The sequence below is a fragment of the Mycetocola sp. Y444 genome, assembly GCF_059445295.1.
The window spans coordinates 561,535-617,634 of record NZ_JCAIUB010000003.1; the positions used below are offsets into that span (position 1 = coordinate 561,535).

The following is a 56,100-nucleotide window of genomic DNA, read 5'->3' on the forward strand; positions in this document are numbered from 1 at the left end:
GAACATTCCTGCACCGGTCAGGTAAATGAGCCATTCGACCTCGACCTGCACCCGCGCCCGGTTGAGGCCGGCCTCGGACAGGTACTCACCCAGCGGGCTCACCACAGAGGAGTAACGGCCATCGAGCGGGCTGAGTGGCTGGGCGGGTAGTGAGGTCATCGGGTGGCTCCCTGTCGGATTGCGGGTTCGATCTGGCGAAAAAGTTGACGGATCGCCCCCTCAATCATGCCCAATACCCGATCGAACATTTCGTCATCCGCGTAGTAGGGGTCGGGAACGTCGGTCAATTCGCTGCGTTCTGCGTCGAAACTGAGCAAAAGCGCGATCTTTCCGCGGTCCGTCTCGGTCGGCGCCCACGCCCGAAGGACCCGATCGTGGGTGCGGTCGAGGGCAACGACCAGGTCGAGCTTCTCGAACCAGTCCGGGTTGAACTGCTTCGCCCGGTGCCGTGCGCCGTCGTAGCCGTACTTACGGAGCGCGGCGATGGTGCGGGCATCTGCCTGTTCGCCGACATGCCAGTCCCCGGTTCCGGCGGACACCGTCTCCACGTATCGGCTCAGCCCGGCCTGGCGCACGAGGTGCTGGAAGACGATTTCGGCCATCGGCGATCGGCAGATATTGCCTGCGCACACGAAGCACACCCGGAAAGGTTGCACCTCGGTCGGGTCCGGGTCGGAAATCATTCCCCTATTCTGTACCGCTCGAGGCTCAGGCGGGAGTCCCCCAAACCCCTTCACAAACCCCCGAATCGGGGTGGGCTGTCCACGGCCTGTGCGCATCGCGGATCTCTCGGGGTCGCCCGGCCACACTGGATCCGACGGCCGAGCGCTTCTCTGGAGCACAGCCTCACCCCGCGAGTGCAGTGAAAAGTGAAGGAGAGATTCACGATGACGACGGTCAATACGCCCATCACGACATCGATCACCGCGGCACTGGATACGGCGGTGACTGGTGGGGTCGGCGCAGCGGGGGACGCGGAATTTCGCGCGGCGCAATTGCGGGCTCTGGACGTCATCTCCGAACAGCGCCGTCGGATCGATGCGCTCCAGCAGAATGTCATGCCCGGCCGACGGCGCATTCTCGATGCAGCGGGCGACCTGACCTGGCGGTCCTCCAGCCGGGCCGAGTTCGAGGCGAGGGTTTCCGAACTCGCAGACCGGCTCACCCTCGCTGCGATTCATCTCACCGAGGCGCTCGAGCAGTGTGAGCACGCGAGAAGGGCGGCCCTCGCCAGCTATTCCGGGGGCGGAGCGGCGCCCGGTTCCCGTGGCTACCCCGACTACCCAGCAGCGAGCGGCGGCCCTGGCGCGACAGGCGCTCTCTGATGTCCGACTCGCTCACCCTGTCGACGGGCGGGCTGACGAGCGTCTCAACCGAGGAGCTTTTGGCATTCTCGAGCGCTCTCGATGTTCTCGCCGTCGACGCAACCGACTGGGCACACGGGGCATCGATCGCGCGGTGCCTGACGGAGTGGTCGACGGATGCCGCACCATACGGATTCGCGGAACCCCCGCTGATGAAGGCCAGCCGGTTGTTCACCGACGCGTCGGACTGCGCCGAGCGGCTCGGCAAAGTGGTTCAGGATGCCGCGAATGCCTACGCGGACGGAGAGGCACGAAGCCGGGAGGCTCTCGGTGCCATGCAGGCGTTCGCCGGGTTCCTGGTCGGCACGTATCTGCACAACCTCGTCATCGGAGCACTCCCTCTTCTGCCAGGCCTGATTCTCACCGCGACGGTCATGAAGCAGCCGGCGCTGCGCCGCGCTGCCGCGCTTCTCGGGGTCGGCCTCGCCGGTGGACTGGCGCAAAACCCGGGCCTCACCGCGAATCCGGCGTTCGTGGGGATGGTGCGCGATGTGGTGTCAGCGGCAGACGACATCCTGATGGGATTCAGCGGAACGAGTCTGCCCGCGGCGCGAATCCTCGGCGATGAAGGGACCGGCCTCGTCGGACTCGACACTGTCGCCAGCGCCGCAATAATCCTCGGCGGACGACACGTATTCACCGAGACGCCGGTGCGGACCGTCAGCTACGGGGTCGCGCGGGATGTACGGCCCCCGGCCTCCCTCGCGGATGCCGCGCGACGGATTCCTCCGACCGGCGTGGGAAGACCCCAGATTACTGTCGAGAAGTACACGCACCCCTCTGGCACCGCCTCCTACGCGGTGTACATCGCGGGCACGACGGACTTCGGCGGCCACAGCGCCGAGCCGTTCGACATGGCGAGCAACCTGGCCGCGGTCGCCGACAGCGACGCGGGGGCGTACAGGGCCACGCTCGATGCCATGGAGCAGGCCGGGATCCAGCCCGGCGACCGGGTCAACCTCTTCGGCCATTCCCAGGGCGGGCTTGTCGCCGCCCGCATCGCCGAGTCAGGGAGCTTCGATACCCAGTCCCTCGTCACCTTTGGTGCGCCGAGCGGGCAGGTCGCTGTGCCGGACTCGGTGACCCAGGTTGCGGTCGAGCACGCGGAGGACCTGGTGCCAGCGCTCGGAGGCGAACCGGTCGACGGGGCCGAAGGACGCGACCGTCTCGTCGTTTCCCGCTCCCTCTTCGATGAAACCCCGCCGGATGCCGACGACGGTGGGGCGTCCCACTCCATGGACGGGTATGAGACGACGGCAGCGCTCATCGATGAGTCCACCGACCCGCGCCTCACTGACCTCACCGAGGCGCTGGCCGGAATCGGCTCAGGCGCCGGGGTCGCCCAGGCGTTTCGTTCGGAGCGGGTTCGACCGGGGTGACGCCCCGCTCGGAGTCAGCGGCCCGAGGATCGGCGCTGCGGCCGCAGGATGATCTGGAAGATCCAGTTGATGACGCTGATCACGAGAGCACCGAGAACCGCCCACCAGAAACCGTCGACCGTGAGACCGAAGCCGAACCATCCGCTGACCCAGCCGGCCATGAGAAGGAGCAGGCCGTTGATGATGAACGAGATCAGGCCGAGCGTCAGAATATAGAGCGGGAAGGCCACGATTTTGATCACCGTGCCGATGATGCTGTTCACGATCGCGAAAATGAGGGCGACGAACAGGTAGGTCAGCGCCGTTGCCACACCGTTGTTCGGTGCGTACGGGGTGACCTGCACGCCGGCGACAACGAGCGTGGTCAACCAGATCGCCACAGCGTTGATGACGATGTTCAGGAGGAATTTGGCCATGCTCTACTATGGCACCGCGTCGGAATCCGTGCATTCCCCTGTGAGCCCGTGCGGCGACACCCGTCTCGAACCCCCGGCCGGGGTGGCCAACGCCGAGCGGAACATACGTATCCGCGCCCGTACGTATGCGATCAGCGGAATGGCCTCTGTCTAGACTCGACGTGTGACTTTCACCCCGGCAAACGCAGATCACCCGCTTTCCCGGCCCGCGGTGAAGCTTCGGCCGGAGATACTCGCAACGCCCCCATACCGGCAGGGCAAAGCGGCGACGGATGACGCGTTCAAGTTGTCCAGCAACGAGAACCCTTTCCCCCCACTGCCCGGGGTCGTCGAGGCTGTCGTCGCTGCGGGCGCGTTCAATCGATACCCGGACGCGAGCGCTGCCGCGCTGCGGGAGGTGCTCGCTGAAAAACACGGCGTCAGCCCCGAGGAGATCCACATCGGATCGGGTTCCGTTGCTTTGCTCAGCCAGTTCATCACCGCTGCCGCCGGCCCAGGCGACACGGTCGTCTACGCGTGGCGTTCCTTCGAGGCTTACCCGGGGCTCGTCACCGTCGCGGGCGCCGAGAGCGTGCAGGTCCCCAACCGGGACGACGGGACTCACGACCTCGACGCCATTGCCGCGGCGATCGACGAGCGAACCCGCGTCGTCATCGTGTGCACGCCGAACAACCCCACCTCCACGATTGTCACCGCCGCTGGGTTCGAGGCATTCATGGAGCGGGTTCCCGCCGACGTCCTCGTCCTCCTCGATGAGGCGTACGCCGAGTTCGTCACGAACCCGGATGCCGTCAATGGACTCACCCTGACCGGCCGCTACCCGAACCTCGTCGTCCTGCGCACCTTCTCCAAGGCATACGGGCTCGCCGGCCTCCGCGTCGGCTGGGCTCTCGGGCCCGTAGGCATTCTCGACGCAGCGCGCGCGTCTGCCATCCCGCTTTCGGTCACCCAGCCCGCCCAGTCAGCGGCCATCGCCTCGCTCGGGCTCGAAGACCAGTTGCTCGAACGGGTGGACCGTCTCAGCGTGCTGCGCGACAGCATCCGTTCGGCGCTTCTCGACCAGGGCTGGAGAGTGCCGGATGCCCAGGGCAACTTCATCTGGCTCGCAACGGGTGACGAGACGCTCCACGTCAATGAGGTGTTCCTCAGCCACGGGATCGTGGCGCGGGCCTTCCCCGGATCGGGCATCAGAATCACGATTGGCGAGGAAGAAGCTATGGAGAAGCTCCTACAGGCGAGCGCGGACGTTGTGGGATCTCTACCAGCTGGGCATCCGGCCCGGCAGTTAGGTTAGGACAATGGCGGAAACCGAAACGACGTCTCTCACGCCCCCGGTCCAGGTTCTGGCCACTGACGGAAGCTATTCACCGACCGCGTCGGCCGAGCCGTATCTGCCGTATCTCGACGCGCTGACCGATCAGGACCACGAACAGTTCTACCGGGACATGGTCATCGCTCGGGCGTTCGACACCGAGGCGGCGAACCTGCAGCGTCAGGGCCAGCTCGCCCTGTGGCCGCCGTGCCACGGCCAGGAGGGTGCCCAGGTTGGATCCGGTCGCGCCGCGCGCGCCCAGGACCACATCTTCCCGTCGTATCGGGAGCACGCCGTCGGCTTGATTCGCGGGGTCGACCTCCTCGGAATCATCGAGGTCATGCGCGGAACCACCCACTCGGGCTGGGACATCTCCGACCCGGCCAACGGCAATTTCCGCCCGTACACACTCGTCATCGGAGCGCAGGCGCTGCACGCGACGGGCTATGCGATGGGTGTGAAGTTCGACGGCGCGACGGCAACGGGAAATCCCGAAACCGACGAGGCAGTGATGGTCTACTTCGGCGACGGAGCGACCAGCCAGGGCGACGTCAACGAGGCCATGATCTTCGCGGCCAGCTACCAGACCCCGCAGGTGTTCTTCCTGCAGAACAACCACTGGGCGATCAGCGTTCCTGTGACCACCCAGTCGCGGACACCGCTCTTCGAACGGGCCAAAGGCTTTGGCCTTCCCGCCGTGCAGGTGGACGGCAACGACGTGCTCGCGAGCTACGCGGTCTCGGCCAAACACCTGTCGGATGCCAGGTCAGGCGGTGGCCCGCAGCTCATCGAAGCGCTCACCTATCGCGTCGGCGCACACACCACGAGTGACGACCCGACGAAGTACCGCACCCAGGAAATGACCGACTCGTGGATTCTCAAGGATCCGATCGTGCGGTTCGAGGCGTTCCTCCGCGGTCAGGGCGCCTCGGACGAGTTCTTCGCCGGTGTCGCCGAGCAGGCACGCGATTACACCGCAGACATCCGTGCGCGCACACACGCCATTAAGGACCCGGACCTGACCAGCATGTTCGACAACGTCTACAGCGAAGACCACCCGCTCGTCACCGAGGAGCGGGAGTGGCTGTCAGCCTACGAGCGCACCATGGCCGGAGGTGCAGCATGACGCTGAGCATCGACGCGCAGGTCGCGACCATGCCCATGGCGAAGGCCATCAACGCCGGACTCCGGCAGGCGATGGTCGAGAACGACAAGGTCCTCCTGATGGGCGAGGACATCGGCAAGCTCGGTGGCGTCTTCCGCATCACCGAGGGATTGCAGGCCGAGTTCGGAGAGAGCCGGGTGCTCGACACCCCACTCGCGGAGTCGGGCATCATCGGGACAGCGATCGGCCTCGCCATGCGCGGCTACCGCCCGGTGTGCGAGATCCAGTTCGACGGCTTCATCTACCCCGGCTTCAACCAGATCACGTCGCAGCTCGCCAAACTGACCAACCGCAACGAGGGCGCCCTCGAGATGCCCGTTGTCATCCGGGTGCCGTACGGCGGACATATCGGTGCGATCGAGCACCACCAGGAAAGCCCCGAGGCGTATTTCGCCCACACCGCTGGCCTTCGCTCGGTCAGCCCATCGACACCGAACGACGCGTACTGGATGATCCAGGAAGCGATCGCGTCGAACGACCCCGTCATGTTCTTCGAGCCCAAGAGCCGGTACTGGCCCAAGGGCGAGGTCGACCTCTCCGGATCAGCAGCACCGCTGCACGCGAGCCGGATCGTGCGGACAGGAACCGACGTCACGGTCGTTGCACACGGCGCGATGGTCAGCATGCTGATCCAGGCCGCAGAGCTGGCGGCTGCGGAGGGCATCAGCCTCGAAGTGATCGACCTCAGGTCGATCTCGCCGATCGACTATGGCCCGATCCTCGAGAGCGTGCGCAAGACCGGCCGCCTCGTCGTCGCCCAGGAAGCACCGGGCAACGTCTCCGTCGGTTCTGAGATTGCAGCGACCGTTGCCGAGCGCGCCTTCTATTCGCTCGAAGCCCCGGTACTGCGGGTTTCCGGCTTCGATGTCCCCTTCCCGCCGGCCAAGCTCGAGGCGCTGTACCTGCCCGACGCCGACCGCATCCTCGAGGCCGTCGATCGCGCGCTCGCCTACTAGTCGCCCGTCGACCGAATGGAGAACCATGAGTGAGTTCCAGTTTTTGATGCCGGATGCCGGTGAAGGGCTCACCGAGGCCGAAGTGGTCTCGTGGAAGGTCGCGCCAGGCGACGCCGTCGAGCTCAACCAGGTGATCGTCGAGATCGAGACCGCCAAGTCCCTCGTCGAGCTGCCATCGCCCTTCGCGGGCACCGTCGCATCCATCCTCGTCACCGAGGGCACAACCGTCGATGTCGGCACCCCGATCATCACGATCAGTGCAGCGGATGCCGGTGGCCAGGCGGCTGCAGAAGTCGCCCCGCCCGCCGTCTCAACGGAGTTCGCAGAAGCGGTTGCCGACACCAGGGGCACCGTTGACGACGAGAAGCCCGGCGCGGTTCTCGTGGGCTACGGCGATGCCGGTCATGTGTCTTCTCGCCGCCGCGCGCGGACGCGGCCCGTCCCGCCCGCCGCTCGACCGGCATCCGTCCCACCCGCGAAGGGCCCGGTGATCGCGAAACCGCCGATCCGCAAGCTCGCGAAGGACCTCGGCGTCGACCTCGCCCAGGTCACCGGCACCGGTGTCGGGGGAGAGGTCACCCGGGACGACGTGGTGCGCGAGGCCGGCCAGGCGAGTGTGTTCCGCAACATCGAAACACCCGAGTGGGGCGACACCCGCGAGGAACGGATTCCGGTCAAGGGTGTGCGTAAGCAGATCGCGAAAGCGATGGTCGAGGCTGCGTTCAAGGCCCCGCACGTGTCGCTGTTCGTCGACGTCGATGCGACCCGCACCATGGAGTTCATCAAACGGCTCAAGAATTCGACCGACTTTGCCGGGGTCAAGGTTTCGCCACTGCTGATCATGGCAAAGGCGATGATCTGGGCCGTGCGCCGGAACCCGACGGTGAACGCAACCTGGACCGATGAGGAGATCATCGTCCGGCATTACGTCAACCTCGGTGTCGCCGCCGCCACCCCGCGCGGGCTCATTGTTCCGAACGTCAAGGAAGCGCAGTCGATGACTCTGCTCGAGCTGGCGCAGTCGCTTGAGCAGCTCACCCTCACCGCGCGTGAGGGGAAGACGCCGCCCGCCGACCAGCAGAACGGCACCATCACTATCACGAACATCGGTGTGTTCGGGATGGACACCGGAACACCGATCCTCAACCCGGGCGAGGTCGGGATCGTTGCGCTCGGCACGATCAAGCAGAAGCCGTGGGTTGTCGACGGTGAGGTGCGACCTCGCTTCGTCACGACCCTCGGTGCGTCGTTCGACCACAGGGTCGTCGATGGTGATGTCGCGTCGCGATTCCTCGCCGATGTCGCATCGATCATCGAGGAACCGGCGCTGCTGCTCGAGTAGAAGTGCACGCTCCTCGGGTGGCGCTCAGCGCGCGACCCGTGGAGCGGTGGCTGCCGGTTCGGCAGCGGGCCTAAAAGCCGCCGCCGAAGTCTCCGCCACCGAAGTCTCCGCCGCCGCCGAAGTCGCCCCAACCGCCGCCGTCTCCGCCGCCGGCATCCGCGCCCGCGTCTGAACCGGCATCCGATCCGCCATCTGAACCTGACTCATCGGTGCCGGACCCCTCTGCGCCGGCCTCGGTTGACGGGTCAGGCATGAACGCTCCGACGACAGCCGAAGCGATGACATACCCGGCGACGGTGCCGAGGAGTGACGCGCCGACCATGCTGCCGAAGCCAGGGCCGTTCATGGTGCGCTCCATCGTGCCGGGCTGGCGCAACTCGGAACGCGTCGCCGATTGCGCGAGCGACCGGGGGTCGTCGCCGCGTGGCGCATCACCCGGTGCAGCGTCAGCGCTGAGCTGCGTGAACAGGAGCTGCCTCTGCTCGGGCGTCAGCTTTGCGAACGCCTCTTCGTGAGCCTGCTCAATTGCCTCGGGGGGAGCCGTGCGCAGCAGGTAGCGGTAACGCTCCACGGCGATTTCATCGTCGGTGCGCTGGCCCTGCCCGTAGCCCTGCTGGCCGTAGCCCTGCTGTTGCGGGCGATACTGCTGCTGTGCGTCCTGCTGGCGTGAGCCAAAAATCCTGTCAAGAAAACCCATGGTGTGCTCCTTGCATGTTGTCGAGTTGGCCCAGTTTACGAACGGATGCCGTGAGCACACTGCGAAGATATCCAGGGCAGTGTCCCAGCGCGTGGTCGTGCGCGCTGGCACTCAGACTCTGGGCAGTTTCACGGCAAAGGCACAGCCCAGAATAAGCTCCCTCCGGTTTCTGTTAGGCTCGTCCCTGGCCATGATGGCCGTAACGCTAGTCCGCGGGCGAATGTGACACAGGAATGTCGCGCATTCGGACGTATGGTCTTGTGACGTTGGCGGCGGTCCCATGGCCGCGTCAGCACAGCTCCCGAATCGCTTCAGACGCACTGGTCGTCGCCGCTTGATGGGTGGGGCAGGTGCACTCGTCCCTGACCCGGTCGTAACTTACGAGAATGCCGTGCAGGCATCCGTCCCCTCCCGGGAAAGTCATGAAATGTGGCTGTGGCACCTGCGCGCGCACGGAGAAAACGTGACCAACACTGTTGCCGTTGAGGTAAACAATGTCTACAAAGTCTTTGGCAAAAAGCCGCGCGACGTCGTCAAGCGATTGCAAGGCGGAGCGAAACGGGATGAGCTGTCCTCGCTCGGAACCGCCGCGGTCATCGACGCAAGTTTCGACGTTCAAAAGGGCGAGATCTTCGTTGTCATGGGCCTCAGCGGTTCGGGCAAGTCCACGCTGATCCGCATGCTCAATGGGCTGCTCGAGCCGACATCCGGCTCCGTAGCCGTATACGGCTCAGCCGTGAGCGGTGTGCCCGCGAAGCAGCTCCGCGAGGTGCGCCGGTCGAAGATCTCCATGGTCTTCCAGCACTTCGCCCTCCTGCCGCACCGCACGGTGCTCGATAACGCCGCTTACGCTCTCGAAGTCCAGGGTGTGCCTCTGGCCGAGCGGCGTGAGCGCGCGCAGAAGGTCGTCTCCCGCGTCGGTCTCTCCGGCTGGGAAGACAAGCTTCCGGGCGAGCTCTCCGGTGGAATGCAGCAGCGCGTTGGCCTTGCCCGCGCGCTCGCCGCAGACACCGACGTCCTGCTCATGGACGAGGCATTCTCGGCACTCGACCCGCTCATCCGGCGTGAGATGCAGGAACAGCTCGTCGAACTCCAGCAGGAGCTCGGCAAGACGATCATCTTCATCACCCACGACCTCAACGAGGCCATGTTCCTCGGTGACCGCATCGCCGTCATGCGCGACGGTCGCATCGTGCAGGTCGGAACTCCCGATGAGATCCTCACCGATCCGGCCAACGACTACGTCGCCCAGTTCGTCCAGGACGTCGACCGTGCCCGCGTGCTCACCGCCGCGAGCGTGATGGAGCCGGCGCGCGCCGTCGTCTCCGGCTCAGCCGGACCGCGTGCCGCGCTGCGCACCATGCGTGACATGCAGACATCCGCCGCTTTCGTCGTCGGAAACGGCCGCAGGCTGCTCGGCGTCGTTCACGACCGCGAGGTGCTCGGCCTCGTCAAGGCGGGCAACCGCGACCTGATGCCGATCGTCCGCAACGACCCGGCAACGGTCGGACCCGACCAGTACCTGGTCGACCTGTTCGAGCCAGCAGCCGAAAGCCAGCTGCCCGTCGCCGTCGTCGATGAGAAGGGCCGCCTGCTCGGCGCCATTCCCCGCGTGACGCTGCTCGCCGCGCTTGCCAACCTGCCGACGGCCACCGGTGAAAACCAGGTCATCGAGACTCCGGCAACCGTCGCCGTCGACGTCATCACCCAGACGCTCCGCGAAACCGCGGGGCTCACCGACGAAGTCGACCAGGCCAGGGCAATGCCTGCCGACGATGTCCGCACCGCTTCTGAAGGGAGCCTTCGCTGATGGATTTCCGTATTCCGCTCGGCCAGTGGGTCGAAGACTTTGTCGACATCCTCACCGACACGCTCCAGCCGTTGTTCGACGTGCTTCGCGCCGTCTTCCTCGGTCTCTACGACCTCGTCAACCTGATTCTCCAGACCCCGCCGTTCTGGGTCATCATCCTCGCGGTCGCTGTTCTTGGCTTCTTCGCGACGGGCTGGAAGCTCGCCGTCGGTGTCGTTATCGGCTTCGCGCTGATCTTCTCGGTCGACCAGTGGGAGAACGCGATGGACTCACTGTCCCTCGTGCTCGTCGCCAGCTTCCTCGCGGTGCTTATCAGCGTGCCGCTCGGCATTCTCGGTGCGCGCTCCGACACCTGGTCGCGGATCCTCAAGCCGATCCTCGACTTCCTGCAGACCATGCCTGCGTTCGTGTACCTCATCCCCGCGCTCATCCTGTTCCGCGTCGGTGTCGTTCCGGGAATCGTCGCGACGATCATCTTCGCGCTCGCCCCCGGCGTCCGTCTCACCGAGCTCGGCATCCGTGGCGTTGACAAGGAAGTTGTCGAGGCCGGTCACGCCTTCGGTTCGTCACCCTTCCGAATCCTGCGCCAGATCCAGCTGCCGCTCGCGATGCCGAGCATCATGGCCGGTATCAACCAGGTCATCATGCTGTCGCTCTCCATGGTCGTCATCGCCGGAATGGTCGGCGCTGGCGGACTCGGTGGCGACGTCGTCGCAAGCCTCAACCGCATCGACATCGGCCTCGGCTTTGAAGCTGGTTTGTCTGTCGTCATCCTCGCCATTGTTCTCGACCGCCTCACCGCGTCACTTGGCACCAGGAAAAAGCGTGCGAAGAAGGCGGATGCCGCTTCTTCCGGATCTGAGGTGACTCCCGTTTCACCGAAGGACGAGCAGCTCATCGCGCAGGCCGCCGGTGCGGGTGCACCCACCGACAGCCGCACCCCGCAGGGCGCAAGCGCCTAACCACACACATCTGCCGGGTTCACGCGGTGGGCCCGGCCAGCAGGATCTGATCGACAGCACTGAGAGGTAAAAATGAAGAAATACAGCAGAATCGCCATTGCAGCACTCGCAACGGTCGGTCTGGTTGGACTGGCCGGATGCGCAAGCACGGGCTCGTCAGACTCGGCCGATGGTGGCGAGAAGACCGACCTCACCCTCGCTGTGTTCAACGGCTGGGATGAAGGAGTGGCGACCAGTTGGCTCTGGAAGACAATCCTTGAAGACGAGGGATACTCCGTCGACCTCGAGTTCGCCGATCCCGCGCCGGTTTTCGAGGGCCTCTCCTCGGGTGACTACGACTTCACGACCGACGTGTGGTTGCCCGTCACGCACGAGGCATACCTCGACAACTACGGTGACGACATCGTCGAGCTCGGCGCCTGGAACGACGAGTCCAAGCTGACACTCGCGGTCAACGAGGACGCGCCGATCGATTCGATCGACGAACTGGCCGAGAACGCCGACCTCTTCAACAACACGATCGTCGGCATCGAGCCCGGCGCCGGCCTCACCGCGGCGATGGAGGATGCGGTCATCCCGACCTACGGACTCGACGACATGGAGTTCCTGACCTCATCGACGGCCGCCATGCTGTCCGAACTCAAGAGTGCGACGGACAAGGGCGAGAACGTCGTCGTCACCCTGTGGGAGCCGCACCGCGCGTACGCGCAGTTCCCGCTGAAGAACCTCGAGGACCCCGATGGCGCGTTCGGCGCCACCGAGAGCCTCTACAGCTACGGAAGCACCGAGTTCGCCGAGAACTCGCCGAAGGCTGCCGGATACCTCGAGAACTTCGAGATGGACAGTGAAACCCTCATGTCACTCGTGAAGGCCATGTTCATCGACTACGACGGTGACGACTACGCACCGATCGTCGAGAAGTGGATCGAAGACAACCAGGAGTACGTCGACGGGCTCACCGCCTAGTTCGACACAGCCGGCAAGCGCCGGGGTGGGCTGGATCTCACCCCGGCGTTTGTCATTTCTCGCGGTTCAGGCACCACAACCATGTCGCCGAATACCGGCGGCCGAAAGGTAATCCCATGAACACCGGTTCACGAATCACAACAGTGGCAGCGCTCAGCGCCGGCCTCATCGCCCTCACCGGCTGCACGGCGGCCGAGACTTCCGCAGCGCACGACAACGGAGACGAGAAGGATGTCTCGATCGCGGTCTTCAACGGCTGGGACGAAGCGGTTGCAACGAGCGTTCTCTGGGAGAGCATCCTCAACGACAAGGGCTACGACGTTGCCCTCGACTACGCAGACCCCGCACCGGTTTTCGCCGGCGTTGCGGCCGGCGACTACGACGTCACCCTCGATGTCTGGCTGCCGTTCACCCACAAGAGCTACCTCGAGGAGTACGGCGACGACATCGCCGAGCTCGGCGCGTGGAACAACGAGGGCAAGAACGCCATAGCTGTCAACGCGGATGCCCCGATCGACTCGCTCGCGGAACTCGCCGAGAACGCAGACCTGTTCGACAACAAGATCATCGGCATCGAGCCGGGCGCAGGACTGACCATGGCAACCGAGGAACGGGTCATCCCGACGTACGGCCTCGAAGACATGGAGTACGTCACGTCGTCCACGTCGGCCATGCTGACCGAGCTCACCAGTGCGACCAAGGCGGGCGAGAACATCGCCGTTACTCTCTGGGAGCCGCACTGGGCATACGGTGAGTTCCCGCTCAAGAACCTCGAGGACCCCGAGGGCGCACTCGGCGCAGTTGAGTCGATCCACTCCTACGCCTCCACCGACTTCAGCGAAAGCCACCCCACTGTCGCCGGCTGGTTCTCGGACTTCGAGATGGACCTCGACACCCTGTACTCCCTGGAAAAGGCCCTCTTTGTCGACTACGACGGTGACGACTACGCACCGATCGTCGAGAAGTGGATCGAAGACAACCAGGAGTACGTCGACGGACTCACCTCCTAGAAGCCCCGACTCCGAAGCAACTCGGTGAAACGAGAGCCCGGCCCGCCACTGGCGAGCCGGGCTCTCGTGGTTTGTCTGCGGGCCTGCCCCACAAAACGAATTGATAACCGTTATCATTACGGCTAGTATCGTTTCTCGTGATCACACTCCGCGCTTCTCTCGTTCTGATCCCGGTGGCAGCACTTCTCCTGACCGGATGCTCCGGCCAGGCAGATTCTGCCGCCACCGAACCCTCGAGGTTGCGTGTCGTCGCCTCCACCAACGTCTACGGCAGCATCGCGTCGACGATCGGGGGAGATCACGTCGACGTCACCAGCATCATCGATTCCGCAGCGCAGGACCCGCACAGCTACGAGGCCAGTGCTCGGGACCAGCTCGCCATTTCGAAAGCGGACATCGTGATCGAGAACGGCGGCGGCTACGACCCCTTCATCGACACGCTCGTCCACGCCGGGGCGAGCGACGACGTCGAACTCGTCAACGTCGTCGACCTGTCGGGCCGGGCGCCCGTCGAGACCGACGACCACGCCGACCACGACCACGCGGAGGGCGAGGAGCACGACCACGAACACATCGAGGGGGTAAACGAGCACGTCTGGTACGACCTCGCGGCCGCTGACGCACTGGCAAGCGCGCTTGCCCACACCTTCTCGCACCTCGACGAGGAGAACGCCGAAAGCTACTCAGCCAATTACTCGGCCTTCTCCGAAGACATCGCCGAGCTCACCGGGCGCACTGCTGAGCTCAAGGCAGCGAATGACGGAACTGCGGTCGCGCTCACCGAACCGGTCCCGCTCTACCTGCTCGAGGCATCCGGTCTTCACAACCTCACGCCTGATGACTTCAGCGAAGCGATCGAGGAAGGCACCGATGTGCCACCGGCAAGTCTCCGCGAGACGCTCGACCTCCTCAGCTCGGGCAAGGTCGCGATGCTCGCCTACAATGAGCAGACGAGCAGCCCGGAAACCGAACAGGTCCGGGACGCTGCCGACAAGAATTCCGTCCCCGTCGTCTCCTTCGCTGAGACGCTTCCTGACGGTGAGGATTATGTGAGCTGGATGACCAACAACCTCGACGCCATCACGGACGTGCTCGCCTCGTGAGTGCGCCCTCCGATCCAGGCGGTCACCGCCATCCCACCGCACCGGTCCTGAGCCTCACCGACGCTGCACTCAGCTTCGGAGACCGCGTGCTGTGGAACAAGCTCACCCTCGACGTGTGCGCCGGCGAGTTTCTCGCGGTGCTCGGGCCAAACGGGTCGGGCAAGACGAGCCTGTTGAAGACGATCCTCGGCCAGCAGAAGCTCGACTCGGGAACCGCCGACTTCGACGGGCATCCTGTTCGACGTGGCGACAGGAGGATCGGCTACATTCCCCAGCAGAAACTGATTCCGGGTGGGACGCCGATGCGAGCCCGCGACCTCGTTGCGCTCGGTGTGAACGGACACCGCTTCGGACTTCCCGTTTCGCGCGCATCGGAAAAGCGCCAGGTCGACGAACTGCTCGAGGCCGTCGGCGCGACCGCGTACGCCGACGAGCCTGTCGGCAACCTGTCTGGTGGCGAGCAGCAGCGGCTGCGCGTCGGCCAGGCGCTCGCCGGTGACCCGAAACTGCTGCTCTGCGACGAACCGCTGCTCAGTCTTGACCTGCAGCACCAGAGGGGAGTCTCCGAGCTCATCGACCGGCGACGCCGTGAGCACGGGACGCCCGTTGTCTTCGTCACCCACGACGTCAACCCGGTGCTCGGCATGGTCGACCGGATCCTGTACCTCGCCGGCGGACAGTTCCGTGAGGGAACGCCCGATGAGGTGCTTCGGAGCGACGTGCTCTCTGAGCTCTACGGCACGCCGGTCGACGTGCTTCGCACGGGCGAGCGTGTTGTCGTCGTTGGAATCCCCGACAGCGAGACCCACCATCACCACCACTCCCACGCGGAGGGTGTCCTGTGATCACGCTCGACGAGCTCTGGTCCCGTCTTTTCAACTTCGAGAACTACGGTGAACTGCTCGCGCTCGTGCAGAACTCGCTCATCGCCGGCGCCATCCTCGGGATCGTCGGCGGGCTCATCGGCGTCTTCGTGATGCAGCGCGACATGGCGTTCGCCGTTCACGGCATCAGCGAACTCTCCTTTGCCGGTGCAGCGGCTGCGCTGCTGTTCGGTGTCAATGTCGTCGCGGGCTCGATCGCGGGTGCGCTCATCGCTGCGATCATGATCGGGCTGCTCGGATCGCGAGCGCGGGATCGCAACTCGATCATCGGTGTGCTCATGCCGTTCGGTCTCGGTCTCGGCATCCTGTTCCTCGCCCTGTATCCGGGCAGGAGTGGCAATAAGTTCGGGCTGCTCACCGGTCAGATCATCTCGGTCGACGACCCTCAGCTGGTCTGGCTGACCGGGATCAGCATCGTCGTGCTCGCCGGACTGCTGTGGATGTGGCGCCCGCTGAGCTTCGACAGCCTCGATGCAGACGTCGCTGCCGCGCGTGGTGTTCCCACCCGCTTTGTCTCGCTCGCGTTCATGGTGCTGCTCGGCCTCATCGTCGCGGTCTCGGTTCAGATCATCGGCGCCCTGCTCGTGCTTGCGCTCCTCGTGACGCCTGCCGCAGCGGCACTCCGGTTGTCGGCATCGCCGCTCTGGGTGCCCGTGCTCGCAATGGTCTTCGGGTTTGTTTCGGCCGTTGGCGGCATTCTCCTCGCGCTCGGAGGGTCGCTCCCGATCAGCCCATACATCACGACGATCTCGTTCACGATCTACCTCGTCGCGAGGCTCATCGGCCTCGGCACGAAGACGCGGCCGGGGCTACGCTAGCCATGACAAAGATCATTCCAACAGTCGAATTGCGGAGGTGACCCGTGGCCGTCAAGAGAAATACCTGGCAGCGTGAAGCGGTTCGCGAAGCGCTCGATTCCCGCGACGGATTCGTCAGTGCGCAGGGTCTCCACCAGGGCCTGCGCGACGCGGGGTCACCGATCGGACTGGCAACGGTTTATCGCGCCCTGGCGGATCTCGCCACGGTCGGTGAGGCGGATTCGCTGCAGTCACCTGATGGCGAGAGTCTTTACCGCGCCTGTGCCTCAACCGGCCACCACCACCACCTCATCTGCCGCTCGTGCGGGCTGACCGTCGAGATCGAGGCAACGGAGGTCGAGCAGTGGGCGAAGCGCACGGCATCCGAACACGGATTCACCGAGGCGCAGCACATTGTGGACATCTTTGGCTACTGTGCCGAGTGCTCGCGGGCGATAACCACGGCCTGACAACGTAGAGGCCCGCACCCGACCGGGGTCGGGTGCGGGCGCTGTGTGGGCTCACGCGATGCGCGCGTCAGCGAACGTAGAGCGAGGGGTTCGCCGGTTCGGTGTCAGCCGGGTCGGATCCTTCGTCCGTCTCCGGGGCCGACTCGCCGTCCTCCGGGGTCGTCTCGTCCGGAGCTGCACGGTCGGGGTCGATCTCGTCACGATCCAGGTCGTGCGGGCGTACGTGGCCGCTGCCGCCGGGTCCGCCGTCACGGCCATCGTCCCCTGGGCCGCCCTGGCCTCCTCTGTCGCCCCAGCGGGGGCCGTCGTCCGACGTGCTGTGGAACATCCCCGGGCCGTCGTCGACAGCGGTTCCTGCCCAGAAGCCGCCGCCGAAGAGCACGGCGGCGAGGGCGACGCCCGCGACGCTGAGCAGCGCGATGCGCTTGCCGCTGGGTCGGCTGGAATCCGTGTGCTGCTCCGTGGGGTCTGCCGGGGGATACGTGAACGCTGACTGCGGGTAAGCGCGAGGGGCGGCCGGGTCCACCGTTGGTGCGCCCGTGTTCACGTTCGGGGTGGTCTCGTTCGTGTTCGGCGTGTTCGTGTTTGGTGTGTCTTTACGCATGTTTGAGGTGTCTGTGCTCCTGTTCGATTCTCTGTGGACCTGTGGTTTCATCGGCTGTTGCCTGTAACTCGATTGTGTGCGGCGGTGCTATCAGGAGGCTAAGAGCGGCCTGCCAGCTTCCTCGGTTTGGCGGGGCTGTGCCTGTCGCTTGCTCCACCTCCATTCGCCGGGATGCCATTTCTCCTGTACGATTGATCTTTGGCTGAGCGGGCACCTCCCGTTCGGATCGCACAGACACTCCCTCCGCTTTCAAATTCGGGTGGTTTGCGTGTGCCGACAAGAGATCTTGGGCAGGACGAGAGTCCTGCGGTACTGAAGGAGAGAACCATGGCAGCAACCTGCCAGGTGACCGGAGCCATTCCCGGCTTCGGACACAACATTTCGCACTCGCACCGACGCACCAAGCGTCGCTTCGACCCGAACGTGCAGAAGAAGACGTACTTCGTACCGTCGCTTCGCCGTAACGTCACGCTCACGCTGAGCGCCAAGGGCATCAAGGTTATCGATGCTCGTGGAATCGAGTCGGTCGTCAAGGACCTGCTGGCCCGTGGGGAGAAGATCTAATGGCAAAGACCCAGGACGTTCGTCCGATCATCAAGCTTCGTTCGACGGCAGGAACCGGTTACACCTACGTGACCAAGAAGAACCGTCGCAACAACCCCGACCGTCTCGTACTGAAGAAGTACGACCCCGTAGTGCGCAAGCACGTTGAATTCCGAGAGGAGCGCTAAGCCATGGCTAAGAAGAGCATGATTGCGAAGAACAACCAGCGCAAAGTTATCGTTGAGCGTTACGCAGCAAAGCGCCTCGAGCTGAAGAAGGCCCTCGTGGACCCGAACGGCACAGACGAATCGCGTGAAGCCGCTCGTGTCGGCCTGCAGAAGCTTCCCCGCAACGCTTCACCGGTGCGCCTGCGCAACCGTGACGCTGTTGACGGACGCCCCCGCGGCCACCTCTCGAAGTTCGGCATCTCGCGTGTCCGCTTCCGCGACATGGCGCACAAGGGCGAACTGCCCGGCATCACCAAGTCGAGCTGGTAAGCACTCTCGAACCCTGAAACGGGTGTCGGCCTTCTGGCCGGCACCCGTTTTTGTCTTTAACGCCCCCGGCCACCCGCGCGCAAGTCTGACGGCCAGGTTCTTGTGGCCGGTCTGCTCTGTCGTAGAGTCAGTTTCACACTCTTACCCGATACTCAGGAGTACCCACTGAACGCGCACGAGAACGCACCACACCCGGCTCTCCGGAGTCTTGACCAGGTCAGCGCTGTGCTCTTCGATCTCGATGGGGTACTGACGCCGACCGCTGACCTGCACCGGTACGCATGGCAATCCATGTTCACGGAAGTCTTCGCCGAAAAGGGCGTTTCCCAGCCGTATACCGACGACGACTACTTCGAATACCTGGATGGCAAACAGCGGTATGAGGCCGTCGCGAGCCTGCTGGCATCCCGCGGTATCCAGGTGCCGCTCGGAGCGCCAGACGACCCGCCGGCCGCTGATACGGTGTGTGGCATCGGGAACCGCAAGAACGGCTACTTCTCACGGGTCCTTGAGGAGCGTGGCATCAGCCCCTATCCCGGCTCGCTCGCCCTCGTCGATGAGCTTTACGCCAGGCGGTTGCCAATGGGCGTCGTCTCGAGTTCGAAGAACGCCAGGTGGGTACTCACCAGCGCCGGCCTGCTGGACCGATTCGCCGTGATCGTTGACGGCGTTGTCGCGGCTGAGGAGGGGCTCGGGAGTAAGCCGGCACCGGACATGTTCCTGTACGCCGCCGAAAAGTTGCAGCTCAGTCCGTCCGAAATCGCCGTGTTCGAGGATGCGATCTCCGGGGTGGCCTCGGCGCGCGCCGGCAACTTCGGCCTCGTGGTCGGTGTCGACCGGGGAGCGGGCAGCGACGCGTTGCTCGCGGCCGGGGCCGACGTCGTCATCGACGATCTTGCCGTGTACGCGCACGGATCAGTCCCCACCGAGGAGCGCAACAACACATGAACCGCGATCGTTTTCCTGTTGACCCGTGGCGTCTCATCGAGACCGAGTACGACCGCAAGACCCTCGGTGAGACCGAGTCTCTCTTCGCGGTAGGCAACGGCTACCTCGGCATGCGTGGCAACGCTGCCGAGGGGCGAAGGGCCTACGAGCACGGCACTTTCGTCAACGGGCTGCACGAGACCTGGAGGATCCGCCACGCTGAGGACGCGTATGGGTTCGCCCAGGTCGGGCAGATCATGGTGAACGCGCCCGACAGCAAGGTGATGCGGCTCTACGTTGACGACGAACCGCTGTCGCTCGGTGACGCCGATCTGCTCAGCTATGAGCGTGCACTGGACTTCCGCGACGGCGTGCTGCGGCGCGACCTCGTCTGGCTGACCCCATCGGGTAAGCGAGTGCAGGTGTCTGCGAGCCGTATGGTCTCGTTCCCCGAGCGTCACCTGGCCGTCATGACCCTTGAGGTGACCGTGCTCGACGCCGATGCTCCCCTGACCATTTCCTGCCAGATCCTCAACCGGCAGGACGGTGAAGACGAGTACGACGGCCCCAGCGGTGTTGGCGGCAACGCGCAACAGAGCGATCCCCGCGCGGGAGGCCGGGTGTCCGAACGGGTATTCGAACCGCAGGAGCGCTGGCAGGACGGTAACCGAAGCGTATTGAGCTACGAAACGGCGCATTCCGGCATGACGCTCGCCGTGGCCGCGGACCACCTGATCGAGACGTCAAACGATTACACGGTCGAACGATACATCGACGGCGATATCGCGAAGAACGTCTTCTCCGTTGACGCCAAGCGCGGAGATCCCGTCAAAATCACGAAGGTCGTGAGCTACCACAGCTCCCGGACCACGCCGACGCGCGAACTCATCGACAGGTGCAGGCGCACTCTCGACCGGATCGCTTCGGCTGGCGTGACGGCGCAGTACGCAAAGCAGAAGGAATGGCTGACGGAATACTGGTCGCGCTCGGATGTCGAGATCCCCGGGCGCGATGAACTGCAGCAGGCCGTGCGCTGGAACCTATTCCAGCTCGCACAGGCGTCAGCTCGGGCCGACGGCCTGGGCGTGCCGGCAAAGGGCGTCACAGGAAACGGGTACAACGGCCACTACTTCTGGGACACCGAAATCTATGTGCTGCCGTTCCTCACGTACACGAGCCCGCTCTGGGCGCGGAACGCACTTCGGATCCGGGAGCAGATGCTGCCCAAAGCACGCGAGCGCGCGAGGGAGCTCAACGAAGCCGGCGCTCTCTTCCCCTGGCGGACGATCAACGGTGAAGAGGCATCCGCGTACTACGCAGCGGGCACAGCGCAGTACCACATCAATGCCGACGTGACCTATGCGCTCGCAAAGTTCATTCACGCGACGGGTGACATCGATTTCCTGAGCCACGGGGCTATCGACATCGCTGTTGAAACCGCACGGATGTGGGCCACCCTCGGGTTCTGGCGCCGCAATGGAGAAGAACGCTTCGAGATCCACGGCGTCACCGGTCCGGACGAATACACCACGGTCGTCAACAACAACCTGTTCACCAACGTGATGGCGAGGTTCAATCTCCGTTACGCCATCGAAGCGCTGAGAACGCTCGAGCAGGAGCGACCTGACGCGTACGCGCGTGCGGTGAAACGCCTGGCTATCGAGGATTCGGAGCTCGAGGAGTGGGAACGGGTCGCTGAAGCGATGACGATCCCCTACGCGGAGAGCCTCAAGATCCATCCGCAGGACTCGCACTTCCTCGAGCGGGAGGTGTGGGACCTCGAGACCACCCCCGAGGACCGCAAGCCGCTCATGCTGCACTATCACCCGCTCGTGATCTACCGGTTCCAGGTGCTCAAGCAGGCAGACGTCGTTCTCGCGCTGTACCTGCAGGGCGACCAGTTCACCTTCGACGAGAAGCTCGCGGACTTCGATTACTATGACCCGCTCACGACGAGCGATTCGAGCCTGTCGAAGGTGGCGCAGTCGATCATGGCGGCTGAGGTCGGTTACCAGGACCTCGCCCTTGACTACTTCATCGATACAGCGTTCGTCGATCTCGAGAACCGGCACGGAAACAGCCAGGACGGCGTGCACGTCGCTGCCGCAGGGGGAGTGTGGAGCTCGCTCATCTACGGCTTCGGGGGAATGCGGGACTATGGCGGCGAGCTGAGCTTCGACCCGCGCCTGCCGGCGACGTGGTCGGAGCTTCGCTACCGGCTGACCTGGCGCGGGACGCGGCTGCTTGTCCACCTCACTGCGGATGCCATGCGCGTCTCGGTCGTCGATGGGGACGGCACCGTTCCCTTCACCGTCCGGGGTGAATCGTTCGAGGTGGCACCGGGACGGGACGCAGAAATCGCGCTCGATGGACAGGGTCCGATCCGCAAGGACGCTCCGGTGCAGAAGCGCCGGAACCGCCGGGAGGACGGCAGCATTATGTTGCCGTCAGCAGCGCCAGGCCCGGCACCGACTGACCCGTAGCACCGCCGGGATCGGCTGCGCGAGGGAGCAACGAGAGTGACCCGCCATCCGGGGGCAATTACGGCGGAATCGTGCGGATTTACGCTCAGAGCGTCAAAAACGTCGATTTGGGGGGCGCCAGAGGGACCCATGCTGGGACACGCCGCAGAAAAATGCCTCACACGACACCCAATTCCGCGAAAACACGCGGAACTCTGATACATTCGAGGCGGTCAGACAGACCCACCGTGGGTGAAGAAATGCCCACGGACAGTTATAAACAGGCTGTAGAAAGCAAAGTCCGAGGAGGACAACTCAATGGCTGATAAGTCGCTTAACAAGACCGAGCTCGTTGCAAAGATCGCAGCTGAGACCAACCAGAGCCAGGCTACCGTCGGTGGCGTCCTCGACTCGCTGTTCGGCGTGCTCGCTGACTCGGTCAGCAACGACGTCAAGGTCACCATCCCGGGTTGGCTCGCCGTCGAGCGCACCGCTCGTGCAGCTCGCACCGGCCGCAACCCGCAGACCGGCGCCGAGATCCAGATCCCGGCCGGCCACTCCGTCAAGGTTTCCGCTGGTTCGAAGCTGAAGGCCGCTGCAAAGTAGCTTTCCCCGCTTCACAGAAAGGGATGCCGCGAAAGCGGCATCCCTTTCGGCGTTAACGCGGCATCCGTTGGTCACAGCCGGCGGCTCCCGGCGGCTGCGCTCAGACGCAGCGTGCAGGTACGACAACGTAGTCTTGACGTGTGTCCCGAGTAATCCGCCTAGCCGGTCCAGCCGCCCTTATCGCCGCGGCATTCGTGACGCTGATCGTTGCCCTGGCCTTCGGCGGCGGAGCGAACGCACGCCCCATCGGTGACCCGGGTGCGGTTGTCAGGTTCGGGCTGCCGATCGCGAAGATGCTCGTGAACCTCGGCGCCGCACTGACCCTCGGTCCGATCCTGCTCGCCCTGTTCGCCCTCTCCGCGAAGAAGGACGAGTACCACAAGGCCCTCGACATCGCGGCTGCCGGAGCAGCGTTGTACACGGTCGCCGCCGGAATGACCGGGTTCTTCACCTTCCTCAACGTCACGGGGACGGCGCTCAGCTTCGATGACCAGTTCGGGTCGAAGCTCGGAATGTTCTTTACCGATGTGGAACTCGGGCAGGCCTGGCTCGTCACCACCCTGATCGCTGCGACGCTTACCGTCCTGTGCTTCGCCGTCCGTGGCCAGACCCTCATGGTCTTCGTCGGGCTTCTCGCCGTGGTCTCGCTCGTGCCGATGGCGCAGCAGGGACACGCCGCCGGCAGCGCCGGCCACGACGCCGCCGTCAACGCGCTCGGGCTGCACCTGGTGTTCGCCGCTGTCTGGCTCGGTGGACTGGTCACGATCGTGCTGCTGCGAAACACCCTCGGCAGCGACAGGATCATCCCGGTGATGAAGCGGTACTCGACAATCGCGCTCGTCTCCTTTATCGTCGTGGCCGTCTCCGGCTACGCGAGCGCGGCACTTCGCGTCGGCACCTGGGACCAGTTGTTCACCCCGTACGGCATTCTCGTGCTCGCGAAGGTCGGGGCGCTCATCGTGCTCGGGGTATTAGGGGCACTGCAGCGGTCATGGCTGATCGGCAAGATGGCAGTGGCGGCCAACGCCGTCGGACGATACTTCTGGGTACTCGTGTCTGTCGAGCTGGCTTTCATGGGTATTGCGTCGGGCCTGGCGGCTGGACTCGCCCGGACCGCCACGCCGGTTCCCGAGGAACTCGGCGGGACGCCGACGGCGGCCGAGCTTCTCACCGGCGAACCCCTCCCTCCCGAGCTCACCGCCGAGCGGTACTTCACCGTGTGGAACATCGACCTGATCTGGCTGCTCATCTGCGCCTTCGGGATCTTCTTCTACCTCGCCGGCGTCGTGCGATTGCGCCGCCGCGGTGACAAGTGGCCGGTGCTGCGCGCCGTCTCCTGGGTGCTCGGCCTGCTCGTGCTGTTCTACCTCACCAACGGTGGCGTCGCGGCGTACCAGGACTACCTGTTCAGCGTGCACATGCTTGGCCACATGGGCCTGACAATGCTCGTGCCCGTGTTGCTCGTGCCCGGTGCGCCGATCACGCTGGCAATGAGGGCGATCAACAAGCGCACCGACGGTTCCCGGGGTCCCCGGGAGTGGATCCTGCTCGCGGTTCACTCCAAATACGCCGGGTTCATCACGAATCCCATCGTTGCGGCCGCGTTGTTCGTCGGTTCGCTCTGGGTGTTCTACTACTCGCCTCTGTTCCGCTGGGCGACGATGGACCACATCGGGCACGAGTGGATGATCGTCCACTTCCTGCTCACCGGGTACCTGTTCGTGCAGTCGATCATCGGCATCGATCCGGTTCCGGTTCGGCTGAGTTATCCGATGCGATTGCTGGTCCTGCTCGCGACCATGGCTGCCCACGCGTTCTTCGGACTCTCCATCATGTCCAATGTCGGCCTGTTCCTGCCTGACTGGTTCGGCGCGATGGGGCGCACCTGGGGAGATCCGCCGCTCATCGACCAGCAGAACGGTGGCGGCATAGCCTGGAGCATCGGCGAACTGCCCACCATTGCACTCGCCATCACCGTTGCCATCCAGTGGAGCCGCAGCGACGCCAAGGACGCGAAGCGCCTCGACCGGAACGCCGACCGGACCGGTGACGCCGAGCTCAACGAGTACAACGAGCGGCTCGCGCGACTGGCGAAGGCCGATGCGGCTGACGCGGGTGCGGCCCCGGCGGGATCCGATGACGACCAGGTGGACGCGAGAGGCGCGGAGAGGTCCGACGCGGTCTCCGGTCAGGGAAGGTCGGGCACGTCCGCGTAGCGGGCCCCTGCTGCCCTCGGTACCGGCGGCGCGCGAGCGCCCGTCGCTCCCGCGAGCGGGCCGTGCGCGAGCGCATCAGTTCCGGTCGAGCGCATCAGTTGCGCGGGGTGTTCTCGACCGGAAGTGATGCTCTCGGCGAAAGGGGCAGCGCGGGTGCGGCCCTACGGGGCCGGCTCACCGGTGACGAGGGCCTGCATGGAGCCGTCGGACAGCAGGTAGATCTGCCCGTCCATCGTGAAGTCGACGTCGTCCTTGTGGTTGGTGACCGAGCCGTCGAACAGCGACTGGACGTTGACATCGATCTTTGCGGTGCCCGTTGTCGACGGAATGAGCCACGACTCGGCGCCGGCTTCAAGGGTGATCTCCGGGTACTCATCCATCGACCAGGTCGGCTCGCCGTCGACCCGGTCGTCGATCACGATGCCGAACGGGCAGCCGGTCGGCTGCAGGACCACCTGTTCTGCGCAGGTATCGAGGGAGGCGTTGACAGCCTCCTGTGCTTTTTCGACGAACTCCTCGGTCGGTCCAGCGGTGACCGCAGCCTCGTGCATGTCTGACGGCACATCGACGAGCACCTTTTCCTGCTCGGATTCAAGCAGTTCGGTCGAGGTCTCGAACGTGTAGTGCCCAGGCGTGAACACCTGCAGGTTGACGATGTTGTCGAACGCCGGCTTCTGCTCGGCCGGAGCGACCGCGCGAGTGTCGACGTCGAACCCGTTGACGGTGAACGCCGTGGCGTGCTCGACAGAGAGGTTCACGACTGCGACAGGGCTCACCTCGAACTTCCAGGTAGGAATGAGCGGGAACCGGGTGCCGTTGGGAGCGACGGTAAACGTTGACTCTCCATAAACGCCGTCGGCTTCATAGGAGAACGTGACCTCGTGAATGCCGTCGCCGACCTCCTCGTCTGCGACCTCGGTAATCTCCTCGATCGAGCCAAGCGTCGCGTTCCGCAGCAACGCACCCGAGGCGGCCTCCGGCAGGCCGGCGGCTTTGAGATCGGCCTTGCTGATCTCGACACCGGGCATGGCGAGCGCTGCGGCGGCATCCTTTGCGGCGAGTTCCGACAGATAGGTGCCAACGAAGGCGCCCGGGCCGTACACGTCACGGTTGAGCGCGCCGATGGCGGCGAATGCCGAGCCAACGAGCAGCACACCCACAATCAGCCAGGTAACGAGCAACTGAGACTTCTCGTCCATTTTCCCGCGTTTGGGTGTTTCCTGACCGGCCGGGGGCACGGCCTGCTGCGGATAGGAGTCGTGCGGGGCATGGACCTGGCTCACCCCGCTATCCTATGCGGAAGCGGCACGTGCACGGGTGAGCGGCCGGGGCGCCGGATGCCGGTGTGGCGAGGCCTCGCGCCAGAGCCTGAGGAACGCCGCATACCATTGAGGTGCAGACGTAAGAAGTGAAGGCATCCGTGACCCAGACCAAACCGACGATCGAGCTGTCTCCCGAGCAGCGGTTCGTGTTCGACCTCATCGAGGGAACCCGGGAACACGTTTTCATCACGGGGCGAGCGGGCACCGGTAAATCGACCCTGCTCAACCACCTGTCGTGGCAAACCGAGAAGCAGATCGTCATCTGCGCGCCGACGGGTGTCGCCGCGCTCAATGTGGGCGGCCAGACCATCCACTCCCTGTTCCGGCTTCCGATCGGGCTGATCGCCGATCACGACATTGACCAGAACGACGCGCTCAAGAAGCTGCTCAACACCATAGACACCCTCGTGATCGACGAGGTGTCCATGGTGAACGCCGATCTGATGGATGCCATCGACCGGAGCCTCCGGCAGGCACGGCAGCGGCGGCACGAACCGTTCGGCGGTGTGCAGCTCGTGTTGTTCGGGGACCCGTACCAGCTGGCACCGGTGCCCGGCCAGGGTGATGAGCGCAATTACATCGCCGACACCTACCGGTCGTTCTGGTTCTTCGACGCCAAGGTCTGGCAGGAGACGCCGCTCAAGGTCATCGAGCTCACCGAAATCCACCGGCAGGCAGACGCCGACTTCAAGCACATGCTCAACGCCGTACGGTTCGGGCAGGTCACGGCGGAGATCGCCGGCATCCTCAACAGCACGGGGGCGAGGACACCACCGGACGACGGAACGATCACGCTCGCGACGCGAAACGACATAGTCAATCGAATCAACGCCGCGGCGCTCGCCAAGCTGCCCGGGCGTGCGCTCAAGGCAGAGGCCGAAGTCAGCGGTGACTTCGGCAAGGCGTCATACCCGGCCGACGAGTCGCTCGAGCTCAAGGTCGGCGCGCAGGTCATGTTCCTGCGCAATGACTCGGGTGGTGGTGGCGAAGGTCAGCGCTGGGTCAACGGGACCATCGGAACGGTGACGAAGATCGACGTCAACGTGTTCGTCGAGGTCGACGGCGACATCTTCGAGGTCGAACCCGTCGTGTGGGAGAAGTACCGGTACAGCTACCTCGCGGCGACGAAGAAGCTCAAGAAGGAAATCGTCGCCGAATTCACCCAGTTTCCGCTGCGGCTCGCGTGGGCCGTCACGATCCACAAATCGCAGGGCAAGACCTACAACAGCGCGATCGTAGATCTCGGCGACCGGGCATTCAGCCCTGGCCAGACCTACGTCGCGCTGAGCAGGCTTACGTCACTCGACGGGCTGTACCTGACCAGGCCGTTGCGGCCGCGCGACATCATCGTCGACAAGGATGTCGAACGGTTCATGCGCGGCATCGAGCGCTGAGCGTCAGGCGCCCTTCTTCAACATCGCCTCACGGACCTCACGTCGCATCACCTTGCCGATGAGGGAACGGGGCAGGTCGTCGACGACGGTGATGCGCTTCGGGACCTTGTACGCGGTGAGTCCGTGACGGCAGAAGTCGCGAAGCCCGATCTCGTCGAAAACGGCGCCGGGCCTGAGCACGACGGCAGCGGCGACCTGCTCACCACCGGAGGGCAGCGGCAGTCCGACGACGGCGGCCTCCCTGACGTCGGGGTGACTCATGAGCGCAACCTCGACCTCTGAGGGAGAAACATTGAACCCACCGGTGACGATCAGTTCCTTCACCCGGTCGACGACAGTGATGAAACCGTCCTCTGACACCTCGACGATGTCGCCCGTGCGGAGCCAGTTATCCGAGTCGAGAACGGCCGCGGTCTCCGTCGGCCGGTTCCAGTACCCGGAGAACACCTGGGGCCCGCGGAGGAGGAGTTCGCCGGCTTCACCGGGTTCACGGTCGACCGACGGGTTCTCCGGGTCGACGACGCGGATCTCCGTGCTCGGGAATGGGACGCCGACAGTGCCAGGCCGCCGGGTGGGACCCATCGGGTTGCCGACGGCGACAGGCGACGTCTCGGTCATGCCGTAGCCCTCGACGAGCAGGCCTCCCGTCGACTCCTCCCACCGTTCGACGATGGATACCGGCAAGCTCATGGCGCCCGAGATCGAGTACCTGATCCCGGACAGGTCCACCTTCCGGCGCTCTGCTTCGCGCTCGAGCGCGTCGTAGATCGGTGGGACGGCGGGGAGGAAGGTGGCCGGATGCTTCGCGAAAGCGGAGAGGACGAGGTCGACATCGAACTTCGGGAAGAGCACAAGGCGTGCACCCATGCTCATGGCGAAGGTGAGGCAGAGGGTCATGCCGTAGGCGTGGAAGAGGGGGAGGACGCCGTAGAACACCTCTGCTCCCTCGCGGAGTCCAGGCACCCATGCGCGACCCTGTTCGGCGTTCGAGCGAAGGTTGAAGTGACTGAGCTGGGCCCCCTTCGGGGTTCCCGTCGTCCCGCTCGTGTACTGCAGCAGTGCCAGGTCGTGCACATCCGGGCGCGGGTGGCGCTTGCGCAGGGTGCCCTGCGAGACGAGGCGTGACCAGGTGGTGGTGCCGCGAGTGACGGTCCCACTCGTGAGGGCAGACCTCGAGGTGCGAGCCTTCTTGACGGGAAGGCGGAGGGCGAGCCTCGTCGACAAGGGCATCGACTTGGTGATGTCAACGGACACAACGGCGTCGATGGGAAGGTCGGCGGGGAACCCGGCAACGGTGTCGGTGACTTTGTCCCAGGCGATCACGACGCGCGCGCCGTGGTCTTCGAACTGGTGGCGGAGTTCACGCGCCGTGTAGAGCGGGTTGTGCTCGACAACCACGGCGCCGAGGCGGAGCGCCGCGTAGAACGCGATGACGTGCTCCGGGCAGTTGGGGAGCACGAGAGCGACCCGGTCGCCCTTCTTCACGCCGAGCCGCCGAAGTCCCTCGGCCGCGCGTCCGATCTCGGCGCCCAGTTCGCCGTATGTCATGCTCTTCCCGAAGAATTCGAGCGCGGGCTTCGACCGGAATCGCCTGACGGCATCCTCGATCATGTCGACAAGCGACCCCGTCGGCAGGGTGATTTCGTGCGGCACACCCGGCGCATAGGCATCAAGCCACGGCTTGTTTTCAAACGGATTCACACTTCTCCTCGGGTTGGAACTCACGCATCCTGGTACGGAAGCGGTCTCTACGCCACGCTCGCTGCCTTTGCACGCGAGAGGTCGAGAAAGAGATCTGTATTGAACTGGTACGCCACGCGAACTTCATCGATCACGCGCGACCGTTCGTCTTCCTCCCACGGCACAGCATCGAGCTGTTCGCGGTAGGTGTCCTTGAAACGTCTGGGTTCGGCGATGTCGCCGAACAGGTAGAATCCGACACCGTTGGTCTCGAAACCGAACTGGCGCTGCATGAGGGTGCGGATCACCTGGCCACCCGAAAGGTCGCCGAGGTAACGGGTGTAGTGGTGGGCAACGAAGCCACCGGCCCAGACAGCGGCAACCTCACGAATGCGGGCAACGTACGCCACCGTCGTCGGGAGAGGGCTGATCTGGTCGCGCCATCCGTCACCGATGAGAAAACGCAGGTCTTCCTCGATCGCTGGAAGCCGTGTCAGCTTGTCTGAGATGAATGGGAGCGCCACCGGGTCGTTCTTCATGCGTTCTGTTGCGGCCTCGAGCGCTTCGTAGATGAAGTAATGCTGGGCCACGAGGGCTATGTAATCGTCGACCGTTCCCTTGCCGCTCATCAGGTCGCCCATGAAATCCGCGCCTTCGCTCTCGGAGTGACTCGTGCGAGTGCGCTCACGAAGCTCCTGCGAGAAGGGAATGACTGACATGAGGGACTCCGTCGTCGGCGGTTGCGTTGCTGTTGCTCACGGTGTGGGAAACGTCGCGGTCAGCGTTATTCTATCGAAACCGACTGGGCAGAACGCTGAGTTCGGTCGCTGACTGGTAATGACGGCGCGAGCGTGTTATGGGACGGTCGCACGGGCTAGTCGATGGCAGGTGCGAGCTGATGCCGAGTGGCAGCGAATCAGTGGTCGCGTGCGGGGACACCGAGTTTGGCGCACGCCGCCTCGTACAGGACAACGACCTCCCGGCGGATCTCGGGGCGTTCCGTGACCGGAGTCGACCAGGGAACCCGGGCCTCGCGCTCCACGCCGCCGACCCGCACGAGCCACGTTCCGCCGTCTTCGTCGAGGCCCACCATCCTCGCCGCCGAGGCGTCCTGATCCACGAACGCCCTCGCGATGAGAAGGTTGTCGTCGGAATGATCGCTGTTCATGTGCCGGAGAACCGCGTCAACGACGCTCGAGTCGAAGTTGTGACCTGCCATGCCCTCATCACAGCCCACTGCCGCGTGAAAAGTCAATGTGGATACCACGGAACAGGCGGCAAACGCGAGGGCTGGTCCGGGTTCATCGCGACTCCCTAGGCTCGGGATGACCCGAAAGGCGGCACACGCAGTGATCCTTGGTTTCCACGCATCCCACGAACAAATCCACCCCGGTCGCTTGCTCGACTCGGTGATCCGGGCGGAAGAGGTGGGGTTTGGCGCCGCAATGTGCTCCGACCACTTCGCACCGTGGGGAACCGACCAGGGGCATTCCGGGTTCGCGTGGTCCTGGCTCGGTGCCGCGCTGCAGGCAACAAGCTTCAAGCTCGGTGTGGTCAACGCTCCCGGTCAGCGGTACCACCCGGCGATCATCGCGCAGGCTGTGGCGACGCTCGAAGCGATGTACCCGGGTCGGTTCTGGGCCGCGCTTGGCTCAGGCGAGAACGTCAACGAGCACATCACCGGGGATGGCTGGCCTCGAAAGAGCCTGCGAAACGACCGGCTGCGCGAGAGCGTCGATGTCATGCGGCAACTGCTCGCCGGAAACGAGGTCACCCACGATGGCCTGATCACAGTAGACCGGGCGCGCTTGTGGACACTGCCCGATGCTCCGCCTCCACTGCTCGGCGCTGCGACAAGCCCGGAAACCGCGGCCTTCGTCGCGCCGTGGTCTGACGGCCTCGCGACAGTGCTGCAGGAGCCGGACGCCCTCCGCCGCATCATCGACGCGTACCGCGGTGCCGGCGGTCGCGGGCCCGTCGTGCTCCAGGTGCACCTCAGCTATGCGGCCACAGACGACGAAGCGCTCGCCATCGCCCACACGCAGTGGCGGACCAACGTTTTCTCGGCACCGGTCAGCTGGGACCTCGACACTCCTGAAGCGTTCGACGAGGCAGCGCGCCACGTCAGGCCCGAGGATGTGCGGGGGAGTGTTCTGGTCTCATCGGATGCCGCCTGGCACGCGGCGAGGGTCGCCGAGTTCGTGGACCTCGGCTTCGATGAGATCTACCTGCACCACGTCGGGACTGAGCAGGACCAGTTTCTCGATGTCTTCGGCGACCGCGTGCTCGGGCAGTTTGCATGAACGACATGAAGAAGACCGACACCGCCGATCTCTGGTGGAAGAACGCCGTCGTCTACTGTCTGGATGTCGAGACATTCCTGGACTGGAACAACGACGGCGTCGGAGACTTTGCCGGGCTCGCTCAGCGCATCGACTACCTGGCCGAGTTGGGCGTGACGTGTTTGTGGCTGATGCCCTTCTATCCGACGCCTGACCGTGATGACGGGTACGACATCACTGACTTTTACGGGGTCGACTCGAGGCTTGGCCACCACGGCGACCTCGTCGAGGTTCTTCGCATGGCGAAGGACAGGGGCATGAGGGTGATCGCCGATCTCGTCGTCAATCACACGTCTGACCAGCATCCGTGGTTCAAGGCGTCCCGTTCGAGTGTGACCTCGCCGTACCGCGACTTCTATGTCTGGCGGAAGGACCTTCCCAAGAGCCAGCCGGAGACCGTCTTTCCCGGCGAAGAAACCGGAGTGTGGGAGCTGGACGAGAAGACGGGCGAGTACTACCTGCACAGGTTTTACCGTCACCAGCCCGACCTCAATGTCGAGAATCCCGCGGTGCGCGAAGAAATCGCCAAGATCATGGGGTTCTGGCTTGAGCTTGGACTCAGCGGGTTCCGCGTCGACGCCGTTCCTTTCTTTATTGAGGGAGATCCAGGGGCCGTTTCAGGAGACGAGTACGGAGACCCGCACGACTACCTCAAGTCGCTCAGGGCGTTCCTCGGCAGGCGGACGGGAGACGGCATCCTCCTCGGTGAGGTGAACCTCCCGCGCGAGGAGCAGCTCACGTATTTCGGAGGAGAAGCTTTCGATGAACTCACCATGCAGTTCGATTTCGTCGCCATGCAGAAGTTTTATCTCTCGCTCGCGCGGGAAGACGCGGCACCGCTCGCCGAAGCGCTGGCGAGCCGCCCGCAGCTCGGGCAACCCGCGCAGTGGGCGAACTTCCTCCGCAACCACGACGAGCTGACCCTCGACCAGCTCAGCGACGGCGAGCGTGACGAGGTCTTCACCGCGTTCGCTCCCGACGAGGACATGCGCGTGTTCGGTCGCGGCATCATCCGCCGGCTGCCAACGATGCTGAACGGTGACCCGCGACGTATACGGATGGCGTACAGCCTCCTCTTTTCGATGCCCGGCACGCCCGTGCTGTTCTACGGTGAAGAGATCGGTATGGGGGAGAACCTCGAGATCAGTGGGCGCGAGGCGGTTCGTTCGCCGATGCAGTGGACGCCCGAGCCGAACGGTGGCTTCTCGAACGCGAAACCGCGGCGGTTGACAGCGCCGGTGGTGGACGATGGCTACGGGCCACGGTTCGTCAACGTGGCGGAGCAACGCCACGAGCCGGACTCTTTGCTGAGTTTCATCAGGACGCTCATCAGGACCTACCGCAACTCCTCGGAGATCGGCTGGGGCGACTTTGAGGTGCTCGATCAGCCGAACAGAGCGGTAATGGCGCATGTCGTGAGTGCGTCGGAGGGCCGCATGGTCGCACTGCACAACTTCGGCCCGGATCCCGTGAGCCTCGAGCTCACCATTCCTGAAACGGCTGAAGGTACCCGGCTTGTCGACCTGCTCACCACCGGCGAAGTCACGCTCTCCGATGACGGTGCCGCTGAATTCGAACTTGGAGGCTACGGCTACCGGTGGCTTCGGGTGATCGAGCCGGGGAGCAGGCGCCTCTACTGACGGCGGCGCGCTCCGGCGATGTCTTGATCGCATAACGGATTGACTCCACCTGTCTTTGGCCTCTCAGAGGTGTGACCGCCGGTAGGTATGATCGCCCCTCGTTGAGCCATCGGGGGATGGATGAGAACTGTTCGATCCACAGGCGCGCGCTTTGCTGCGTTTGCTGTCGCAATGAGCCTCGTCGCGGCGCTCGTCGGGTGCGCGACCGGGCCGATGCAAACGCCGATCGATCTGCCGGAACAGGCAGCGGGTGATCTTCCCGCCGCGACGGTTGAACAGCTCAACGCGGCGCTCGCCGATTCAATGTCGCTCGCTGCGGCATCCGGTGCCGTCGTCGGAGTCTGGGCCCCATGGTCGGGACACTGGACCGAGGCTGCAGGAACAGTGACGCCGGGCGGAGCACCGATGACGCTGGACATGCACTTCCGGATCGGTGGGAACACCAGGCCGATGACCTGCGATGTGCTGTTCGGCCTCGTCGATGCCGGAAAGATGTCGCTCGATGACGACGTCGCAGACTATCTTCCCGGTGTTGTCGGTGTGGACGGCAGGACCCTGGGACAGCTCTGTCGCAGCACGTCGGGCTTCGGCGCCTACCCGGTTCAACTGAAGCAGATGTTCGCGAGCAATCCGCAACGGCTCTGGACGCCCCTCGAGCTCGTCTCGCACGGCGTCTCCTACCCTGCCGTCGCCACACCGGGAACGACGTACTTCCCGTCGGAACCGAACTACGTACTTCTCGGACTCGCGCTCGAGGCGGCGACGCAGTCCAACATGGCCTCTCTCTACAACGACTACGTCTTTGAGCGGCTCGGCATGGAGAACAGCGGATACCCCGGCCCGCACGACCTGACCCTTCCCAAACCGTTCGCGACCGGCTGGGAAGGGCGCAGGCAACCGGACGGATCGTTCGCATGCGATGCACCGTATGACGAGTCCCTGCTGTCGAATTCCATGGTTTTCGCCGCTGGCGGCGTCGTGTCGACCGTCGGTGACCTGAAACGGTACGTGCAGGCCCTCGCGGTCGGCTCGCTCCGCGGCCAGGAAACGAAGGATGCCGCGTGGGAGACGATGCCGATGGAAGGGGCCCCGTCCTGGCAGTCGTACGGCCCGGGTGCCGTCCAGGTGGGACCGATGCGGGGCCAGTCCGGTTACATGCCCGGCCACATTTCCGCGATGCTCGCTGACCCGGAATCGGGTCTGACCGTTGTCGTGATGCTCAATAACTCGAGCGCTGGCGAGCAGTTCGCCCAAACGCTCGCCATGAAGCTGGCGGCCATTGCGTCGAAGGCCGCGCCGTCGGGCAAAGGGAGTCCGCCCGAGATCGGGCTGCCCTGGTCCGAGGAGCAGATGTCAGCACAGCTCGCCGCGGGTCGCGTGTGCTGACGCGGGCACCGTGCGTGGCCGTAACTCGACGGTCGGCGGCGGTTTTCCTCTCCCGGTGAGAGAGCGGCTCCGCTTAGTGTTGGGTCATGCCTATCGTCCCGGACACCAAGAACTGGACCTGGGTGCTTGCGCGCCCCTGCCCCGAGTGCGGTTTCGATGCGAGTGCCGTGCGGCTCGCCGACGTGCCGGCCATCATTCGCGAGAACACCGCGGCATGGCCCGCGGTGATGCGCGACGACCGGGTGCGGGTTCGTCCCGATGACAGCACGTGGTCACCGCTCGAGTACGCGGCTCACGTCAGGGATGTGTTCCGGATCTTCGCCTCGCGTCTCGCCGCGATGCTTTCCGACGACGATCCGCTGTTCGAGAACTGGGATCAGGATGCCACCGCAGTCGCGGAACGATACGCGGAACTCGATCCCGCTTTCGTGTCCGCTGAACTCGTCTCAGCGGGGAATCAGCTGGCCGACGCCTTCGAGGCGGTTCCCCGTGATGCGGTGTCCCGCACCGGTCGGCGCAGCGACGGCGCGGTATTCACCGTCGAGACGCTCGGACGTTATCTCGTCCACGATCCGATCCACCACCTGTGGGATGTGACCGCGCGACGCGCTGTCTGACGGTTCGCGGTTAACCGTGGACGATGAGCACAGGGCACGTCGCGTGTGCAACGCACGCGGTGCTCACCGACCCGACCAGCAGTCCGGTGAAGCCGCCGTAGCCGCGTGAACCGAGGACGAGCATCTCGGCGTCGGCGCAGTAGCGGATGAGCGTGCGGGCGGGAGGGCCGTTCAGGACCGTCTGGGTGAATCCATCGGGGCGGTCCTCTCCAAAAGCGGAGGTGACCGCGTCACCGAGGAGTTTCTCCACCTCTTTCTCCGGAGTCCAGCCCGACTCCGCCTGGTAGAAGTCGTAGAGGGAGTGGGCCTGCTGCCACACCGCGACAGCCTCGAGCGGGGCACCGAGCGCCTCCGCGAGCCGCCGCGCATGACGGAGTGCCTTGATCGACAGCTCTGAACCGTCGATTCCCACGACTATCGGGCGGGGTCGGGTTGCAGTGGGGTCGGCCGATGGTGTGGATTCGCTGTCGCTCATGTAAGCAGTATTCTCCGTTCGACCGGGAAACGTTAGGGCCGGTGGCCCAGGAACCCTCAGCGCCGGTCGGTGGACCCGCTGGAAATCCCGACGAGCCTCTCGCTCTTGTCCCACAGCTCGGCGGCCAGCGCTTCGTCGTATGCGAGCGGATTCGCCTTGGCGATCCGCCGCTTCGCGTAGTACGCGCCGGAGACCCAGTCGACACCGGGGGTCGACTGCGCGAGCCAGACCAGAGTGTCTGCGCCCTGTTCGGGCGAGATCAGCAGGAACCGGAAAACGCTGCGGTAGATGTGGCGCATTGCGGTCGTCGAGCCTGTGGCGAAGCTCGTCGCGACGACACCGGGGTGAAACGCTGCTGTCGAGATTCCCGAGTCGGAGAAGCGCCTGTTCAGCTCTGCGGTGAAGAGGATGTTCGCGAGTTTCGCGTTTCCGTACGCCCGGTTCTCCGAGTACCCGTGTTCCAGGTTGAGGTCGTCGATGTCGAACTTCGCGAATCGGGTGTTGGCAATGCTCGAGGTGTTGATGATGCGCGCCTTGCTTTCGATCAGGCGGTCCATCAGCAGGTGGGTGAGGAGGAAGGGCGCGAGGTGGTTGACCTGGAAGGTCGTCTCATTTCCGTCGACGGTGAGCTGCCGTGGCCCGAAGATGCCGCCAGCGTTATTGGCAAGAACGTCGATCCGTTCGTAGTTATCGCGGAGGTCCGCTGCGAGCTTTCTGACATCGTCGAGTTTTGAGAAATCAGCGGTGAAGGATGCCACCTTCAGATCGTTGGCCACCGCCTTCGTTTTCTCCGGCGACCTGCCGACCACGATGACGGTGTCGCCCGCCTCGTGCAGGCGACGGGCGGCCTCAGCTCCGATGCCGTCACTCGCTCCGGTGATGACGACTGTTCGTGCGGTCATGCTGCCTCGATTCGTGTTGGGCCCGTGCCCGGCGTGCCGTCGGCTCTCGTGCCGGCGTGCTCCTCGAGCAGCCTATGCCGATCCGGCGTCTCACCCCGTGGGTTGACAGGAACCGTCCCTGGTCAACACCACAGCGCTGTCCGCAACCAATCAAAAGGCTGTAGCGGCGTATCTGTGACGCGGATAGCCTGACCGGATGACCACGATGATGAGGGGTGCGGTGATGAGCGGGCTCCGACACTGCCAGGGAGGTGCGCGGCTGTGAGTGATCCGTCAGCGGCTGATCCCGCCCTCATCGGTCCGACCAGCCCGGCTCGGCTGCACGTCATGTGCTGGAACATCCGCAGGCCTTTTCCGCATCTGGCGCGACGGCATCCTGACCGGTGGGAAGACCGCAAATGGCTCGCGGTCCGCCTGCTGGCGAGCGAGCAACCCTCGGTGATCGGGATGCAGGAGGTCATGCCAGACCAGTTGCACTTTCTGCGGGCGGCCTTTGGGCCGTTCTGGCAGTGGGTGGGGTACGGCAGGAATGCCGACCATGGCGGCGAACACATTCCTATTTTCTTCGACTCCGAGCGGCTAAGGCTGCAGTCGTGGAAGCAGTTCGCGCTCTCGGACACCCCGGAGGTGCCTGGCTCACGATCGTGGGGAAATTTGGTCCCGCGAGTGGCGGTTGTCGCCGATTTCGTGGACCTCGCCACCGGGCTGCCGATACGGCTGATCAACACCCACTTCGATCACTACTCGCGTAAATCCCGTGAGCGGTCAGCGCGCATGGTGAGTGAGCTGGCGGCCGAGGCACCCGCCGCCGCGATTGTCATGGGTGACATGAACACGACACCGCGGTCGCTGCCGTATCGGTATATGACGCGAGACGGCGCACTCCAGGACAGCTGGGTGGTCGCCGAGCGCCGCCTCACGGAGGGGTGGGTGACGTACTCGGGATACCGTCCGCCACGGCGGGGAGGCAAGCGCATTGATTGGATCCTCGTCAACGACGCTGTCGCCGTTGAATCTGTGGCCATCAACGCTGTCCGTTATTCCGGTGCCGCGGCATCCGACCACGAACCAATCCAGGCAGTGCTGCGGATGAGGAGGAGAAGCGAGAGTGCCCCACGCGACACTGTTTCATCATCGGCTGGTTGAGAATTTCCTCCGGCCGGCGCGCACCACGGGAGAGCATGCCGCCGATCTCCTCCGGGTTATCGGACTGGTAAGCCTGGTCGTCGTAGCCTTCGGCTGGGGCTTTGTAGCCATGGCGGTGTTCGCGTTGTCGATGCTCGGCGTGGTTCTGCCGCGGTTCCTCGGCGCGCGAGCAACCCTCGATGTCGCGGTCTGCGTCGCCGTTCTCGTGGCGGCCTGGAGCGCTGTGCTCCAGCTCTACCAGGCGATTGCGTGGTGGGACATCGTTGTCCACTGCACCCTCAACGGGCTGATCGCGGCTGTGGCCTGGGTGCTCTGCACGCAGCTCGGGGTTTCGCTTGTCGAGGCGGAGTCGAGGTATCGGTTCGTGCTCACGGTCAGCCTGACGACGGCGTTCGGTCTTGCGCTCGGGGCGGTGTGGGAGATGTGGGAGTGGTTCGGCCACACTTACCTCGACGAATCCATCTACGTGTCGTACACCGACACCGTCGGGGATATCGCCGCTGGCGGTGTCGGTTCGTTGATCGCGGGCTTTTCAATGCGCTTTCTCGCGGGGGCGAACCGAGGCGGATAACGGCATCCGATGGCCTTCTTTCTCCAATGCGCCACCCCTCAAGGGAAAGGTGCACCGCGAGAGGGTTCGCGAGACAATTGACCGGTGTCCTTCTTCCGTCGCCGCCCCAAACGCGTGAGTCTCGGCACCTATAAGCCCGCGCCAGAGGAACCGATCGCTCCCATCGGCAGGGTTGTCGACGAAGGCGTGCTCATCACGGCGTCGTCGGTGCGGATGGCCATCAAGAACAAGTTGATCGTCGGCGCGCTCCGTGATGACCGCAAGTTCGACGCAGAGTCCCTCGGTGAGGCTGCCCGTCAGGAATTTCTCGCGGCCGCCGAGGAGAACGCGGCGACCGCGGAACGGCTCGAGAGACTGGGGCACTATGCGTATTCGGTCGGAGCCGCAGACCTGGCCGACCCATTCATCGATGAAGACGAGATCGATGAACAGCACAGGCGGCGACCCCAGGTACATCGCGCGCTCGCCGATGCACTGAGGGCCGAGGCTGATAACCCGGAGCGGATTCGCGAGGTCGTGGAACAGGCACGGGACGACGCCTGGGAGGAGATCGGCAGGGAGTTGCGGTCGAGGCTGCGGAACACGGGTTACGTTCGCGACAACGATCCGAAGTATGAGAAGTTGCGGGCGAAGCGGATAAGCGACTTCAAGAGAGACGTTTTGGCTGGCCTGCAGAGTGTGGGCGACTGAGCGTCAGCCGCGTTTCGGGAGGAAGAACCGGGTGCCCGGCCTCGTATTGTGATTCGCCGCCGCGATTCCCCTCCCGAAAAACCCCGCCGCCCTCCCTGATTTGCGGCGTCGAGGGCGGTGCCGGATGCCGCGGTCAGCGCCAGCTGGGCGGGGGTGGTAGCCGAGTCCTGGAGGCGGCAGTCGAGCCTCGGAGGTGTCAGCCGCGTTTCGGGAGGAAGAACCGGGTACCCGGCCTCGTATTGCGATTCGCCGCCGCGATCCTCCTCCCGAAAAACCATCACTGTCGCTGATCCGGAGATCTGAGGCGCTGCCGGATGCCGCGGTCAGCGCCTCGGCTCGGTCAACGCCGATGTCAGTGGCTGGGTGTGTACTGAAGTCATGAACATCCCGGTCAGCTGCTCAATCCGCACCCTTACAGGGTCGCGTTCGAACGCCCGGGATGGTGCCGGTGCGAGGCCCCCAGTGTGGCAGTTCCAATGTCAGTGGTTGGGTGTGTACTGAGGTTATGAACATCCCGGTCAGCAGTCCGATCCGCCACCGTTCTGGTGTGGCGGGTTTCGGTCTGGCCGTGCCCGGTACCGAAGGTCCGGTGGGTGGGGGTGTGCGGGTGTCATGAGCCTCGCGGTGAGCGACTTTCCGCCGGCCGGTGTGCCGGAGGGGGAGAGTGCGCTCATCGGACTGCTCACTCATCTGGGGCAGGTGGTTGATGTTCTTGACCTGGATCACCTCGACCGGTTGACCGGCGAACAGTTGCTGACGCAGCTGGGCCAGGTCGCCGGGGTGGTGCGAGCCGGTGAAGCGGTCCTCGCAGCGTTGAGTGCCGAGGTCGCGGACCGGTCCGACCCGGCCCGGGGCAACGACGGGTTGGCGGTGAAACACAACTACCAGCGTCCGTCGCACCTGATCGAGGTGATCACCGGAGTGTCCTCCGCTGCCGCGTCACGGTTCATCCGGGTCGGGCAGCGGACCTGCCGCCGCTCCACGGATGCCGGGTTCCCGTTGCCGCCGTTGTTCCCGGTGGTCGGTGAGGCGTTCCGGCAGGGTTTGATCGGGGTGGAAACCGCTGAAGCGATCACGCGGGAACTCTCTTTGGCCGCACCCCGCGCTGAGGTGGAGCACCTCGCGATTGCCGAACGCACCCTGGTCAGTGAGGCGGTCGGTGCGGGCTGGCGCGACGGCTTACCGATGTCGGCCGACCTTGTGGGGATTCAGGCTCGGCAGTGGCGTGACCGGCTGGACGAAGACGGGATCGAACCCCTGACCGACAAAGCGTTCCAGAAACGTGACTTCTGGATCGCCCGTGCCGCGAAGGACGGGTTGGTGAAGTTCGGAGGGCAGGTCACCGTCGATGTCGGCGCGAAACTCCACGCGCTGCTCGATGCGGTGTTGAGTCCGAAGACCGCGGACCGATACGCCCCAACGGCCGCGGACGCTGCCGCGGGTTCTGGTGATGGAACAGGCGGAGCTGGTGGCACCGGAACCGGCGACAGCGGCGCCACCACATCCGGCGACACAGGCACCTTCGGATCCGGCGACGCGGGCGCCTTCGCATCCGGCGCTTCTCGAATCGTGGCCGGCACCAATCCAGACACCGCTGACTCACCGCAAGGTACCGACGGGAGCCCCGCTGCGGAGTTCAGCGAACCCATCCGGGCCCGCCGCACCGCGGGGCAGCAACGCGCTGACGTGTTCGCCGCGATGATCGACGCCCTCGCCCGCTCCACCGACACGCCCAGTGTCACCGGTGCTGCACCGACCGTCGTCGTGACGGTCAATGCGGACGTCATCGACTCGAAGTCCGGTACCGGACAGATCGTGGGAGTGAACAGCCCGGTGGCGCCATCGACGATCAGCCAGATTCTCTGTGACGCGAGCATTATCCCGGTATTCATCGACCCCGACGGCACCGTCGTTGCCCTCGGCAACGACCAACGTGGGTTCAACCGGACGCAACGGATGGGGATGATCGCCCGCGACGGTCCAACCTGCGCGATGCCGGACTGTCAGATCCCGGCCACCGGCTGCGAAGCCCACCACATCATCCCGCACTCCGAAGGTGGGCCCACCCATCTCGATAACGGTGTGTTGTTCTGCTGGTTCCACCATCGGATGGTCGACACCGGAGTCTTCACCGTCACGATGGTGAACGGCAAACCCAAGGTCACCATCGCCGAATGGATCCGCCGGAAACCATACTTCCGATAAATGACCGCAACTTCGGCTCCAGACAGCACAACACCCGGCACGTGCGCATAAACGCTCGTGCCGGGTGCCGGGTGCCGGGTGCCGGGTGCCGGGTGCCGGGTGCCGGGTGCAGGACTCGTGTCCGGCTCAGGACTCCCTAGCCGATCGCCGCACGCAGAGCGGCCGCAGCTGCTCCGACGTCGGGTGCGCCGTAGATCGCTCCGCCGGCAACGGCAACCTGTGCACCGGAGGCCTTGACCGAAGCAATGGTCGTGACATTGACCCCGCCAGCGACGGAGAACGGTGTGCCAGACGCTTCTCCATCACGCAGAAGCGTGTCGAACGTGAAGCCTTCTTCGGCCTGCTCGTCGAGTCCGGCGTGCATCTCCACGAACTCGGCGCCGAGTGCGACAACCTCGCGCGCTCGGGCGGGCTTGTCCGCCACACCGATAAGGTCCACGACGATGCCCTTGCCGTGCTTCTTCGCGGCCTTCACGGCTCCGGCGATCGTGCTGTCACCGGCAACGCCGAGCACGGTGACGAGGTCAGCACCCGCCGTGAACGCGATGTCGGCCTCGAGCTCGCCAGCATCCATTGTCTTGAGGTCCGCGAAAACGACCTTGTCAGGGTGTGCCGCCTTCACCGCGGTGATCGCGGAGAGACCGGCGCTCTTGATGAGGGGAGTGCCGAGTTCGAGGATGTCGACGTGCGGCGCGGCAGCAGCGGCGAGTTCGAGGGCGGCCTCGGTGGTCAGGGTGTCCATAGCGAACTGAAGCTTCATAGTGTGTTCCTTCTGTTGGTGATGTGATCGCGTGCGAGTGCAGCGGGATCGGTCATTCAAGATTTGAGTGGCGTGGCCAGAGATCGTCTGCGCTCTGTCCCGAGCGAAGCCAGAGGGTGTGAAACAGGGCGTCTCCCACAACCATGACGGTCTGCTCGAACAGGCTTCCGGCGTACTGGCCCGAGACCGAACCGGAACGGTCGAGCTTGCCCGCCGCCGGCACAACCATGACCACGGTGGCGAGAGCAGCCAGCGGGGAATCAGCGGCCGTCGTGATGGCGACCACGGATGCACCAGCGTTCGCGGCAGCATCCGCCCCGCGAATTGTTGCCGGCGTCGTCCCCGAACCGCTTGCCGTCACGAGGACGTCACCGGGTCCGATCGCCGGAGCTGTCACTTCACCGACGACATGGACGCTGAGGCCGAGGTGCATCAGGCGCATGGCTGTCATCTGTAGCGCCAGTCCCGACCGCCCCGCTCCGAGCACGAAAACCCGACGAGCGCCGTGCACCGCGTTCGCGACGTCGGCGAGATCGTCGGTGCCGTGTGCGGCAATCGCATCTGTCGTTGCGGTGAGTTCCCGCATGATCGTGGCGAGGGATGCCGTCACCTCGGTGTTCGGGATCGTCGCCGTCTCGGAATTCGTCATTGGTCCATCGTCTCCAGACGGCGGCCCCGAGGTCCCCGCCCGCCCGTGCAGTCGGCCTACCCATCGGGGGAGGTACAGCTTCTCTGGGTAGGTTGAACCGGTGACAATCGACAGCGAGCATCCGACCCCCGTACCCCGAAGACTCCAGCTCGAGCACGCGCAGGCGGTTGCCGAACAGGCCGACCGGCACGCCGTGACACTCGAGTCGATCCTTGCCGTTCTCCGCTCGTCGCGGCTGGATGACCGCGCGAGCCGAACGACGGCGATCGACCTGGCATCCGCGTCGCTGATCGGGTTGCGCAGCACCACCGATCAGCAGCGCGGCACCATGCTCGAACCCGTGGACGGAGCCTTTGCCCGGCTTCGCTCCGACCTGCGTCCGCTTGCCCGGTTCGGCGGGCTCGACGTGCAATTCGTCGAACCGCCCACCGGGGGTCGCGCCCTGCCCGGAGAGGTTGCCCACGCGGCGCGGGCGATTGTGCGCAGCGCGGTGCTTGCCCTCGTGGATCAGGAAGACGCCAAACGTGTGCGGATCCAATGGGATTGCGACGGCCTCAATCTGCTGATCGACATCCGGGACGATGGTGAAGGCAGCATCAGCGCCCACGACGACTCACTGCGTCCCATCGCGGAACGGGTTTCCGCACTCGACGGCGGTCTCGACGTGTCATCGACAACGGGCTGGGGGACGACGCTCGCGATCCGACTCCCGCTGGACCCGCCCGCCGAGACGAAACCGCTCGAGGATTCCGCCGACTTCAGCCCCCGCGAACGTGACGTGCTTCGACTGGTGGCATCGGGCGCGCGCAACCGTGCGATCGCTGCTCAGCTGGGCATCACCGACAACACCGTCAAGTTCCACGTGTCAAACCTGCTCCGCAAGGCCGGGGTCCGCACGCGCGGTGAGCTGACGGCGATCGCCGCCGCTTCAACGCGCTCACGCCAGTAGTCCCCGTCGTCGCTGCACGCCCCGGGCGGGCCTGTCGCCCTTCAGGCAATGGCGGATGCCGCTGCGGCATTGGGGCGGATCAGCGGAAGGCCGGAGTACCCAACCGCAGCCCCCAGGGGTGCGGGCCGGCCAAGAACCAGACGAGCGCTGCGATAAGGGGAGAGACGACAAACCCGACGATCCAAAGGTTTCGTTCGACCCGCGAAAGGTCACGGGTCCGGACGATCTGTACGATGCCGTAACCGATGGCGGCCAGGTACGCCCCGCCGGCGAGACCAGCGACCAGCCAGGTGAGAACGAGGTCAGGATTCACGGGTTTCTCCTTCGGCTGGTGGCTCTCAAGCTACGGCCACGGGTGGTCCCGGTCAAGAGCGAACCCCCGACTCGCGTGACCGTTCCAGGTCAAGCGTCTGGATCGTCCGGTTCAACACCGACAACCCGGAAACGGCCAGAGAGCCGCTCCAGAGAGACGCGCCCGGACCTCCCTGTTGACCGATGTCAAGTCCTGACGTGACTTGTGTTGTGAACCTACGGTGGAAGACCCTCGCGGGCAAGTCTCAGCGGTATCGCTGACGAAGAAGTGGAGAAGTGAGTGCCGGTTTCCCGGAATGTTGAAGCAAAGCCGGTGTTGGAGATTCTTGCCATCAGCGACCACGAGTGGCGCGTGTGCGATGGGCGGTTCAGCCAGAGCGATGCCAGACGGATGCTGGGCTACATCGGCAGGACAGCGGGCGTTTACGAATTGGTGCGTCTGCAACACGGTCCTGAATGGGAGCGCTTCGACACGCTGCAGGCCGCACTAGATGCGCTTGTGGAGCCTGCCGGCCCAACCCCGTCGTAATGCCAACTTCGTGGCCATTGCTCTCCCGGTATAGGTCTGTGCCGTTCCGGAGTTCGGCCGGATAGTATCGACGTGGTGCGCCGGGAAGTCTGGTCGGCAAATTCGATCAACGACCCATTTTTCAAGGAGTTCCCATGGCAACCCTGCCGCCAGACCGCCCCAACGTACTGTCGCGGGGCAGCTACTCCGAAGCGAGCAGAATCGCGACGATCCTCCGTAAGGAAACTGTCGGCGGGATGCTCCTGGTCGCCGCCGCGCTCATCGCCCTGATCTGGGCGAACTCGCCCGCCGCAGACAGTTACTTCGCCCTGCGGGACTTCAAGGTCGGTTACGAGCCCTGGCACCTCGAATTGAGTCTGGGGGCCTGGGCATCCGACGGGCTCCTCGCCGTCTTCTTCTTCCTCGTCGGCCTCGAGCTGAAGCGAGAGCTGGTTGCAGGTGACCTGCGCGACTTCCGTAAAGCGGTGATTCCCGTTGCGGCGGCGGTCGGCGGAGTCCTCGTTCCAGCGCTCATTTATGCCGCCATCAACTGGGGAAACGACGCCACAATCGGCGGTTGGGCGATCCCCACAGCGACCGACATCGCCTTTGCGGTGGCCGTCCTCGCCATAGTCGGCTCCCACCTGCCGAGCGCGCTTCGGATCTTCCTCCTGACCCTCGCCGTCGTCGACGACCTGATTGCCATCCTGATCATCGCCGTCTTCTACACGACAGACATCAACGTGGTGGCCCTGGGACTCACACTGATTCCGCTTGCGCTGTACACCTTCCTCGCCCAGAAGTACCGGCGATTCTTCGGTCTGAAGCCTGCGGCGGCGTGGCTCATCCTGCTGCCCCTCGGTGTCGTCACCTGGGCGCTGCTCCACGCCTCCGGGATTCACGCAACGATCGCCGGTGTTCTGCTTGGCTTCGCGATTCCGGTGATCAGGAGCAAAGCCAGTGGCGGCCCGGCGGCTGGGCCCGGCCTGTCTGAGATCTTCGAGCACCGGTTCCGGCCGATCTCCGCCGGGTTCGCCGTGCCCGTCTTCGCTTTCTTCTCTGCCGGCGTCGCGATCGGTGGCGTTGATGGCTTCACCTCCGCCCTGATGGACCCGGTCACGATAGGCATCATCATTGCCCTCGTCGCCGGAAAGCCCGTCGGAATCCTGGGAACAACATGGCTGGTCTCAAAATTCACCCGGGCGAGGCTCGACCCATCCTTCCGCTGGGTGGACCTGTTCGGTGTCGGCCTGCTCGCGGGAATCGGTTTCACCGTTTCGCTTCTCATCGCCGAGCTGAGTTTCGGATTCGGCAGCCTCGAAAACGACCACGCCAAGGTGGCGATTCTGACGGCATCCGTTCTGGCTGCCCTGCTCGCGACAGTGGTACTGCGCATCCGGAACCGCAGGTACAAGCAGATCGAAGCCGAGGAGCGCGTGGACGCGGACAACGACGGGACCCCCGACGTGTACCAGGGCGGCGGACGCTGAGCCTGCACGTTACCGACGCAGGGGGTGTTGCGCCGAGCCGGCCAGGTCTAGCCTCTGACTGTGGCTGCACATCCTGACGCCTACCGCCAACCTCTCGACCGCGCACGGGAGCACTCCCTGGAGTGGCTCGCGTCACTGCCAACGCGCCAGGTGCGGCCACAGCAAACCGCAGATCAGGTCGCCGAGCATTTCTCCATTCCGCTGCCAGACGGCCCAACCGATCCGGCAGCGGTTGTCGATGAGCTGGCCAGGTTCGCCGAACCCGGCCTCATGGCGATGCCGTCCGGCCGGTTCTACGGCTGGGTAATCGGCGGAACGCTTCCCGCCGCCCTCGCGTCGGACTGGCTCGTCAGCGCCTGGGACCAGAACAGCGCTCTCCGGTACGCCTCGCCCGCAACGGCCGCCATCGAACAAGCGGCAGGGGACTGGATCCTCGACCTGCTCGGCCTCCCAGCAACGGCAGACGTCGGCTTCACAACAGGCGGCACCGTCGCAAACTTCGTCGGTCTCGCTGCTGGTCGAAAAGCGGTTCTGGATGCCGTCGGCTGGGACCTCGATGCCCACGGTCTGGCGGGCGGCCCACGGGTCACCGTGCTCGTCGGCCAGGGACGACACGCGTCGGTGGACCTCGCCCTCCGTTACCTCGGCCTCGGCGCCCCGACTCCTGTCGCCTCCGACGTTCAGGGCAGGCTCATCGCTTCAGCGTTGACGGATGCCCTCGCGAGCGTCGACGGCCCGGTGATCGTCTGTCTCCAGGCGGGCAACCTGCACTCGGGCGCCTTCGACCCGATGAAAGAGACCATCCGAGCGGCACACGAACACGGCGCCTGGGTGCACGTCGATGGGGCGTTCGGGCTCTGGGCCGCAGCAAGCCCGCGCTACCGAGGCGTGCTCGACGGAATCGACATGGCGGATTCCTGGGCGACCGACGCCCATAAGACCCTCAACGTGCCGTATGACTGCGGCATCGCGATCGTCGCTCAACCTCCGGTCCTCCGCTCCACCTTCGGCGTTCACACCGACTATCTGATTCACGACGACCACGGCCCGGGCGACCCATGGGAGAAGGTCCCCGAACTCTCCCGCCGCGCCCGCGGCGTCCCCGTCTGGGCAGCACTGCGCTCACTGGGGCGCTCAGAAACCGTCGCACTGGTTGAGCGCCTCGTCGACACCGCGGCCGAGCTCGCCGCCGGGCTCTCGCGCGTGCCTGGCATCGAGGTCCTCAACGACGTCGTTTTCACCCAGGTCTGTCTCGCCTTCGGCCCAGACGACCTCACCCGCAGGGTCACCGAGCAGCTCATCGCCGATGGCTCAGTGTGGATGTCCGGTTCGCATTGGCAGGGCAGGGACATCCTGCGCATCTCCGTGAGCAACTGGTCGACGGATGCCGACGACATCGCCACGTCGATCGAGGCGGTTCGGCACGCCTTCGAGATCGCATCGTCCACCTGAATACCGGTCTTTCCCGCCGGCCGACCCGGGAGTAGTCTCGGGGCAACGGCGAGTCCCGTATACCCGCCGGGTAGGGAGTCCTGGTGGGACGGCTTGTTTACGATTCGACGACGAGCATCAACCTCGACGACCGCACGCTCGCGCACCTTCAGATCGTGATTGGTGCGAAGCTCAGGCGAGGCGAAAGCTTTCCCTTCCGCTGGAAGCTGCCTGATGGCGCCGGGGGACTACCCGGGAGCCTGTGGATTGCGCCGGGGATCTCGCTTCACTTCAGGTACGACGAATCGAGACTGCCCAATATCAACCTCGACTGGATCAGCGCGCTCACCGCGTCGTCCAACTCGGATGCCGGGCTGCGGCTGATCAGTGAACCGATGGCGTCGCAGGACGACGTGCGCGAAGAGCGGGTGGGTCGGCCGTAGCGCAGCGACGCGACGGTCGGCGACATGCCCCCGCCAGCCGCGATGTCCCCCTAGGATTCCCTCATGGGAACCTGGAGTGGACAACCGTTTGGCAATGACGCCGCAGCCGACTGGGCATGGGAACTGGACGGGTCCGACGGCTGGGATGCTGTCCTTGAGGCGCTTCAGGCCGTGCTTGACACAGCTCCCGCGTCCGTGGACGCTGACGCGGCAACCGTCGCCATCGCCGCCGCTGAGGTCGTGGCACATCAGCGTGGGCGGCCTACGCAGTCCGACAGCTACACCGAGAGCATTTCGTCCTTCGTCGATCGCGTCCCTGCCCCGCCCGCTGAGGTCGCCTCTATCGCGCTGAGGGCCCTCGACGTCGCAACGGTCCCTGACGGCGAACTCGCAGAGTTGTGGGCCGATGCGGGTGCGGACGAATGGACCGAGGCCAACCAGCGCATTCGCGAGGCGCTCTCACTGCCCCCACTGGTGGCATCCGCCCCTGCCGCTCCCAGGAAGCGGACCGGCTGGGGCTGGGGCAAGGGCAACCGGGAGAGCTGACCGCGGGTGTCAGGACCGGGCCGTTACCGACGGATCCTGGCTCTGCAGTTCGAGTGACGGATCCGAGGTGGGGGCGCTCGCGGATGCCAGCAGCGCCAGTTTGTCTGCATCGATCGACCCTGCGTCAGCGTGAAAGACGACGAGCATGATGCCGTCAGTGCCGCCGATGCTCAGTCGTTCCCGGTTGAGGACGAGTTCCCCGACCTGAGGGTGGTCGAACCGAATCAGTGTGCCGTACTGGCCGCGGACCTCGTGGCGCGCCCAGAGCTGGCGGAAGCGCGGGCTCGCCAGACTGAGCTGCCCGGTGAGCTCAATGAACCGTGGATCATCGATGTCATTGCCGACGGCCTGCCGGAGATTCGCGATGAAGCACTCAGTGAGGTCTTCCCAATCCGGTTGCAGCGCCTGCTCGCCCTGATCGAGGAACAGATCCCTGAGCTGGTTTCCGCCGACGTTGAGTCCGGGGGACAGCGCTCGGGCGAGGGGGTTCGAGGCAAGCACGTCGAAGTATCTGCCCTCGATGAACGCTGGCTGGACGAGGGAGTCGAGGAGTTTGAGGGCTCCGGACGGCACCGTCTCTTGCCGTGGCCGCCGTTTCCGCTGGCGCGGAACATCCGCCACCAGTGTCAGCAGGTGGGAGAGGTGCTCGTCGTTGAGGTTCAGCACGCGAGCTATCGACTCGAGCACCTGAATCGAGGGGTTGCGATCGCGACCGCGCTCGAGGCGCAGGTAGTAGTCGGCACTGATGCCGGCAAGCATGGCGACTTCCTCGCGCCGCAGCCCGGGCACGCGACGGACTCCACCGTCGGGAATACCGACCTGCTGCGGGGTCACCAGTTCGCGGCGCGCCCGCAGGTATGCGCCGAGGGGATTCGTTGTCTCGCTCACGACGCCAGCCTATGGCTGTGTGGCGCGGAGTGAGGGGGCCCTGTCATACCCCCGGCTGGAAAGGGTGCTGGTTGGCGGTGTGCGCTTCTCATAGCTTCCTTAACGGCCCGATCGGGCCGCTTATTTCGAGAGGAGACGCATGAGCGTCGCACTGGTTACCGGGGCAAACAGGGGCATCGGATTTGAGACCGCCAGACAGCTGGTGGAGTTGGGGCACATCGTGTACATCGGCGCGCGGGACGCTGAGCGGGGTGAGGAGGCTGCCGCGTCGCTCGGTGCGCGATTTGTGCAGCTCGATGTGACCGATGACCTGTCGGTAACGAACGCGCTGGGGGCTATCGGGGATGTCGAGGGCCAGCTGGACATCCTGGTGAACAACGCGGGAATTCAGGAGTTTGGCGATGTCGACGGCCCTATGGCGCTGCGAGCGTTCGACACCAACGCGGTGGGAGTCGTGCGCGTCACGGAAGCTGCGCTCCCGCTGCTGAAGAAATCGTCCAACCCGACGGTGGTTACCGTCTCGAGCAGCGCGGGGTCGTTCTGGGCGGTTAACAATCCCGACCGGGTCGAATCGCAACTGAGGAATCTCCTCTATGCCGCGTCCAAGGCGGCGGCCACCATGCTCACCATCCAGTACGCCAAGTCGCATCCCGGCATCAAGTTCAACGCACTCGAACCGGGGTACACCGCCACAGACATGACGGCGGCGTTCGAAGGCGGCAGGCCGCCCGCGGAGAGTGCGCAAACCGTCGTGCGCCTGGCGACCCTCGACCCGAACGGCCCGACAGGGACGTTCCAGGACGAAGACGGGCACCTTCACTGGTGAGAACGGCATCCCCCCGTACGCAAGCACGCCTGACCACTCGAACAATCGAAGGAATTGAATCGTGACCAGCACAACCTCGTCGATCGACACATCGACCGACCATAAGCCCGGCTCCTGGGCCGGCGTGGTCTCACTCGGACTGGGGATCTTCGCGATCGTCATGTCGGAGTTCCTGCCAGCGAGCCTGCTGCCGCGTATTGCCGGCGACCTTGGGGTGACGGTCGGCGCAGCGGGGCAGAGCGTCACAGTCACCGCGCTCGCGGCCGCGCTCTCAGCCCTCTTCATCTCGGTGGTATTGCCGCATGCCGACCGGCGCCGCGTCATGATCGGCCTCACGCTGCTCGCCATCATCTCCAACCTCGCCGTCGCGCTGGCACCGAACCTCCTGGTGCTTCTCTCGTCCCGGCTCCTGCTGGGTGTCGCACTCGGCGGGTTCTGGGCAATGGCCACGGCGGTCGCCGCGCATCTGGTTCACGCGGACCACCTCGGGCGCGCGCTCACCGTCGTTAATGCCGGTGTGTCCGTTGCAACCGTCGCCGCGGTGCCCCTCGGCGCATGGCTCGGGGAGTTGTGGGGATGGCGGGGAGTGTTCGTCCTCGGCGCTGTTGTGGCGGCACTGGCGCTGATCGTGCAGGCGGCAACACTGCCGCACGTCACACCCACTGTTGGCAGCGGAATTCGGGCGCTCGGAGCGACACTGCGCTCCCGGGCCGTCATCATCGGACTGGTCGCGGTGCTGCTGGCCTTCGGCGGTCACTTCAGCGGCTTCACGTACATTCGGCCGGCTGCCGAGAGCGTATCCGACATCGATGCCGGGGGACTCGCTCTGCTTCTGCTCGTGTTCGGAGTAGCCAACTTCGTCGGCACGGCCCTCAGCGGTCCGCTGGCCGACCGTGCACTCCGAGTGGCCGTCTTCCTGTTCCCAACGGTCCTGGGAATCGGGATGCTTGTCATGCTCGCGACCGGCGGTTCGACCGTCGCTCTGTTTGTCGCGGCTGCGCTGTGGGGTTTCGGCTTCGGTGGCCTTCCGACCGCCGTGCTTACGTGGGGTGCCCGAACTCAGCCGACCCGTCTCGAGCAGATCGGCGGAGTGATCGTGACCGTGTGCAACATTGCGATCGCTGTCGGTGCGATCGTCGGGGGAATCCTCGTCGATGATGTCGCAGCCACCGCCCCCCTCCTGGTCGGCGGCATCTCTGCAATCGCCGGCGCTGTCGTGCTCGTGAGCCTGCGTCAGCAGCGCTGACGGCTCTCGGCCGGACGGCATCCTGCTGCTGCTCGGGACCGAGCAGGGCGGGCCGACGAGTTTATTCGCTGACGAGTTCGAGCGGCGGTACGCCGACCGGGTCGAACCCCATCACCTGACCATAGAACGACAACTCGGCTTCCGTCGCGCTCACGATTGTGCTCGCGCGACGGAAGCCGTGTGACTCTCCCTCGAAGGCGATGTATGCGTGGGGGATGCCCTTCCGTGCCAGGGCATCACGGAAAAGCTCTGCTTGCGACGGCGGCACGATCGGGTCGTCGAGGCCCTGAAGAAGAAGGACCGGGGTGGAGAGGTTATCCACCCGGTTGAGCGGCGCACGCGACCGGTAAAGATCGGCCGCTTCCGGAAGCGGACCGATGAGCCCGTCGAGGTAGCGCGATTCGAAGTCGTGCGTGTCCCTGGCGAACTGGGTCAGCTCGGCCACGCCGAAATACGAGGTACCCGCCGCGAACACGTCCGAGCTCGTGAGCGCAGCGAGCACCGTCCACCCGCCCGCCGAGCCTCCGCGGATCGCGAGGCGCGCCCGGTCGGCGAGTCCTGCGTCCGCGAGTCCAAGCACGGTGGCAACGGTGTCTTCCACGTCGACGATGCCCCACTGCCCGCGCAACCGCTCCCGATACTCCCGCCCGTATCCCGTCGATCCGCCATAGTTAACATCGACGACACCGATACCGCGACTGGTGAAATAGGCGATCGTGGGGTTGACGACGAACGGTGCCCGGGTGGTTGGGCCACCGTGGACGAACGCGACGAACGGTGGCAGCTCGCCATCGGGGGCCGCGAAATCCGCGTTCCGGGGCGGATAGACGATGGCATGAACCTCCCGGTCTCCCTCGAACGTCCGGGATTCAGCGACGGGGAGGTATCCGGCATCCGGGAGGGAATCGACCGAGAGCCGAACCACCGTGATCTCTCCCGAGTCGAGGTCGAGACGGCGAAGCCCGGGTGCGTCCTTCGCACTGCCTCCCGCAAGCAGCACACTCGTGCTGCGGACCGGTCCGAGGACAATGTGAGTGAGCGGCTGGGCCGCGACCGAGCTGGCGCCCGTCGCCGGATCGATGATGACGAGTTCGCTCTGGCCGAGAGTTCGCGAGGCGAGGATGCGGCCATCCGCCAGCAGTCGATACCAGGCCAGCCCGACGAACCAGAGTGCGTCGCCGTATTCGGCCTCGTCCGGGTGCAGCGGTGTGACGTTTCCCTCGAGATCAACCTCGGCAAGATTCCACCAGCCGGATCGGTCGGTGATGATCGTCAGGTGGTCGTCATCCCGCCATTCGGGCTGCAGAAGAGACTCTGTCGTTGAACCCGCGAGCGTGCGCCACTCGCTGACCTGGCCCGCTCGGTCGAGGTCGCCGACGCGCAACTCGGTCCCGTCCCATGGCATCTGCGGGTGATCCCACGCGATCCAGGCGAGGCGTCTGCCGTCGGGGGAGAACCTCGGAGAGGCGAGGAAGTGTGAACCCGTGACGATGGAGCGGATCGCTTCGTTGTTGCCATCGGCAGTGCCGTCCACCGGCACCGCGACGATGTCTCTGTCAACGAGGTCGCCAGAGTGGGTCTCGCGCACGGCGATGATTTCGCCGTCGCGCCACGTGAGATCTGCGAAGCGGAATCCGGTACCGGCGCTCGTGAGCGGTACAGGACTACGGCTGCCACGATCCAGGCGATACAGTCGCTGATCCGTGAACTCGGCGAACACGAGAGTGCCGTCGTCGTCCGCTGCCCACGCTCCACCGCCGTACTCGTGCACGCGGGTCCGGGCATTCCAGGGCTCCGGCAGGATGTCGATGGGGTCGCCATTTTCACCTGTCGTGCGGACCGCGAACCGGCCGCCCTCACTCGGTCGAAGTTCGAGCCACCACACCTCATCGCCCACCCACGTGCCCTCGCTCACGGCGTGCCCGCTTTCGGCAAGATCATGAGCGGAGATCGGTGAGCGCCAGGACCCGTACGGAGCGATTGTCGTCATGGCGACATCCTGCCAGCTCACGTGTTTCAGCGGGCAGCCAATATGGCTACGCTCGGAGAGTGTCTGCCAGTCGCAACCCCACAGTGATCGTGCTGAACGGCGGATCCAGTTCAGGTAAATCGTCGATCGCGAGAGCGCTGCAGGAAATGCTCCCCGGCGTCTGGTTGACCTTCGGCGTCGACACCTTCATCGACGCACTTCCGGGTCGCGGTGACAGCCCGCGAGCCGGGATCACGTTTGAGCACGACGGCACGATCACCTTCAGCGACGAGTATCGGGCTCTCGAACGAAGCTGGTATGCCGCCCTCAGCGCGATGACAGTGGCGGGGGCGCACATGATCCTCGACGAAGTTTTTCTCTCCGGGGGTACCGGGCAGGAGAGTCTGCGTTCAACGTTCAGCGATACCGGGATGTTGTGGGTGGGTGTCCATTGCGCGGCCGACGTTGCTGCATCCCGCGAAGCGCGGCGGCCCGACCGGGCAGAGGGAATGGCGCGGCAACAGGCCCTGAGTGTGCACACCGGCGTGAGCTACGACCTCGAGGTGGACACGACCTCCAGGCCGGCCGAGGAATGCGCTTGGGCAATAGCGAGACACCTCGGAGTGCGGGCGCCGTCCCCGATCCGTTCGTAGGCAAGGGCTGCCCCGTCTGAGCTGCGCTGTGTGGGCTGCCCTGTCTGAGCCGGACGTTCTCAGGTCGACGGTCAGGAGCGAGCGTCGGTGTCGACGTCGGCGGCCCAGCCGGGTGAGTCGAGACGGATCGCATTGTCGCCAACGAGCGCGCGCAGCGTGGCTTCCGTGATGGCGAGTGATTCTGTGCCCACCTGCTTCTCCAGCTCATCCCGCATCTCATCGAAGACGGCCTCGCCTTCGCGAAGCAAAGCTGTCCCGCGCTCGGTGACGCGCAAGCGCATCTTCCGGCGATCCGCCTCGTCGGGCTCCCTGGCGACGTAGCCTCGTTCTTCCAGGACGGCGATCGTTCGTGCCGCCGCCTGTTTTGTCACCGACATCGCTCGACCGAGTTCTGACGCGTTTTCGGCGCCGGAGAGGATCGAGTGAAGCGCGAAATCGTGCACCGGACGAAAGTCATCGTGGCCTCGCCGCGCCAGTTCGGCGGTGGCTCTGTCGGCAAGAGTGCGGAACCCCGCAAGCATCAGCAGCGCTAGGTCGCCACCCTTCCGAGACATAGGGGAAGTCTAAGCCAGGGTTGATATGGACAACCCTGTTGTCTATAGTTAATGGACAACAAGATTGTCTATTAAGGAGAGCGATATGTCCGCCACTGCGGCACTCGGCGCAACCATCCCCGGCGTCTCCCACCATCGAGCTCAGGTCAACGGCACCGAGCTGCACTACGTCACCGCCGGTACGTCCGGTTCACCTATCCTGCTCGTGCACGGCTGGCCTGAGACGTGGTGGGCATTCAGGGGCCTCATTCCGCTGCTTGCGGAGTCCCACCGGGTTTACGCTCTCGACCTGCGCGGATTCGGCGACTCGAGCACCACCGACACCGATTACAGCGAGCAGGCCCTGGCCGACGACCTCCACCAGCTCGTCACACATCTGGGGGCTGGCCCTGTGCATCTTCTCGCTCAGGACATCAGCGGAGGCGTGGCGTTCCGGTTCGCTGCGTCCCATCCGGATGAGGTGCGAAGCTTCACAGCGGTCGAATCCTCCCTTGCCGGGTTCGGTCTCGAGGCGCTTGCCGACGTCAACGCCTTTGGTTCGTGGCATGTCGGATTTCTTGGCACTCCCGGCATCCCTTCGATGCTCCTGCCCGGACACGAACGCGAGCTCCTGGCTGACTGGGCTTACCCGATGATGAACGGCACGGCCGGTGCAATCCGTGCCGAGGACCTCGATGAGTTCGTTCGCACGTACTCGCGGCCGAACGCCTGGCGCGGTACGGAAGGTCTCTACCGTTCCCTGTTCACGGACAAGGGGGCGACTCGGGCGCTCGCCGAGGCGCATCCGTTGCGCGTCCCCGTCCTCGCCGTCGACGGCGCCAATCATCCATTCACAGAGCAGTCGTTTCGCCCGGTGGTGGCTGGAGAGTTCACTGCGGTGCACATCGAGGGCGTCGGTCACCTCGTTGCGCAGGAGGCACCTCGGAAACTGGCGTCTGTGCTCCTCGAGTTCCTCGCGAAGGTTGACAGCCCAGAGAGAAAACGTCTCAGAGACCGGTCCGAAACCCTTTCACGCAGGTCGCCTCGCGCCGCGTCGATGGGAGGTCTTAGTTCACGATGACGGTTTTGGTTCCGCCTCCGGCTTTGCCACGGATGACGAAGACGGGGGAGCGGCGGCATGCCTGTTCGCCAGGACCGCCCGTGTTGCACCCCGGCAGCTGGGGGTCGGTGCAGACCACCTCGTAATCCACTCCGTCGTCTGCAGAAAAACGAGCGCCTACGTTCGGGCCAGCCGGACATGTCCCGGCCGCGCTGTAGTCTGCGGAATGCGGCGAATCATTGATCGGTGCCCAGTCGAGATCGGTCTCACCCACGCGGCGATAGTAGATGTGGAGTGGGCGATGGTCAGTATGACAATTCTGAATAAGGAGTTCGTCGTAACCAGTTGGAACGGGAGCGCTCGCGCTAAACGTTGAGACCGCATTGCTGCTGCCTCCCGGTCCGGACACGGTCAGCGAAACGAGGACGTTTCCCGGCTGGGTGAAGGTTCGTGATGGCGAGGTGAGAGCAGCGGTTGCCGGAAGTGCGGCACCCGCGAAGGACCATTGGCTCGACGTGATCGTTCCAGTGGACTGATTCGTGAAGACAACCGTGATAGGTACGACGCCGGACGTCGCAGATGGCGTGAACTTCGCTACCGGTGGCGCGACGACGGTAAACTCCGGGCCGTCACCGGAAACCATGTCGCACAGGCGTTGCCGGACCTTCACGATGTCGCCGGCTTTGAGCACACGTTTGGTGATGACGATCTCCTCGTCACTACCAATCGGGTAGCTTCGGTCCCACACACCGTTAATCACGATATCGATCCACGCTCCAGGAACCAGGCCGGTTACTTCCAGTTCTTGGCTCCCGACCAGACCCTTCGTGATCACTGGCCGTCCGACATCCGGCGCTCGCTGGATTTCGCCGGTCTCGGTGTTTGAGAGGGTGTTGCATCCTGACGCATGGGCAATAAGGGTGTCCCCTCTGGTGAGTGACGGTGAGACGGGAATCGTCATTTCGGTTGCCGTCATCCG

At 64.8% G+C, this 56,100-nt stretch carries 58 protein-coding genes (2 of these 58 cut by a window edge); 40 read left to right on the forward strand and 18 right to left on the reverse strand.

Going from position 1 to position 56,100, the window contains the following annotated elements:
- Positions 1–159, reverse strand: the beginning of a protein-coding gene (gene purB / locus AC1C2M_RS14170) for an adenylosuccinate lyase (RefSeq protein ID WP_483406196.1). 1,224 nt of this gene lie to the left of the window's left edge; only the first 159 of its 1,383 coding nucleotides appear in the window; its start codon is at positions 157–159; its stop codon lies beyond the left edge, outside the window.
- Positions 156–683 carry a low molecular weight protein-tyrosine-phosphatase gene (locus tag AC1C2M_RS14175; protein WP_483406195.1) on the reverse strand — a complete coding sequence of 176 codons (528 nt, stop codon included), beginning with the start codon at positions 681–683 and terminating at the stop codon, positions 156–158. Before AC1C2M_RS14175 ends, purB begins: the two co-directional genes overlap by 4 nt.
- A gap of 204 nt (positions 684–887) precedes the next feature.
- Between AC1C2M_RS14175 and AC1C2M_RS14180 the strand changes: the two genes are divergently transcribed.
- Both AC1C2M_RS14180 and AC1C2M_RS14185 read left to right on the forward strand, forming a co-directional pair.
- Positions 888–1,325 carry a hypothetical protein gene (locus tag AC1C2M_RS14180; protein ID WP_495437203.1) on the forward strand — a complete coding sequence of 146 codons (438 nt, stop codon included), beginning with the start codon at positions 888–890 and terminating at the stop codon, positions 1,323–1,325.
- Complete coding sequence (locus AC1C2M_RS14185) at positions 1,325–2,743, forward strand: alpha/beta hydrolase (protein WP_495437205.1); 1,419 nt, start codon at positions 1,325–1,327, stop codon at positions 2,741–2,743. Before AC1C2M_RS14180 ends, AC1C2M_RS14185 begins: the two co-directional genes overlap by 1 nt.
- Positions 2,744–2,757: 14 nt before the next feature.
- Here the strand turns inward: AC1C2M_RS14185 and AC1C2M_RS14190 are convergent, their stop codons facing one another.
- Positions 2,758–3,159: a phage holin family protein gene (locus tag AC1C2M_RS14190; protein WP_495437206.1), complete on the reverse strand. Its 402-nt coding sequence runs from the start codon at positions 3,157–3,159 to the stop codon at positions 2,758–2,760.
- 163 nt (positions 3,160–3,322) lie between these two features.
- Here AC1C2M_RS14190 and AC1C2M_RS14195 point away from each other — a divergent pair, with 163 nt between their 5' ends.
- From AC1C2M_RS14195 to AC1C2M_RS14210, 4 genes are read left to right on the forward strand one after another with little or no spacing between them, the layout of a single operon-like run.
- A complete protein-coding gene (locus AC1C2M_RS14195) occupies positions 3,323–4,453 on the forward strand; it encodes a histidinol-phosphate transaminase (protein ID WP_495437208.1) in 1,131 nt (376 codons plus the stop codon).
- A gap of 4 nt (positions 4,454–4,457) precedes the next feature.
- Positions 4,458–5,597 (forward strand): thiamine pyrophosphate-dependent dehydrogenase E1 component subunit alpha, encoded by a 1,140-nt coding sequence (locus tag AC1C2M_RS14200; RefSeq protein ID WP_495433516.1) that lies wholly within the window; start codon positions 4,458–4,460, stop codon positions 5,595–5,597.
- Complete coding sequence (locus AC1C2M_RS14205; RefSeq protein WP_483406190.1) at positions 5,594–6,592, forward strand: alpha-ketoacid dehydrogenase subunit beta; 999 nt, start codon at positions 5,594–5,596, stop codon at positions 6,590–6,592. The genes AC1C2M_RS14200 and AC1C2M_RS14205 overlap by 4 nt, the downstream gene beginning before the upstream one ends.
- A 25-nt stretch (positions 6,593–6,617) precedes the next feature.
- Entirely contained in the window at positions 6,618–7,934 is a 1,317-nt protein-coding gene (locus AC1C2M_RS14210) for a dihydrolipoamide acetyltransferase family protein (RefSeq protein ID WP_483406189.1), read from the forward strand.
- 70 nt (positions 7,935–8,004) lie between these two features.
- Here AC1C2M_RS14210 and AC1C2M_RS14215 read toward each other — a convergent pair whose 3' ends face one another.
- Positions 8,005–8,631 carry a hypothetical protein gene (locus AC1C2M_RS14215; RefSeq protein WP_495437210.1) on the reverse strand — a complete coding sequence of 209 codons (627 nt, stop codon included), beginning with the start codon at positions 8,629–8,631 and terminating at the stop codon, positions 8,005–8,007.
- A gap of 427 nt (positions 8,632–9,058) precedes the next feature.
- On the opposite strand from AC1C2M_RS14215, the gene AC1C2M_RS14220 reads away from it, so the two are divergent.
- The 8 genes from AC1C2M_RS14220 to AC1C2M_RS14255 all read left to right on the forward strand — a co-directional run bounded on the left by AC1C2M_RS14220 (position 9,059) and on the right by AC1C2M_RS14255 (position 16,633).
- The gene (locus AC1C2M_RS14220) at positions 9,059–10,441 is read left to right on the forward strand and encodes a quaternary amine ABC transporter ATP-binding protein (protein ID WP_495433518.1); all 1,383 of its coding nucleotides are present in this window, start codon (positions 9,059–9,061) and stop codon (positions 10,439–10,441) included.
- On the forward strand, positions 10,441–11,403 hold the full coding sequence (locus AC1C2M_RS14225) for an ABC transporter permease (protein ID WP_495437212.1): 963 nt from the start codon (positions 10,441–10,443) through the stop codon (positions 11,401–11,403). Before AC1C2M_RS14220 ends, AC1C2M_RS14225 begins: the two co-directional genes overlap by 1 nt.
- A 72-nt stretch (positions 11,404–11,475) precedes the next feature.
- A complete protein-coding gene (locus tag AC1C2M_RS14230) occupies positions 11,476–12,369 on the forward strand; it encodes a glycine betaine ABC transporter substrate-binding protein (protein WP_495437214.1) in 894 nt (297 codons plus the stop codon).
- 116 nt (positions 12,370–12,485) lie between these two features.
- On the forward strand, positions 12,486–13,379 hold the full coding sequence (locus tag AC1C2M_RS14235; RefSeq protein ID WP_495437216.1) for a glycine betaine ABC transporter substrate-binding protein: 894 nt from the start codon (positions 12,486–12,488) through the stop codon (positions 13,377–13,379).
- Positions 13,380–13,516: 137 nt separating this feature from the next.
- On the forward strand, positions 13,517–14,482 hold the full coding sequence (locus AC1C2M_RS14240; RefSeq protein ID WP_495437218.1) for a metal ABC transporter solute-binding protein, Zn/Mn family: 966 nt from the start codon (positions 13,517–13,519) through the stop codon (positions 14,480–14,482).
- Positions 14,479–15,327, forward strand: coding sequence for a metal ABC transporter ATP-binding protein (locus tag AC1C2M_RS14245; protein ID WP_483406183.1), 849 nt, complete (start codon positions 14,479–14,481; stop codon positions 15,325–15,327). Before AC1C2M_RS14240 ends, AC1C2M_RS14245 begins: the two co-directional genes overlap by 4 nt.
- Complete coding sequence (locus AC1C2M_RS14250; protein ID WP_483406710.1) at positions 15,327–16,184, forward strand: metal ABC transporter permease; 858 nt, start codon at positions 15,327–15,329, stop codon at positions 16,182–16,184. Before AC1C2M_RS14245 ends, AC1C2M_RS14250 begins: the two co-directional genes overlap by 1 nt.
- 44 nt (positions 16,185–16,228) lie before the next feature.
- Positions 16,229–16,633 (forward strand): Fur family transcriptional regulator, encoded by a 405-nt coding sequence (locus tag AC1C2M_RS14255; protein ID WP_483406182.1) that lies wholly within the window; start codon positions 16,229–16,231, stop codon positions 16,631–16,633.
- 67 nt (positions 16,634–16,700) lie between these two features.
- Here the strand turns inward: AC1C2M_RS14255 and AC1C2M_RS14260 are convergent, their stop codons facing one another.
- Positions 16,701–17,237, reverse strand: coding sequence for a hypothetical protein (locus AC1C2M_RS14260; protein WP_495437219.1), 537 nt, complete (start codon positions 17,235–17,237; stop codon positions 16,701–16,703).
- A 327-nt stretch (positions 17,238–17,564) separates the two neighbouring features.
- On the opposite strand from AC1C2M_RS14260, the gene rpmB reads away from it, so the two are divergent.
- From rpmB to AC1C2M_RS14295, 7 genes are all read left to right on the forward strand, one after another.
- Entirely contained in the window at positions 17,565–17,801 is a 237-nt protein-coding gene (rpmB, locus tag AC1C2M_RS14265) for a 50S ribosomal protein L28 (protein WP_108392276.1), read from the forward strand.
- Entirely contained in the window at positions 17,801–17,968 is a 168-nt protein-coding gene (gene rpmG, locus AC1C2M_RS14270) for a 50S ribosomal protein L33 (RefSeq protein WP_108392274.1), read from the forward strand. Before rpmB ends, rpmG begins: the two co-directional genes overlap by 1 nt.
- A 3-nt stretch (positions 17,969–17,971) precedes the next feature.
- Entirely contained in the window at positions 17,972–18,277 is a 306-nt protein-coding gene (gene rpsN / locus AC1C2M_RS14275) for a 30S ribosomal protein S14 (RefSeq protein ID WP_108392272.1), read from the forward strand.
- Positions 18,278–18,502: 225 nt separating this feature from the next.
- Positions 18,503–19,225 carry an HAD family hydrolase gene (locus AC1C2M_RS14280; protein ID WP_495437221.1) on the forward strand — a complete coding sequence of 241 codons (723 nt, stop codon included), beginning with the start codon at positions 18,503–18,505 and terminating at the stop codon, positions 19,223–19,225.
- On the forward strand, positions 19,222–21,687 hold the full coding sequence (locus AC1C2M_RS14285; RefSeq protein ID WP_495437223.1) for a glycoside hydrolase family 65 protein: 2,466 nt from the start codon (positions 19,222–19,224) through the stop codon (positions 21,685–21,687). Before AC1C2M_RS14280 ends, AC1C2M_RS14285 begins: the two co-directional genes overlap by 4 nt.
- 297 nt (positions 21,688–21,984) lie before the next feature.
- Positions 21,985–22,272: an HU family DNA-binding protein gene (locus AC1C2M_RS14290; protein WP_108392266.1), complete on the forward strand. Its 288-nt coding sequence runs from the start codon at positions 21,985–21,987 to the stop codon at positions 22,270–22,272.
- Between the two features lie 140 nt (positions 22,273–22,412).
- Positions 22,413–24,488: a bifunctional copper resistance protein CopD/cytochrome c oxidase assembly protein gene (locus tag AC1C2M_RS14295; protein ID WP_495437225.1), complete on the forward strand. Its 2,076-nt coding sequence runs from the start codon at positions 22,413–22,415 to the stop codon at positions 24,486–24,488.
- Positions 24,489–24,649: 161 nt separating this feature from the next.
- Here the strand turns inward: AC1C2M_RS14295 and AC1C2M_RS14300 are convergent, their stop codons facing one another.
- Positions 24,650–25,687, reverse strand: a complete 1,038-nt coding sequence (locus tag AC1C2M_RS14300) for a hypothetical protein (protein ID WP_495437227.1) — start codon at positions 25,685–25,687, stop codon at positions 24,650–24,652.
- Between the two features lie 221 nt (positions 25,688–25,908).
- Here AC1C2M_RS14300 and AC1C2M_RS14305 point away from each other — a divergent pair, with 221 nt between their 5' ends.
- On the forward strand, positions 25,909–27,204 hold the full coding sequence (locus AC1C2M_RS14305) for an ATP-dependent DNA helicase (protein WP_495437229.1): 1,296 nt from the start codon (positions 25,909–25,911) through the stop codon (positions 27,202–27,204).
- 3 nt (positions 27,205–27,207) lie between these two features.
- Here AC1C2M_RS14305 and AC1C2M_RS14310 read toward each other — a convergent pair whose 3' ends face one another.
- From AC1C2M_RS14310 to AC1C2M_RS14320, 3 genes are all read right to left on the reverse strand, one after another.
- Complete coding sequence (locus tag AC1C2M_RS14310; protein ID WP_483406175.1) at positions 27,208–28,905, reverse strand: long-chain-fatty-acid--CoA ligase; 1,698 nt, start codon at positions 28,903–28,905, stop codon at positions 27,208–27,210.
- A 47-nt stretch (positions 28,906–28,952) separates the two neighbouring features.
- Positions 28,953–29,603, reverse strand: a complete 651-nt coding sequence (locus AC1C2M_RS14315) for a biliverdin-producing heme oxygenase (RefSeq protein ID WP_483406174.1) — start codon at positions 29,601–29,603, stop codon at positions 28,953–28,955.
- Positions 29,604–29,800: 197 nt separating this feature from the next.
- On the reverse strand, positions 29,801–30,103 hold the full coding sequence (locus tag AC1C2M_RS14320; RefSeq protein ID WP_495437231.1) for a DUF2470 domain-containing protein: 303 nt from the start codon (positions 30,101–30,103) through the stop codon (positions 29,801–29,803).
- A gap of 106 nt (positions 30,104–30,209) precedes the next feature.
- Here AC1C2M_RS14320 and AC1C2M_RS14325 point away from each other — a divergent pair, with 106 nt between their 5' ends.
- The 4 genes from AC1C2M_RS14325 to AC1C2M_RS14340 all read left to right on the forward strand — a co-directional run bounded on the left by AC1C2M_RS14325 (position 30,210) and on the right by AC1C2M_RS14340 (position 34,869).
- Positions 30,210–31,187, forward strand: a complete 978-nt coding sequence (locus tag AC1C2M_RS14325) for a TIGR03885 family FMN-dependent LLM class oxidoreductase (protein ID WP_495437233.1) — start codon at positions 30,210–30,212, stop codon at positions 31,185–31,187.
- Between the two features lie 5 nt (positions 31,188–31,192).
- Complete coding sequence (locus tag AC1C2M_RS14330) at positions 31,193–32,866, forward strand: alpha-amylase family protein (RefSeq protein ID WP_483406171.1); 1,674 nt, start codon at positions 31,193–31,195, stop codon at positions 32,864–32,866.
- 171 nt (positions 32,867–33,037) lie between these two features.
- Positions 33,038–34,252: a serine hydrolase domain-containing protein gene (locus tag AC1C2M_RS14335; RefSeq protein ID WP_495437235.1), complete on the forward strand. Its 1,215-nt coding sequence runs from the start codon at positions 33,038–33,040 to the stop codon at positions 34,250–34,252.
- A gap of 86 nt (positions 34,253–34,338) precedes the next feature.
- The gene (locus AC1C2M_RS14340; protein WP_495433529.1) at positions 34,339–34,869 is read left to right on the forward strand and encodes a DinB family protein; all 531 of its coding nucleotides are present in this window, start codon (positions 34,339–34,341) and stop codon (positions 34,867–34,869) included.
- A 10-nt stretch (positions 34,870–34,879) separates the two neighbouring features.
- Here AC1C2M_RS14340 and AC1C2M_RS14345 read toward each other — a convergent pair whose 3' ends face one another.
- Positions 34,880–35,344: a universal stress protein gene (locus tag AC1C2M_RS14345; RefSeq protein ID WP_483406168.1), complete on the reverse strand. Its 465-nt coding sequence runs from the start codon at positions 35,342–35,344 to the stop codon at positions 34,880–34,882.
- Positions 35,345–35,400: 56 nt separating this feature from the next.
- Positions 35,401–36,246: an SDR family oxidoreductase gene (locus AC1C2M_RS14350; RefSeq protein WP_495433530.1), complete on the reverse strand. Its 846-nt coding sequence runs from the start codon at positions 36,244–36,246 to the stop codon at positions 35,401–35,403.
- A gap of 261 nt (positions 36,247–36,507) precedes the next feature.
- On the opposite strand from AC1C2M_RS14350, the gene AC1C2M_RS14355 reads away from it, so the two are divergent.
- The 4 genes from AC1C2M_RS14355 (at position 36,508) to AC1C2M_RS14370 (ending at position 40,858) form a co-directional block, all read left to right on the forward strand.
- Positions 36,508–37,392 (forward strand): endonuclease/exonuclease/phosphatase family protein, encoded by an 885-nt coding sequence (locus AC1C2M_RS14355; RefSeq protein WP_495437237.1) that lies wholly within the window; start codon positions 36,508–36,510, stop codon positions 37,390–37,392.
- Entirely contained in the window at positions 37,355–37,963 is a 609-nt protein-coding gene (locus AC1C2M_RS14360; RefSeq protein WP_495437239.1) for a DUF2238 domain-containing protein, read from the forward strand. Before AC1C2M_RS14355 ends, AC1C2M_RS14360 begins: the two co-directional genes overlap by 38 nt.
- A gap of 84 nt (positions 37,964–38,047) precedes the next feature.
- On the forward strand, positions 38,048–38,653 hold the full coding sequence (locus AC1C2M_RS14365) for a hypothetical protein (protein WP_483406164.1): 606 nt from the start codon (positions 38,048–38,050) through the stop codon (positions 38,651–38,653).
- Between the two features lie 624 nt (positions 38,654–39,277).
- On the forward strand, positions 39,278–40,858 hold the full coding sequence (locus AC1C2M_RS14370) for an HNH endonuclease signature motif containing protein (RefSeq protein WP_495437241.1): 1,581 nt from the start codon (positions 39,278–39,280) through the stop codon (positions 40,856–40,858).
- Positions 40,859–40,994: 136 nt separating this feature from the next.
- Here the strand turns inward: AC1C2M_RS14370 and hxlA are convergent, their stop codons facing one another.
- Both hxlA and hxlB read right to left on the reverse strand, forming a co-directional pair.
- Entirely contained in the window at positions 40,995–41,618 is a 624-nt protein-coding gene (gene hxlA / locus AC1C2M_RS14375) for a 3-hexulose-6-phosphate synthase (protein ID WP_483406162.1), read from the reverse strand.
- A gap of 52 nt (positions 41,619–41,670) precedes the next feature.
- Positions 41,671–42,267 carry a 6-phospho-3-hexuloisomerase gene (gene hxlB / locus AC1C2M_RS14380; RefSeq protein ID WP_495437243.1) on the reverse strand — a complete coding sequence of 199 codons (597 nt, stop codon included), beginning with the start codon at positions 42,265–42,267 and terminating at the stop codon, positions 41,671–41,673.
- A gap of 100 nt (positions 42,268–42,367) precedes the next feature.
- Between hxlB and AC1C2M_RS14385 the strand changes: the two genes are divergently transcribed.
- Positions 42,368–43,216: a helix-turn-helix transcriptional regulator gene (locus tag AC1C2M_RS14385; protein WP_495437245.1), complete on the forward strand. Its 849-nt coding sequence runs from the start codon at positions 42,368–42,370 to the stop codon at positions 43,214–43,216.
- 79 nt (positions 43,217–43,295) lie between these two features.
- On the opposite strand, the gene AC1C2M_RS14390 is transcribed toward AC1C2M_RS14385, so the two are convergent.
- Entirely contained in the window at positions 43,296–43,529 is a 234-nt protein-coding gene (locus AC1C2M_RS14390; protein ID WP_495437246.1) for a hypothetical protein, read from the reverse strand.
- A gap of 279 nt (positions 43,530–43,808) precedes the next feature.
- On the opposite strand from AC1C2M_RS14390, the gene AC1C2M_RS14395 reads away from it, so the two are divergent.
- The 5 genes from AC1C2M_RS14395 (at position 43,809) to AC1C2M_RS14415 (ending at position 47,946) form a co-directional block, all read left to right on the forward strand.
- Complete coding sequence (locus AC1C2M_RS14395; RefSeq protein ID WP_495437247.1) at positions 43,809–44,057, forward strand: hypothetical protein; 249 nt, start codon at positions 43,809–43,811, stop codon at positions 44,055–44,057.
- A 134-nt stretch (positions 44,058–44,191) separates the two neighbouring features.
- Positions 44,192–45,526 carry a Na+/H+ antiporter NhaA gene (gene nhaA, locus AC1C2M_RS14400; protein ID WP_495437248.1) on the forward strand — a complete coding sequence of 445 codons (1,335 nt, stop codon included), beginning with the start codon at positions 44,192–44,194 and terminating at the stop codon, positions 45,524–45,526.
- A 60-nt stretch (positions 45,527–45,586) separates the two neighbouring features.
- A complete protein-coding gene (locus AC1C2M_RS14405; RefSeq protein WP_495437250.1) occupies positions 45,587–46,978 on the forward strand; it encodes a pyridoxal phosphate-dependent decarboxylase family protein in 1,392 nt (463 codons plus the stop codon).
- 83 nt (positions 46,979–47,061) lie between these two features.
- Complete coding sequence (locus tag AC1C2M_RS14410) at positions 47,062–47,400, forward strand: DUF7882 family protein (protein WP_495437252.1); 339 nt, start codon at positions 47,062–47,064, stop codon at positions 47,398–47,400.
- A gap of 63 nt (positions 47,401–47,463) precedes the next feature.
- Positions 47,464–47,946 carry a DUF4259 domain-containing protein gene (locus tag AC1C2M_RS14415; protein WP_495437253.1) on the forward strand — a complete coding sequence of 161 codons (483 nt, stop codon included), beginning with the start codon at positions 47,464–47,466 and terminating at the stop codon, positions 47,944–47,946.
- Positions 47,947–47,955: 9 nt separating this feature from the next.
- Here the strand turns inward: AC1C2M_RS14415 and AC1C2M_RS14420 are convergent, their stop codons facing one another.
- Positions 47,956–48,834 carry a helix-turn-helix domain-containing protein gene (locus tag AC1C2M_RS14420; protein WP_495437254.1) on the reverse strand — a complete coding sequence of 293 codons (879 nt, stop codon included), beginning with the start codon at positions 48,832–48,834 and terminating at the stop codon, positions 47,956–47,958.
- 139 nt (positions 48,835–48,973) lie between these two features.
- Here AC1C2M_RS14420 and AC1C2M_RS14425 point away from each other — a divergent pair, with 139 nt between their 5' ends.
- Positions 48,974–49,660: an SDR family NAD(P)-dependent oxidoreductase gene (locus tag AC1C2M_RS14425; protein WP_495437256.1), complete on the forward strand. Its 687-nt coding sequence runs from the start codon at positions 48,974–48,976 to the stop codon at positions 49,658–49,660.
- A 61-nt stretch (positions 49,661–49,721) separates the two neighbouring features.
- Positions 49,722–50,906: an MFS transporter gene (locus AC1C2M_RS14430; RefSeq protein WP_495437258.1), complete on the forward strand. Its 1,185-nt coding sequence runs from the start codon at positions 49,722–49,724 to the stop codon at positions 50,904–50,906.
- 61 nt (positions 50,907–50,967) lie between these two features.
- Here the strand turns inward: AC1C2M_RS14430 and AC1C2M_RS14435 are convergent, their stop codons facing one another.
- Positions 50,968–52,896: a dipeptidyl-peptidase 5 gene (locus tag AC1C2M_RS14435; protein ID WP_495437260.1), complete on the reverse strand. Its 1,929-nt coding sequence runs from the start codon at positions 52,894–52,896 to the stop codon at positions 50,968–50,970.
- A 59-nt stretch (positions 52,897–52,955) separates the two neighbouring features.
- Here AC1C2M_RS14435 and AC1C2M_RS14440 point away from each other — a divergent pair, with 59 nt between their 5' ends.
- Positions 52,956–53,528 carry a chloramphenicol phosphotransferase CPT family protein gene (locus AC1C2M_RS14440; RefSeq protein ID WP_495437262.1) on the forward strand — a complete coding sequence of 191 codons (573 nt, stop codon included), beginning with the start codon at positions 52,956–52,958 and terminating at the stop codon, positions 53,526–53,528.
- 71 nt (positions 53,529–53,599) lie between these two features.
- On the opposite strand, the gene AC1C2M_RS14445 is transcribed toward AC1C2M_RS14440, so the two are convergent.
- Complete coding sequence (locus AC1C2M_RS14445) at positions 53,600–54,082, reverse strand: MarR family winged helix-turn-helix transcriptional regulator (RefSeq protein WP_495437264.1); 483 nt, start codon at positions 54,080–54,082, stop codon at positions 53,600–53,602.
- An 85-nt stretch (positions 54,083–54,167) separates the two neighbouring features.
- Between AC1C2M_RS14445 and AC1C2M_RS14450 the strand changes: the two genes are divergently transcribed.
- Positions 54,168–55,142: an alpha/beta fold hydrolase gene (locus AC1C2M_RS14450; RefSeq protein ID WP_495437265.1), complete on the forward strand. Its 975-nt coding sequence runs from the start codon at positions 54,168–54,170 to the stop codon at positions 55,140–55,142.
- Here the strand turns inward: AC1C2M_RS14450 and AC1C2M_RS14455 are convergent.
- On the reverse strand, positions 55,129–56,100 hold the end of the coding sequence (locus tag AC1C2M_RS14455; protein WP_495437267.1) for a PKD domain-containing protein. 1,188 nt of this gene lie beyond the right edge of the window; the window shows 972 of its 2,160 coding nt (coding positions 1,189–2,160); its start codon lies off the right edge, out of view; its stop codon occupies positions 55,129–55,131. The two genes, AC1C2M_RS14450 and AC1C2M_RS14455, sit on opposite strands and share 14 nt — an antisense overlap.

What these genes read in the sequence shown, in the direction of transcription:
- AC1C2M_RS14175 (WP_483406195.1), bottom strand. Translation starts at nt 683, where the DNA reads ATGATTTCCGACCCGGACCCGACCGAGGTGCAACCTTTCCGGGTGTGC.
- AC1C2M_RS14180 (WP_495437203.1), top strand. Translation starts at nt 888, where the DNA reads ATGACGACGGTCAATACGCCCATCACGACATCGATCACCGCGGCACTG.
- AC1C2M_RS14185 (WP_495437205.1), top strand. Translation starts at nt 1,325, where the DNA reads ATGTCCGACTCGCTCACCCTGTCGACGGGCGGGCTGACGAGCGTCTCA.
- AC1C2M_RS14190 (WP_495437206.1), bottom strand. Translation starts at nt 3,159, where the DNA reads ATGGCCAAATTCCTCCTGAACATCGTCATCAACGCTGTGGCGATCTGG.
- AC1C2M_RS14200 (WP_495433516.1), top strand. Translation starts at nt 4,458, where the DNA reads ATGGCGGAAACCGAAACGACGTCTCTCACGCCCCCGGTCCAGGTTCTG.
- AC1C2M_RS14205 (WP_483406190.1), top strand. Translation starts at nt 5,594, where the DNA reads ATGACGCTGAGCATCGACGCGCAGGTCGCGACCATGCCCATGGCGAAG.
- AC1C2M_RS14210 (WP_483406189.1), top strand. Translation starts at nt 6,618, where the DNA reads ATGAGTGAGTTCCAGTTTTTGATGCCGGATGCCGGTGAAGGGCTCACC.
- AC1C2M_RS14215 (WP_495437210.1), bottom strand. Translation starts at nt 8,631, where the DNA reads ATGGGTTTTCTTGACAGGATTTTTGGCTCACGCCAGCAGGACGCACAG.
- AC1C2M_RS14220 (WP_495433518.1), top strand. Translation starts at nt 9,059, where the DNA reads ATGTGGCTGTGGCACCTGCGCGCGCACGGAGAAAACGTGACCAACACT.
- AC1C2M_RS14225 (WP_495437212.1), top strand. Translation starts at nt 10,441, where the DNA reads ATGGATTTCCGTATTCCGCTCGGCCAGTGGGTCGAAGACTTTGTCGAC.
- AC1C2M_RS14230 (WP_495437214.1), top strand. Translation starts at nt 11,476, where the DNA reads ATGAAGAAATACAGCAGAATCGCCATTGCAGCACTCGCAACGGTCGGT.
- AC1C2M_RS14235 (WP_495437216.1), top strand. Translation starts at nt 12,486, where the DNA reads ATGAACACCGGTTCACGAATCACAACAGTGGCAGCGCTCAGCGCCGGC.
- AC1C2M_RS14260 (WP_495437219.1), bottom strand. Translation starts at nt 17,237, where the DNA reads ATGCGTAAAGACACACCAAACACGAACACGCCGAACACGAACGAGACC.
- rpmB (WP_108392276.1), top strand. Translation starts at nt 17,565, where the DNA reads ATGGCAGCAACCTGCCAGGTGACCGGAGCCATTCCCGGCTTCGGACAC.
- rpmG (WP_108392274.1), top strand. Translation starts at nt 17,801, where the DNA reads ATGGCAAAGACCCAGGACGTTCGTCCGATCATCAAGCTTCGTTCGACG.
- rpsN (WP_108392272.1), top strand. Translation starts at nt 17,972, where the DNA reads ATGGCTAAGAAGAGCATGATTGCGAAGAACAACCAGCGCAAAGTTATC.
- AC1C2M_RS14285 (WP_495437223.1), top strand. Translation starts at nt 19,222, where the DNA reads ATGAACCGCGATCGTTTTCCTGTTGACCCGTGGCGTCTCATCGAGACC.
- AC1C2M_RS14290 (WP_108392266.1), top strand. Translation starts at nt 21,985, where the DNA reads ATGGCTGATAAGTCGCTTAACAAGACCGAGCTCGTTGCAAAGATCGCA.
- AC1C2M_RS14300 (WP_495437227.1), bottom strand. Translation starts at nt 25,687, where the DNA reads ATGGACGAGAAGTCTCAGTTGCTCGTTACCTGGCTGATTGTGGGTGTG.
- AC1C2M_RS14315 (WP_483406174.1), bottom strand. Translation starts at nt 29,603, where the DNA reads ATGTCAGTCATTCCCTTCTCGCAGGAGCTTCGTGAGCGCACTCGCACG.
- AC1C2M_RS14320 (WP_495437231.1), bottom strand. Translation starts at nt 30,103, where the DNA reads ATGGCAGGTCACAACTTCGACTCGAGCGTCGTTGACGCGGTTCTCCGG.
- AC1C2M_RS14325 (WP_495437233.1), top strand. Translation starts at nt 30,210, where the DNA reads ATGACCCGAAAGGCGGCACACGCAGTGATCCTTGGTTTCCACGCATCC.
- AC1C2M_RS14330 (WP_483406171.1), top strand. Translation starts at nt 31,193, where the DNA reads ATGAAGAAGACCGACACCGCCGATCTCTGGTGGAAGAACGCCGTCGTC.
- AC1C2M_RS14335 (WP_495437235.1), top strand. Translation starts at nt 33,038, where the DNA reads ATGAGCCTCGTCGCGGCGCTCGTCGGGTGCGCGACCGGGCCGATGCAA.
- AC1C2M_RS14340 (WP_495433529.1), top strand. Translation starts at nt 34,339, where the DNA reads ATGCCTATCGTCCCGGACACCAAGAACTGGACCTGGGTGCTTGCGCGC.
- AC1C2M_RS14345 (WP_483406168.1), bottom strand. Translation starts at nt 35,344, where the DNA reads ATGAGCGACAGCGAATCCACACCATCGGCCGACCCCACTGCAACCCGA.
- AC1C2M_RS14350 (WP_495433530.1), bottom strand. Translation starts at nt 36,246, where the DNA reads ATGACCGCACGAACAGTCGTCATCACCGGAGCGAGTGACGGCATCGGA.
- hxlA (WP_483406162.1), bottom strand. Translation starts at nt 41,618, where the DNA reads ATGAAGCTTCAGTTCGCTATGGACACCCTGACCACCGAGGCCGCCCTC.
- hxlB (WP_495437243.1), bottom strand. Translation starts at nt 42,267, where the DNA reads ATGACGAATTCCGAGACGGCGACGATCCCGAACACCGAGGTGACGGCA.
- nhaA (WP_495437248.1), top strand. Translation starts at nt 44,192, where the DNA reads ATGGCAACCCTGCCGCCAGACCGCCCCAACGTACTGTCGCGGGGCAGC.
- AC1C2M_RS14415 (WP_495437253.1), top strand. Translation starts at nt 47,464, where the DNA reads ATGGGAACCTGGAGTGGACAACCGTTTGGCAATGACGCCGCAGCCGAC.
- AC1C2M_RS14425 (WP_495437256.1), top strand. Translation starts at nt 48,974, where the DNA reads ATGAGCGTCGCACTGGTTACCGGGGCAAACAGGGGCATCGGATTTGAG.
- AC1C2M_RS14435 (WP_495437260.1), bottom strand. Translation starts at nt 52,896, where the DNA reads ATGACGACAATCGCTCCGTACGGGTCCTGGCGCTCACCGATCTCCGCT.
- AC1C2M_RS14445 (WP_495437264.1), bottom strand. Translation starts at nt 54,082, where the DNA reads ATGTCTCGGAAGGGTGGCGACCTAGCGCTGCTGATGCTTGCGGGGTTC.
- AC1C2M_RS14450 (WP_495437265.1), top strand. Translation starts at nt 54,168, where the DNA reads ATGTCCGCCACTGCGGCACTCGGCGCAACCATCCCCGGCGTCTCCCAC.